General features: G+C 68.6%; 52 protein-coding genes and 1 tRNA gene (2 of these 53 running past the window's edge). 26 read left to right on the top strand and 27 right to left on the bottom strand.

Going from position 1 to position 56022, the window contains the following annotated elements; translation table 11 throughout:
- From OCEPR_RS06015 to OCEPR_RS05980, 8 genes are all read right to left on the bottom strand, one after another.
- Positions 1-731, bottom strand: partial view of a PhoH family protein gene (locus OCEPR_RS06015; RefSeq protein WP_013457822.1) — the 5' portion only. It extends 295 nt beyond the left edge of the window; the window shows 731 of its 1026 coding nt (coding positions 1-731); its start codon is at positions 729-731; its stop codon lies off the left edge, out of view.
- 8 nt (positions 732-739) lie between these two features.
- The gene (locus OCEPR_RS13015) at positions 740-1267 is read right to left on the bottom strand and encodes a hypothetical protein (protein ID WP_013457821.1); all 528 of its coding nucleotides are present in this window, start codon (positions 1265-1267) and stop codon (positions 740-742) included.
- Between the two features lie 3 nt (positions 1268-1270).
- Positions 1271-2245, bottom strand: coding sequence for a flotillin-like protein FloA (gene floA / locus OCEPR_RS06005; RefSeq protein ID WP_013457820.1), 975 nt, complete (start codon positions 2243-2245; stop codon positions 1271-1273).
- A 3-nt stretch (positions 2246-2248) separates the two neighbouring features.
- Positions 2249-3529, bottom strand: coding sequence for an NfeD family protein (locus OCEPR_RS06000; protein ID WP_013457819.1), 1281 nt, complete (start codon positions 3527-3529; stop codon positions 2249-2251).
- A gap of 15 nt (positions 3530-3544) precedes the next feature.
- On the bottom strand, positions 3545-3991 hold the full coding sequence (locus OCEPR_RS05995) for a universal stress protein (protein ID WP_013457818.1): 447 nt from the start codon (positions 3989-3991) through the stop codon (positions 3545-3547).
- Positions 3992-4027: 36 nt separating this feature from the next.
- Positions 4028-5098: a prephenate dehydrogenase/arogenate dehydrogenase family protein gene (locus OCEPR_RS05990; RefSeq protein ID WP_013457817.1), complete on the bottom strand. Its 1071-nt coding sequence runs from the start codon at positions 5096-5098 to the stop codon at positions 4028-4030.
- A 6-nt stretch (positions 5099-5104) separates the two neighbouring features.
- Positions 5105-6133, bottom strand: a complete 1029-nt coding sequence (gene aroF, locus OCEPR_RS05985; RefSeq protein WP_013457816.1) for a 3-deoxy-7-phosphoheptulonate synthase — start codon at positions 6131-6133, stop codon at positions 5105-5107.
- A gap of 165 nt (positions 6134-6298) precedes the next feature.
- Positions 6299-6724 carry a PaaI family thioesterase gene (locus tag OCEPR_RS05980; RefSeq protein WP_013457815.1) on the bottom strand — a complete coding sequence of 142 codons (426 nt, stop codon included), beginning with the start codon at positions 6722-6724 and terminating at the stop codon, positions 6299-6301.
- 27 nt (positions 6725-6751) lie between these two features.
- On the opposite strand from OCEPR_RS05980, the gene OCEPR_RS12280 reads away from it, so the two are divergent.
- Together OCEPR_RS12280 and OCEPR_RS05970 are read left to right on the top strand one after the other, a co-directional pair.
- A complete protein-coding gene (locus OCEPR_RS12280) occupies positions 6752-7522 on the top strand; it encodes an alpha/beta fold hydrolase (protein ID WP_013457814.1) in 771 nt (256 codons plus the stop codon).
- A 1-nt stretch (position 7523) separates the two neighbouring features.
- Complete coding sequence (locus OCEPR_RS05970; RefSeq protein WP_013457813.1) at positions 7524-7874, top strand: alpha/beta fold hydrolase; 351 nt, start codon at positions 7524-7526, stop codon at positions 7872-7874.
- Here the strand turns inward: OCEPR_RS05970 and OCEPR_RS05965 are convergent.
- Positions 7805-9517 carry a chloride channel protein gene (locus tag OCEPR_RS05965; RefSeq protein ID WP_222829109.1) on the bottom strand — a complete coding sequence of 571 codons (1713 nt, stop codon included), beginning with the start codon at positions 9515-9517 and terminating at the stop codon, positions 7805-7807. The two genes, OCEPR_RS05970 and OCEPR_RS05965, sit on opposite strands and share 70 nt — an antisense overlap.
- 96 nt (positions 9518-9613) lie before the next feature.
- Between OCEPR_RS05965 and OCEPR_RS05960 the strand changes: the two genes are divergently transcribed.
- Together OCEPR_RS05960 and OCEPR_RS05955 are read left to right on the top strand one after the other, a co-directional pair.
- On the top strand, positions 9614-9811 hold the full coding sequence (locus tag OCEPR_RS05960) for a hypothetical protein (RefSeq protein ID WP_013457811.1): 198 nt from the start codon (positions 9614-9616) through the stop codon (positions 9809-9811).
- 46 nt (positions 9812-9857) lie between these two features.
- Positions 9858-10295 carry a hypothetical protein gene (locus tag OCEPR_RS05955; RefSeq protein ID WP_013457810.1) on the top strand — a complete coding sequence of 146 codons (438 nt, stop codon included), beginning with the start codon at positions 9858-9860 and terminating at the stop codon, positions 10293-10295.
- Here OCEPR_RS05955 and truD read toward each other — a convergent pair.
- On the bottom strand, positions 10292-11368 hold the full coding sequence (truD, locus tag OCEPR_RS05950; RefSeq protein ID WP_013457809.1) for a tRNA pseudouridine(13) synthase TruD: 1077 nt from the start codon (positions 11366-11368) through the stop codon (positions 10292-10294). The two genes, OCEPR_RS05955 and truD, sit on opposite strands and share 4 nt — an antisense overlap.
- 33 nt (positions 11369-11401) lie before the next feature.
- Between truD and tilS the strand changes: the two genes are divergently transcribed.
- Together tilS and OCEPR_RS05940 are read left to right on the top strand one after the other, a co-directional pair.
- On the top strand, positions 11402-12970 hold the full coding sequence (gene tilS / locus OCEPR_RS05945) for a tRNA lysidine(34) synthetase TilS (protein WP_013457808.1): 1569 nt from the start codon (positions 11402-11404) through the stop codon (positions 12968-12970).
- A 4-nt stretch (positions 12971-12974) separates the two neighbouring features.
- A tRNA-Ser gene (locus tag OCEPR_RS05940) sits at positions 12975-13064 on the top strand.
- A 179-nt stretch (positions 13065-13243) separates the two neighbouring features.
- Here the strand turns inward: OCEPR_RS05940 and OCEPR_RS12510 are convergent.
- The 5 genes from OCEPR_RS12510 to OCEPR_RS05920 form a co-directional block, all read right to left on the bottom strand.
- Positions 13244-13768: a hypothetical protein gene (locus OCEPR_RS12510; RefSeq protein WP_187288486.1), complete on the bottom strand. Its 525-nt coding sequence runs from the start codon at positions 13766-13768 to the stop codon at positions 13244-13246.
- A 237-nt stretch (positions 13769-14005) separates the two neighbouring features.
- Positions 14006-16114, bottom strand: coding sequence for a hypothetical protein (locus tag OCEPR_RS13010; RefSeq protein ID WP_187288485.1), 2109 nt, complete (start codon positions 16112-16114; stop codon positions 14006-14008).
- 87 nt (positions 16115-16201) lie between these two features.
- Complete coding sequence (locus tag OCEPR_RS05930) at positions 16202-16948, bottom strand: hypothetical protein (RefSeq protein WP_013457805.1); 747 nt, start codon at positions 16946-16948, stop codon at positions 16202-16204.
- Positions 16945-17844, bottom strand: a complete 900-nt coding sequence (locus OCEPR_RS05925; protein WP_148229270.1) for a hypothetical protein — start codon at positions 17842-17844, stop codon at positions 16945-16947. The genes OCEPR_RS05930 and OCEPR_RS05925 overlap by 4 nt, the downstream gene beginning before the upstream one ends.
- 328 nt (positions 17845-18172) lie before the next feature.
- Positions 18173-18865 carry a metallophosphoesterase gene (locus OCEPR_RS05920; protein ID WP_013457803.1) on the bottom strand — a complete coding sequence of 231 codons (693 nt, stop codon included), beginning with the start codon at positions 18863-18865 and terminating at the stop codon, positions 18173-18175.
- A gap of 32 nt (positions 18866-18897) precedes the next feature.
- Here OCEPR_RS05920 and OCEPR_RS05915 point away from each other — a divergent pair, with 32 nt between their 5' ends.
- From OCEPR_RS05915 to OCEPR_RS05900, 4 genes are all read left to right on the top strand, one after another.
- Complete coding sequence (locus OCEPR_RS05915) at positions 18898-19374, top strand: regulatory protein RecX (RefSeq protein ID WP_049773508.1); 477 nt, start codon at positions 18898-18900, stop codon at positions 19372-19374.
- Between the two features lie 9 nt (positions 19375-19383).
- The gene (locus OCEPR_RS05910; protein WP_013457801.1) at positions 19384-19827 is read left to right on the top strand and encodes a type II toxin-antitoxin system RatA family toxin; all 444 of its coding nucleotides are present in this window, start codon (positions 19384-19386) and stop codon (positions 19825-19827) included.
- A gap of 100 nt (positions 19828-19927) precedes the next feature.
- Positions 19928-21376 (top strand): cysteine--tRNA ligase, encoded by a 1449-nt coding sequence (gene cysS, locus OCEPR_RS05905; RefSeq protein WP_013457800.1) that lies wholly within the window; start codon positions 19928-19930, stop codon positions 21374-21376.
- Positions 21377-21421: 45 nt separating this feature from the next.
- Positions 21422-21625 carry a hypothetical protein gene (locus tag OCEPR_RS05900; protein ID WP_013457799.1) on the top strand — a complete coding sequence of 68 codons (204 nt, stop codon included), beginning with the start codon at positions 21422-21424 and terminating at the stop codon, positions 21623-21625.
- Here the strand turns inward: OCEPR_RS05900 and OCEPR_RS05895 are convergent.
- From OCEPR_RS05895 to OCEPR_RS05885, 3 genes are all read right to left on the bottom strand, one after another.
- Positions 21622-22854 carry an RsmB/NOP family class I SAM-dependent RNA methyltransferase gene (locus OCEPR_RS05895; protein ID WP_013457798.1) on the bottom strand — a complete coding sequence of 411 codons (1233 nt, stop codon included), beginning with the start codon at positions 22852-22854 and terminating at the stop codon, positions 21622-21624. The genes OCEPR_RS05900 and OCEPR_RS05895 overlap by 4 nt on opposite strands.
- A gap of 10 nt (positions 22855-22864) precedes the next feature.
- A complete protein-coding gene (locus OCEPR_RS05890) occupies positions 22865-23551 on the bottom strand; it encodes a zinc metallopeptidase (protein ID WP_013457797.1) in 687 nt (228 codons plus the stop codon).
- A 65-nt stretch (positions 23552-23616) separates the two neighbouring features.
- Positions 23617-23889: a stage V sporulation protein S gene (locus OCEPR_RS05885; RefSeq protein ID WP_013457796.1), complete on the bottom strand. Its 273-nt coding sequence runs from the start codon at positions 23887-23889 to the stop codon at positions 23617-23619.
- Positions 23890-24100: 211 nt separating this feature from the next.
- On the opposite strand from OCEPR_RS05885, the gene gltB reads away from it, so the two are divergent.
- Together gltB and OCEPR_RS05875 are read left to right on the top strand one after the other, a co-directional pair.
- The gene (gltB, locus tag OCEPR_RS05880; RefSeq protein WP_013457795.1) at positions 24101-28684 is read left to right on the top strand and encodes a glutamate synthase large subunit; all 4584 of its coding nucleotides are present in this window, start codon (positions 24101-24103) and stop codon (positions 28682-28684) included.
- Between the two features lies 1 nt (position 28685).
- Entirely contained in the window at positions 28686-29264 is a 579-nt protein-coding gene (locus OCEPR_RS05875; protein WP_013457794.1) for a protoglobin domain-containing protein, read from the top strand.
- On the opposite strand, the gene OCEPR_RS05870 is transcribed toward OCEPR_RS05875, so the two are convergent.
- The 3 genes from OCEPR_RS05870 to mdh form a co-directional block, all read right to left on the bottom strand.
- On the bottom strand, positions 29235-29708 hold the full coding sequence (locus OCEPR_RS05870) for a hypothetical protein (RefSeq protein ID WP_013457793.1): 474 nt from the start codon (positions 29706-29708) through the stop codon (positions 29235-29237). The genes OCEPR_RS05875 and OCEPR_RS05870 overlap by 30 nt on opposite strands.
- Positions 29709-29749: 41 nt before the next feature.
- Positions 29750-30517, bottom strand: a complete 768-nt coding sequence (locus tag OCEPR_RS05865) for an enoyl-CoA hydratase-related protein (protein WP_013457792.1) — start codon at positions 30515-30517, stop codon at positions 29750-29752.
- Between the two features lie 182 nt (positions 30518-30699).
- Entirely contained in the window at positions 30700-31653 is a 954-nt protein-coding gene (gene mdh, locus OCEPR_RS05860; protein WP_013457791.1) for a malate dehydrogenase, read from the bottom strand.
- 86 nt (positions 31654-31739) lie between these two features.
- Between mdh and OCEPR_RS05855 the strand changes: the two genes are divergently transcribed.
- The 5 genes from OCEPR_RS05855 to OCEPR_RS05835 all read left to right on the top strand — a co-directional run bounded on the left by OCEPR_RS05855 (position 31740) and on the right by OCEPR_RS05835 (position 37605).
- Positions 31740-33482 (top strand): NAD-dependent malic enzyme, encoded by a 1743-nt coding sequence (locus OCEPR_RS05855; protein WP_041554054.1) that lies wholly within the window; start codon positions 31740-31742, stop codon positions 33480-33482.
- Between the two features lie 134 nt (positions 33483-33616).
- Complete coding sequence (hspR, locus tag OCEPR_RS05850) at positions 33617-34345, top strand: heat shock protein transcriptional repressor HspR, fused homodimer type (protein WP_013457789.1); 729 nt, start codon at positions 33617-33619, stop codon at positions 34343-34345.
- A 9-nt stretch (positions 34346-34354) separates the two neighbouring features.
- The gene (locus tag OCEPR_RS05845) at positions 34355-35695 is read left to right on the top strand and encodes a dipeptidase (protein ID WP_013457788.1); all 1341 of its coding nucleotides are present in this window, start codon (positions 34355-34357) and stop codon (positions 35693-35695) included.
- Positions 35692-36003 (top strand): YbjQ family protein, encoded by a 312-nt coding sequence (locus OCEPR_RS05840; RefSeq protein WP_013457787.1) that lies wholly within the window; start codon positions 35692-35694, stop codon positions 36001-36003. Before OCEPR_RS05845 ends, OCEPR_RS05840 begins: the two co-directional genes overlap by 4 nt.
- Positions 36004-36012: 9 nt before the next feature.
- Positions 36013-37605 carry an aldehyde dehydrogenase family protein gene (locus tag OCEPR_RS05835; RefSeq protein WP_013457786.1) on the top strand — a complete coding sequence of 531 codons (1593 nt, stop codon included), beginning with the start codon at positions 36013-36015 and terminating at the stop codon, positions 37603-37605.
- Positions 37606-37664: 59 nt separating this feature from the next.
- On the opposite strand, the gene OCEPR_RS05830 is transcribed toward OCEPR_RS05835, so the two are convergent.
- Entirely contained in the window at positions 37665-38054 is a 390-nt protein-coding gene (locus OCEPR_RS05830) for a hypothetical protein (RefSeq protein ID WP_013457785.1), read from the bottom strand.
- A gap of 22 nt (positions 38055-38076) precedes the next feature.
- Here OCEPR_RS05830 and OCEPR_RS05825 point away from each other — a divergent pair, with 22 nt between their 5' ends.
- Entirely contained in the window at positions 38077-39219 is a 1143-nt protein-coding gene (locus OCEPR_RS05825; protein ID WP_013457784.1) for an NAD(P)/FAD-dependent oxidoreductase, read from the top strand.
- 51 nt (positions 39220-39270) lie between these two features.
- Here OCEPR_RS05825 and serS read toward each other — a convergent pair whose 3' ends face one another.
- The 3 genes from serS to OCEPR_RS05810 are packed head-to-tail and all read right to left on the bottom strand — an operon-like array spanning position 39271 to position 41568.
- Complete coding sequence (serS, locus tag OCEPR_RS05820; RefSeq protein WP_013457783.1) at positions 39271-40524, bottom strand: serine--tRNA ligase; 1254 nt, start codon at positions 40522-40524, stop codon at positions 39271-39273.
- Positions 40524-40820, bottom strand: a complete 297-nt coding sequence (gene gatC, locus OCEPR_RS05815) for an Asp-tRNA(Asn)/Glu-tRNA(Gln) amidotransferase subunit GatC (protein ID WP_013457782.1) — start codon at positions 40818-40820, stop codon at positions 40524-40526. Before gatC ends, serS begins: the two co-directional genes overlap by 1 nt.
- 4 nt (positions 40821-40824) lie before the next feature.
- Positions 40825-41568, bottom strand: a complete 744-nt coding sequence (locus OCEPR_RS05810) for a DUF554 domain-containing protein (protein ID WP_013457781.1) — start codon at positions 41566-41568, stop codon at positions 40825-40827.
- 34 nt (positions 41569-41602) lie between these two features.
- On the opposite strand from OCEPR_RS05810, the gene mnmC2 reads away from it, so the two are divergent.
- Positions 41603-42244: a tRNA (5-methylaminomethyl-2-thiouridine)(34)-methyltransferase MnmC2 gene (gene mnmC2 / locus OCEPR_RS05805; RefSeq protein ID WP_013457780.1), complete on the top strand. Its 642-nt coding sequence runs from the start codon at positions 41603-41605 to the stop codon at positions 42242-42244.
- Here the strand turns inward: mnmC2 and OCEPR_RS05800 are convergent.
- A complete protein-coding gene (locus OCEPR_RS05800) occupies positions 42221-43393 on the bottom strand; it encodes an MFS transporter (protein ID WP_013457779.1) in 1173 nt (390 codons plus the stop codon). The two genes, mnmC2 and OCEPR_RS05800, sit on opposite strands and share 24 nt — an antisense overlap.
- 96 nt (positions 43394-43489) lie before the next feature.
- On the opposite strand from OCEPR_RS05800, the gene mfd reads away from it, so the two are divergent.
- The 4 genes from mfd to OCEPR_RS05780 are packed head-to-tail and all read left to right on the top strand — an operon-like array spanning position 43490 to position 50209.
- Entirely contained in the window at positions 43490-46450 is a 2961-nt protein-coding gene (gene mfd, locus OCEPR_RS05795) for a transcription-repair coupling factor (protein ID WP_013457778.1), read from the top strand.
- A gap of 24 nt (positions 46451-46474) precedes the next feature.
- Entirely contained in the window at positions 46475-48937 is a 2463-nt protein-coding gene (locus OCEPR_RS05790; RefSeq protein ID WP_013457777.1) for a CBS domain-containing protein, read from the top strand.
- Positions 48915-49535 (top strand): site-2 protease family protein, encoded by a 621-nt coding sequence (locus tag OCEPR_RS05785; RefSeq protein WP_013457776.1) that lies wholly within the window; start codon positions 48915-48917, stop codon positions 49533-49535. The genes OCEPR_RS05790 and OCEPR_RS05785 overlap by 23 nt, the downstream gene beginning before the upstream one ends.
- 2 nt (positions 49536-49537) lie before the next feature.
- On the top strand, positions 49538-50209 hold the full coding sequence (locus tag OCEPR_RS05780; RefSeq protein ID WP_013457775.1) for a site-2 protease family protein: 672 nt from the start codon (positions 49538-49540) through the stop codon (positions 50207-50209).
- A gap of 45 nt (positions 50210-50254) precedes the next feature.
- On the opposite strand, the gene ileS is transcribed toward OCEPR_RS05780, so the two are convergent.
- Positions 50255-53395 carry an isoleucine--tRNA ligase gene (ileS, locus tag OCEPR_RS05775; protein WP_041554664.1) on the bottom strand — a complete coding sequence of 1047 codons (3141 nt, stop codon included), beginning with the start codon at positions 53393-53395 and terminating at the stop codon, positions 50255-50257.
- A gap of 525 nt (positions 53396-53920) precedes the next feature.
- On the opposite strand from ileS, the gene fsa reads away from it, so the two are divergent.
- The 3 genes in view from fsa to OCEPR_RS05760 are tightly spaced (at most 32 nt apart) and all read left to right on the top strand, a layout consistent with a single transcriptional unit that may run on beyond the window.
- A complete protein-coding gene (gene fsa, locus OCEPR_RS05770) occupies positions 53921-54613 on the top strand; it encodes a fructose-6-phosphate aldolase (RefSeq protein ID WP_013457773.1) in 693 nt (230 codons plus the stop codon).
- A complete protein-coding gene (gene rho, locus OCEPR_RS05765; RefSeq protein WP_013457772.1) occupies positions 54610-55890 on the top strand; it encodes a transcription termination factor Rho in 1281 nt (426 codons plus the stop codon). The genes fsa and rho overlap by 4 nt, the downstream gene beginning before the upstream one ends.
- A 32-nt stretch (positions 55891-55922) precedes the next feature.
- A protein-coding gene (locus OCEPR_RS05760; protein WP_013457771.1) for a M23 family metallopeptidase crosses the window boundary here: on the top strand, positions 55923-56022 show its start. Its footprint extends 1064 nt past the window's final position; 100 of the gene's 1164 nt are visible here — the first part of the coding sequence; it begins with the start codon at positions 55923-55925; its stop codon lies beyond the right edge, outside the window.

The raw sequence follows: 56022 nt of genomic DNA, 5'->3' as shown, positions 1-56022 counted from the left end.
GCCTCGTCGAGGATGATGAAGGCGTCGTTGAGGGTGCGGCCGCGCATGAAGGCGAGCGGCGCCACCTCGATGATGCCCGAGGCCAGGTACTGGTCGAAACGCTCGGCGTCGATCATCTCGAAGAGGGCGTCGTAGAGCGGGCGCAGGTAGGGGTCCACCTTGGCCTGGATGTCGCCGGGCAAGAAGCCCAGGCGCTCGCCCGCTTCGACCGCGGGGCGGGTGAGGATGATGCGCTTAACCTTTTTGGCCTTCAGCGCCGCCACGGCCATGGCCACGGCCAGGTAGGTCTTGCCGGTGCCGGCGGGGCCGATGCCGAAGATGATGTCGCTGGTGGCGATGGCCTCGACGTAGCGCGCCTGTCCGGGCGTCTTGGGGCGCAGCCGGCCGGGCAGGCGGAAGCCACCCAGCCGGGTCTCGGTCTCCTCGGGAAGGCGGCGGCCGCGCTCGGCGAGGGCCAGCGTCTGCTCGAGCACGGTCTCGTCGATCTCCGCGCCCTGGCGCAGCAGCGTGAGCAGGTCGCGGAGCACCGCTTCGGCGACCCGCACCTCCTCCTCCTCGCCGCTGATGCGGATCTGCTGGTCCCGGGCCACGATCTTGGCGCCGAGCCGCTGGCGCAGCACCTTGAGCCAGCGGTCCCGGCTCCCGAAGAGCGCCATGGCTTCGTCAGGGGAGCGCACGAAGATGCTGGTGCTCGTTTCCGCGCGTTCCCTGGGGGTGTCGTTCGTTTCCATCCGTTTACTCAGCTTAGCAGCTTCCTCCTCCGGGTGCGAACGCGGCGCAGCCGCCGGCTCGCGGGCTCGCCGAGCACCTCGTGCCAGAGCATGCCGTGCACGATCCCCCGCGGGTGCAGGGGCAGCCCGGCGTGCTTCATCTTGTGGGCGCGGGTCAGCGCGAAGGCGGCGTGCTCTTCCGCGGCCATGTCCGAGGCGTCGCGCTGGGCCTCTTCGATGCGCTGGCGCGAACGCGAACCCGCCGCGTGGCCCTCGGCGGTCTGCAATGAGCCGCCTCCGGGTGTGGCCGCGGCCGGAGCGGCCGAGGCGGCGGGCGGGCTGCTCGCCGCGGGCTTCGTCTGGGCCTGCGCCGGCTTCGGTCGGGCCGCCTGCGGCGGTTCCTGCGGGCGCGGGGCGCGCTCGCGCATCATCTCTTCGATCTCGGGGGGCAGCTCCACCTCGACGAGCGGCTCACGCGGCTTCAACAAGCCGCGCAGCGCCGGCCCCACGATGAAGAAGAGCAGGAAGAGGATCCCGATCAGGTCGTCGATCTTCATCGGCTAGCGTTCGTCCTCTTCGCCCGCGGCCTTGCTGAGCGACTCGCGCATGTCGGTGTCGGCCTCGATGTTCTTGAGGGTGTAGTAGTCCATCACCCCGAGGTTGCCCTTCTTGAGGGCCTCGGCCAGGGCCATGGGCACCGCGGCCTGGGCCTCGACCAGCTTGGCGCGCATCTCCTCGACCTTGGCGCGCATCTCCTGCTCGGCGGCCACGGCCATGGCGCGGCGCTCCTCGGCCTTGGCCTGGGCGATCTTCTTGTCGGCTTCGGCCTGGTCGATCTGCAACTGGGCGCCGATGTTCTTGCCCACGTCCACGTCGGCGATGTCGACCGAGAGGATCTCGAAGGCGGTGCCCGAGTCCAGCCCCTTTTCCAGGACGGTCTTGGAGATCATGTCCGGGTTTTCGAGCACCTCCTTGTGGCTGCCGGCCGAACCGATGGTGGTGACGATGCCCTCGCCGACGCGGGCGATGATCGTTTCCTCGCCGGCGCCGCCGACGAGGCGGTCGATGTTGGCGCGCACGGTGATGCGGGCGGTGGCGAGCAACTGGATGCCGTCCTTGGCCACCGCCGCGACCATCGGCGTCTGGATCACCTTGGGGTTGACCGAGACCTGCACCGCCTCGAGCACGTCGCGGCCCGCCAGGTCGATCGCCGCGGCGCGGTCGAAGGTCAGGTTGATGCCCGCCTTCTGGGCGGCGATCAGGGCGTTGACCACCCGGTCGACGTTACCGCCAGCGAGGAAGTGGGACTCGAGCTTGTTGAGCTCCACGGGGATGCCCGCCTTGGTGGCGTTGATCAACGGGTAGATGATCCGCGCCGGCGGGATGCGTCTGAGCCGCATCCCGATCAGCGTGGTCAGCGGCACCCGCACCCCCGAGGCCCAGGCCTGGATCCAAAGGCCGACGGGGACGATGGAGAACAAGATGAAAAGTCCGATGAGAACCAGCCCGGCTACGATCAAGAACCCTATGTCCATGCGTTATCCCTCCTCCTTGCGCACGACGACGCGTGCGCCTTCCACCAAGATGACCCGAACGGTGGAGCCCTTGGGTACGAACTCCCCGTCGGAGACGACGTCCACTTTGCGCTGCCCGAAGCGGGCCGTGCCCGCCGGCCTCAGGTCGGTGATCGCGGTCCCGATCGCCCCCTCCAGGGGCTCCAGGCGTTCCCGCGGCGGGGCCTGCTCCCCGATCGCGCCCTCGAGGACGAGGGCGTGGGCCGCGCGCGTCCGCGGCAGGTAGCGGAAGACGAGCACGAGGCCGACCGCCCCGGTCACCACGGCGATCGCGCCCACCATCAGCGCCTGGTCCCCGAAGGTGAGGTAGATCGAAGCCCCGATGGCGACGAAGCCGGCGATCCCCGAGACGCCGAAACCGGGGATGAGGAACATCTCCACCAGCAGCAGCGCGATGCCCGCCAGGAAGAGCGTCACTTCCAGGACCCCGCTCATGCCGGTCAGCACCCCGCCGGCGAAGTAGAGCGCCAGCGCCAGCAGGCCGAGCAGCCCGGGCACGCCGAAGCCGGGGGTGAAGAACTCGACGATCAGCCCCAACAGCCCCAGGGCGAGCAGGATGGGCGCGACGTACATGCTGGTCAGGAAGCGCGCCACCTCGATGCGGGTGGGAACGTCCAGCAGGACCGTCTCCGCGGCGAAACCGGCGCGCTCGAGGGCGTCGCGCAGGCTGGCCGCCTCGAAGTCGGCGACGCCCAGCTCGACGGCCTTCGCGGCCGTGAGGGTAAGGGGCTCGCCCTTGCCGGCCAGCCCTTCGACCTCGATCTCGGGATCGACCATGGCCTCGGCGAGTTCCACGGGGCGTCCGCGGGCCTCGGCGACGGCCCGGAACTTGCCCTTCAGGGCGCTGATGAACTTGCGGTCGGCGGCGGTGGGTTCGGTGACGGGGGTCACGACGATCGGCAGCGCCGCACCGATCTCCGACCCCGGCAGCATGGCCACCTGTTCCGCGGAAAGGGCGATCAGCGCCCCCGCAGAGAAGGCGTTCTTGACCACGGCCAGGGTGGGCAGCGGCGTCTGCAGCACCGCGTCGGAGATGCGCATCGCGGCGTCGACCCGGCCGCCGGGGGTGTCGATCCAAAGCACCACGCCCGAGGCCCCCTCACGCTCGGCGCGCACCAGCGCGTCCTCGACGTAGGCGGCCAGCGGGTTGTCGATGGTGCCCTCGATCTGCACCACGTAGCTGGCCGCCTGCGCCCACCCCGCGAGAAAGATTAGAAAACTAAGGATTAGTCTCGGTTTCACCACCTTCAGCCTAACCGATTACGCGCGTTTTCGCTTGCAGTGGATCACCAAGACCGAGGTCTCGGTCCGGTGCAGCACGCCCTCCGTCACCGAGCCCAGGATCAGCTTTTCCAGCCCGCCGCGCCCGTGGGTGCCCATGACGATCAGGTCGTAGTCCCGCGCGAACTCGACGATCGTGGGCACCGGCTGGCCCTCGTGCATGATCGTGTTGACGGGGACCCCCGCCTCCTCGGCGATCTTTCGCGCCGAAGCCAGCACCTCCTCCGCGGCCTTCTTCAGGTCTTCGTAGAGGTCGGCCTCGTAGGGGATGCCCTCCGGAAGCATGGGCAGGGTCAGCAGTGGGTTCTCGATCACGTAGAGCACGGTGGCCTCGGCCCCGCAGCTCTTGACGAGTTCGAAACCCTCGCGCAGGGCCTGTTCGCTGCACGGCGAACCGTCGGTGGGAAGGAGCACGCGCTTGTACATGGTCCCCTCCTTTTCTTTGCTCTCATTATAGCGCGGCTAGCGCGTGCGGTAGCCGATGGACTCGAGCACCCGCCGTCCCGCCTGCTTCTCCTCGGCGCTGACGAAGCCCAGGCGGATGGCCCCGCCCTCGTCGCGGACGTTGAGCACCTCAATGTCCTTAATGTTGACGCCGGCCTCGCCCAGGGCGCTGGTGATCCGGGCGAGCTCCCCGGGGCGGTCGGGCACGGCGACGACGAGGTCGTGCTGGACAGGCAGCAGGCTGCGGCGCACCACGGGCAGGCCGTCGCGCAGCCGCTTGGCCTCCTGCGCGAGCTCGAGCAGGCGCTCCGGCTCGTCGAGCACCGCGACGAGCTCGTCGAGCACCGCCTTGAGGTCGCGCGCCGCCTCGCGCAGCGCCGCGCGGTTGGCCACGACCATGTCGCGGCTCATCCGCGGCGACCCCGAGGCCACGCGGGTCAGGTCGCGGAAGCCCCCCGCCGCCAGGAACATCAGGGTCTCGCGGTTGGGGTCGGCGTCCACGATGCGGTTCAGGGCCACGGCCAGGAGGTAGGGAAGGTGCGAGACCCGCGCCACCAGCCGGTCGTGCAGCTCCGGGGCGACGAGCAGGGGGTAGGCCCCCAGGGCCTCGACCAGGCGCTCGAGCTGCTTCAGGTCCTCGGCGGCGGTGCGCCGGGAGGGGGTGAGGATCCAGGCCGCGTTCTGCAGCAGGCCGGCGTGGGCGTTCTCCACGCCGGCGCGCTCGCTGCCGGCCATGGGGTGCCCCCCCACGAAGCGCGGGAGCAGGGGCTCGAGCGCGGCCACGACCGGCGCCTTGACGCTGCCGACGTCGGTCCAGAGGGTGGTGGGGGCGGCGTGACGGGCGACCTCCCGTCCCAGCGCCTCGAGCGCGCCCACGGGGGCGGCGAGGACGCCCAGGTCCAGCTCGGCGATCCAGGGCCCCAGCCGGGTCTCGATGCGGTCGGCCGCGCCCAGGGCGAGGGCGGCCTCCAGCGCTGTCGGGTCGGGGTCGTAGGCCACGACCTCCTCGGCCAGGAAGCGCTCGCGCAGCCCCAGACCGACGCTCCCGCCCAACAGGCCGGTACCGAAGATGCCGACGCGCGCGAACACGGCCGCTTAGGCGGGCACCGCCAGCGCCTTGTCCACCGCCGGCAGCAGACGCCGGACCGCCTGCATGAGGTCGGCGAAGGCCGCTTCGGGAAGCTGCTGCGCGGCGTCGGACTTGGCCTCGCCGGGGTTCGGGTGGGTCTCCACGATGATGCCGTCCGCGCCGGCGGCGATCCCCGCGAGCGCCAGCGGGGTCACGTACTCGCGGGTTCCGGCGGCGTGGGAGGGGTCGATCCAGACCGGGAGGTGGGTCTGCGACTTGAGGACGGGCACGGCGGAGACGTCGAGGGTGAACCGGGTCGCCTTCTCGAAGGTGCGGATGCCGCGTTCGACCAGCACGACCTGCGGGTTGCCCTCGCTGAGGACGTACTCGGCGGCCATGAGGAACTCGTCCAGGGTCATGCTCATGCCGCGCTTGAGCAGCACCGGCTTGCCCGACCCTCCGGCGGCCTTGAGCAGGGCGAAGTTCTGGGCGTTGCGGGCGCCGATCTGGAGCACGTCGGCGTACTCGGCGACGAGGTCGACCAGATCGGGGCTGGTCACCTCGGTAACCACCGGGAGGCCGGTCTCGGCGCGGGCTTCTGCGAGCAGCTTCAGGCCCTCGACGCCCAGGCCCTGGAAGGCGTAGGGGCTGGTCCGCGGCTTGAAGGCGCCGCCGCGCAGCATCTGGGCGCCGTGCTGCTTCACGTACCGGGCGGCGGCGAGGATCTGCTCGCGCGACTCGACGCCGCAGGGCCCCGCGGCCACCATGAAGTGGCCGTTGCCGGTGCGCCCCGTGGGAAAGTCGAGCACCGTGGGCTCGGGGTGGACCTCCCAGCTCGCGAGCTTGTGCGGTTTGGAGATGCGGATCACCTGGTCCACGCCGGGCAGGGCGCGGAAGTGCTCCATCAGCTCGGGGGTGGGCGGCGCGCCGATCGCCCCGATCAGCGTGTGGGACTCGCCTTCGGATACGTGCGGGGTGTAGCCTTGTTGCTTGATTTCTTCGAGCAGGGCTTCAAAGGTTTCCTGGGAAATGCCGGGCTTCGTAACGATCAGCATGGCGGGTGCTCCTTGGATTGTCGCGGGTTCTGGGGTTTATGCGCGCTCGCAGGCACGGCGCGCAACCGTTTCCGGGCGGGGATAGCCGGGATAGCCGTCTTCCATGGCCCCACCCCCCTTGCGCTGTGCGTTGCGTGCCTTCGGGCGCATATGCATAACCTTACATCAGTCCGCCGGTCCGTTGTCAAGCGCGGCGGGGCGCAGGGCCAGGGTGCAGCGGCCGACGGCGACGCGCCGGTCACGGCCGTCGCGGATCTCGATCGCCCAGACCTGGGTGGAGCGGCCCCGGTGCAGCGGCTCGGCGGTGGCGACGATGCGGCCGCCCGGCCGCACCGGCCGCAGGTGGTTCATGTTGATCTCCAGCCCGAAGGCCACCTGCCCCTCGGGCGCGGCGACGGTGGCCCCCACGCTGGCCACGCTCTCGGCCAGGGCCACGTTCACGCCGCCGTGAAGGTAGCCGAAGGGCTGCAGGTGGCGTTCGTCGACGGTGAGCGCGGCGCGCACGCGTTCGGGGCCGACCTCCAGGTACTCGACGCCGAGGGTGCGGTCGAGGCCGGGGCGTTGCAGGAGTTCGGGGTCGAGTGCGGTCACGCCGCCATTCTATGCCAAGATACGGGGGTGGAAACGATCGCCTACCTACCCGGCTACCTGAGCCCCCCCAGCGGGTTTCGGATGCTGGCCGAACGGCTCGAGGGGTACGCGCACGTCGAGCTCGAGCGCCGGCCCACGCCCGCGGCGCAGCTGGAGGCATGGGCCGCCGAACTGCCCGAAGGGGCGCACCTGGTCGCCTCCTTCGAGGCGGGGCTCGCCGCGGTGCGGCTCGCCGGCGCCAAACGCGCCCGCAGCCTGACCTGGTTCTCGCCCTACGCCCGTGCGGACGCGGCCCTGAAGGCGCGCGTACGCGCCCTCGCCTGGGCCTTGGACGCCGGCGGGCTCGAGGGGTTCGCCCGAGTGGCCCGGCCCCTGCTCTTTGGCAGCCTGATGCTCGAACGCGGCGAGGAGCTGATCGCGGCCTGGCGGGAGGGGCTCGAGCCCGACGGGCTCGCCGCCTGGGCGCGGTCCCTGGGGGAGCTGGGCGACGAACGCCGGTGGTTGCGCACCCTGCAGCAACTGCCGGTCATGAGCGTCGTGGGCGCGGAGGACGCCTTCGCCCCGATGCGCTACGCCCACGAGGTGACCGAGTGGGTGCCCGAGCTGAAGGGCATTCTCGTCACCCTCGACGGGGCGGGCCACTTCAGCTTCTGGGAGAACCCGCGCGAGGCCACGAGCGTGGCCCGGGGTTTCATCGAGCGCTACCGCGAGTTTCTGGAGGGCCCGGCGGAATGGCAGGTGGAAGAAGAGGAAGAGGCCCCGCCCCCCCTGCGCTTCGACCCGGAGGCGCCCCGCTGAAATGCCCTACCTGAACGTCTACGGCACCAACGTGGTCTACGACCGCTGGGGCGCGGGCCCCGATACGGTGCTGATCGCCTACAGCGCGGACGACTGGCGCGGTTGCCGCCTGCCGGAGGGCCGGCGCTACCTCGCGGCCGACCTTCCGGGCCACGGCCGCACCCAAGGCCCGGAGGGTCTGGGCGAGGACGAGCTTGCCGAACACCTGGTGACCCTGCTGGTGCTGTTGCACCTCACCGAGGCCGAGCTGTGGGTGCACCCGCGCGCCAAGGGGTTGGGCCTTTACCTGTCGGAGCGGCTGGGACTCTCGGTGACGCCCGCGCCCGCCTGCGGGGACGCCTCCTTCTCCTGAGCCAGCCGTTCCATCAGCTCCTGCGAAGCGTAAGCGGGCCCGACCAGGATCAGCCGGTCCCCGGCCTCGAGCCGTGTGTGCCCGCGGGGGATGACGACCTTGTCGGCCTTTTCGCGCATGACCGAGATGACGAGCACGTCCGGGGGAAGATCGAGCTCGAAGATCCGCCGCCCAACCCAAGGGTGGGTGGGCTCGAGTTCGAGCGTGAACATGATCTCTTCGCCTTCGGGATCGAGCACCACCGGTTGCCCCGTTTCCAGCAGGCGGGCCACGTCGGGCAGGGGGACGTCGCTGGGAATGGCGAGGCCCCGCTCCTTGAGGTTGACCAGCGCCGCCCGCATGTACTCGTGCGCGTGCACCGGGCTGTCGATGCGCTCGGGCACCTGCGAACGGTAGAGGGTTTCGTCGGGCCTCAGCACCAGGTAGGCGAGGAAGCTCGAGAGCATGAGCGGGACGAGCAGCCCGTAGGAGCCGGTCATCTCGGTCACCATCACGATCGACGAGAGCGGCGTCTTGGCGGCGGCCGCGAAGAAGGCCGCCATGCCCACGAGGGCGAAGTGCACGGGCTGCACCCCGAGCGTGGGGAAGAGCTGCGCGAAGATCTGACCAACCGCACCGCCCAGCGCGGCGCCGATGATGACGCTGGGGCCGAAGACGCCGCCCGACCCCCCGGAACCGATGGAAAAGGAGGTGGCCACCATCTTGCCCAGCGCAATGAGCAGCAGCACCCCCCAGGTAAACTGGTTCATGAAGATCATCTGCAGCCAGCCGTAGCCGCCGTCGAGTACGTAGGGGAGGGCGATGCCCAGGAGGCCCACGGCCAGGCCCCCGACGGCCGGCTTGAAGACCGGGGCCAGCGGCCAGCGCCCGAAGGCTTCGGTGAGCCCGTAGAACAGGCGGATGAAGAGCCAGGCCCCCGCGGCGCTTACGAGCGAGAGCAGGGCGTAGAGCGGAAGGAGCTGGGGATGGGCGAAGTAGTCGCTCGGGGTGATGAACAGCGAACCGAAGCCGTAGTAGTACCCGACGATCGAATAGGCCGTCACCGCCGAGACGATCGCGGGCACGAGGACGTCGGTCTCGTAGTCGAGCTTGCGGTAGAGCACCTCGGTGACGAAGAGGGCCCCACCCAGGGGCGCGTGAAAGATGGCCCCGATCCCGCCCGCGGCCCCCGACATCACCAGCATGCGGCGCTCGCCGTCGCTCAGCCTCAGCACGCTCGCCAGGACCGAGCCGAAGCCTGCGCCGATCTGGGCGATCGGCCCTTCACGGCCGCCCGAACCCCCCGATCCGATCGTGAGCGCGGAGGCCACCGTCTTGACGAGGGGCACCCGCGCGCGGATTCGCCCGCCGGCGTGGTGGTAGGCCTTGAGCACGGCGTCGGTGCCGTGCCCTTCGGCCTCGGGGGCGAAGGTGAAGACCAGCCAGCCGGCGACGAGGCCGCCGAGTGTGGTGGCCACCGGGATCAGCCAACGGCCCCAGGGGGCCAGGGTTTCCACCAAACTGCCGCCCTCGCGTGGGAGGCCCGGGGGCTGGTAGCCCGCCATCTTGAGCAGAAACAGTTCCTTGGCGCCGTCGAGCAGCAGGTTGAAGACGATGGCCCCCAGGCCGCTCACCACCCCGACCAGCAGGCTGAGGAGGAGCATGCGGCCGGTCTTACCCAGTCTGGGGGAGGCGATGCGGGCACGCACGCTCCTCATCCTAAGGCAGGGGTGCCAGGCGCGTGTAGTAGGCTTGTCCCCGTGGAATGGGAAGACCTTGCCGAAGCGGCGCGGGCGCGCGGCCTCACCCTGGAGCGGCTCGAAGAGGCCGGTTGGCGCGATCAAGCGGTATGGGAGTACGCCCTCCTGGTCGTGCGCGAACTCACCCTGCGGGGACTGCTCCCGGCGCACCAGGCCGCCGATCGACCCGACTGTTTCGCCGATCGCGACCTCGCTTGACCGTTCGCGTAGGATACCCTAGCATCGTATCTTGGAGGTGTTCGCTATGAGGAAATGGTTCGTTCTTTTGGCGTTGGTTATGGGCTCGGCCTTCGCGGCCGGTAACTTCTCGGTTGCGGGGTCGGCGGGGTATGCCGGCAGCCTGCTTGGCGGCGTGGAGGCCAGCTGGGACTGCATCCTCTTCCAGCCGAAGAAGGGGGCGCTGCGCCCCACCGTCGACCTGGGTTACGGCACCGGCGGGTTCCAGGCCGCCTTCGCGATGCGCCACATGTTCGACGTGGCCGAGGGCGTCAAGGTGGGCGGCGGCATCGGCGTCCGCTACCAGGGCGGCGTGCAGGCCTATCTGCGCGGCGATGTGGAGTACGACCTGGCGCAGATGATCGACCTCCCCCTCTTCGTCGGCGCCGACCTGGGCTACGCCTACGGCTTCGGCGGCGCGCCCCAGACCGTGGTCGCCCAGTTCAAGGCGGGCTACCGCTTCTAGACCTCGCCTTCGTCCGCATCCCCGGGGCCGTCGGCCTCGGGGTTCTTTTTCATGACCTCGCGCAGCAGCGCAGTGGCGTAGGCGCCCTTGGGCAGGAAGAAGCGGAGCCGGAGCCCCCGGTCCACGGCCTCCACCGCGGCCTCTTCGAGGGGGAAGCGCAGGGGGCGACGCGCCCCTTTGCGGGCGCGGAACTGCTCGCGGTCGAGGCCGTAGGTCGCGAGCACCTCGTCCTCGAGCGCACGGGCGTCATCCTGGGCCTCAAAGTACTTGCGTCCGTGCAGGGGGCCGGTGGCGCTGATCTCCAGCACGGCGGCCCGCGGGTTCTCCACCTCCGGATCCTCGACCAGGAACTCGCCGCGGGTGGCGTGCTTCTTCGCCACGTCGCCCCGCACCACCCGGTCGTAGAGGCCGCGCTCCATGCGCAGCGCCAGCCAGTCGTTGAAGAGCAGGCTCTGCAGCGAGCCGATCAGGAACTTCTTTAGCCAGGGGCGGCCCCTCCCTTTGCCGCGGGTCACCAGCTCGTAGCCGCGTAGGGGGTTGCGCCCGCCCAGGCCGAAACGCTGGGGCCCGTAGTAGTTGGGCACCCCCGCCCGCTCCAGTTCCGAAAGTACCGCCCTGGCGAGATGCAAGGCCTCGGGAACGACGTCACGAATTACGATCTCGAACCGGTTTCCGCGCAGGTGCCCCACGCCCAGCTTGTTGGTGTGCAGCCCGGTCTCGAGGATGCGCACGCCCGGCAGTTCCTCGAGCTGGGGCAGCCGGTCCGCGTAGCGCGCGGGCAGGCTTATCCATTGCCGGGTTACCGCGTGCTTGTCCTTGAGGCCGGCCACGCCGATGGCCTTTTCGGGGATGCGCAGCTCCTGGCTAAGATGGTCGAAGACCTGCCGCGTCGTCAGGCCGCGTTTTTCGAGAAAAACGTAGAGGTGCTCGCCCTTGCCGGAGGGCCGGTAAGCGGGCACCTCGGTGACGGTGAAGTCTTCGGTCTCGGCGCGGATGCGCCCGCCGGTGCCGGAAAGCGCCTTGGTGAGGTAGGGGTATCGGTCGAAGTCGAAGATGAGCCGGCTCGGGTCCACGGCCCCAGCCTACACGGGCGGTAGCATGAGAGCGTGAACGCTTTGGAGCGGCGGTTCGAACGGCGCCTTGCCGCGCTCTGCGGCGAGGGCCGGGTGGTGGCCGCGGTGAGCGGGGGCGGTGACTCGGTGGCCCTCGCGGTCTTGCTGGCCGCGGTGGGCCGCGAGGCGGTGGTTGCGCACCTGGACCACGCGCTCAGGCCCGGATCGGAAGCCGACGCCCGCTTCGTTTGCGAGCTGGCCGGACGGCTGGGCTTTCCCTGCGAGCAGCGGCGGGTGGATGCGGCCGCCGTGGCCCGGCGCAAACGCGAGAACCTGGAGGCCGTGGCCCGCGAGCTGCGCTACGCCTTCCTGGCCGAGGTGGCGCGGGCGTACGGCGCGGCTTGCGTGCTGACGGCGCACACCCTGGAAGACAACGCCGAGACCGTGCTTCTGCAGCTCTTCCGGGGCGCGGGGCGGGCGCTGGGCATCCGCGCCAAACGGGGCAGGGTGGCGCGGCCGCTTCTGGAGATTTCGCGCACCGAGCTGCGCGCCTACTTGCGGGAGCGGGGCGAGCGCTGGCTCGAAGACCCCAGCAACGAGCTCGTCTGCCTCGACCGCAACTACCTGCGCCACGAGGTCTGGCCGCGGGTGGCCGCCCGGTTCGAGCGCGCCGGAGAGGCGCTCTTGCGCTACGCCGAGAGCCAACAGGCCGACGACGCGGCGCTCGATCCGCTGGCGCAGGCGCGGATCGTCCCCGACCGCCGCTTCGAGCCGGTCTTCGCGCTCCGCGCAGCGCCGCTCTCGCGAGCGCCCGAAGCGCTCCGCCGCCGCGCCTTGCGCGTCGTGCTGGAGCGCCAGGGCCTGCGCCCCGAGCGGCGCTACCTCGAGCTGGCCGAGCGGGCGCTCGCGGGCGAGAGCGTGAGCCTGGGGCCCTTCGTGCTTCGCCCCTCGGCGGGGGGCGTGGTCTGGGTGCCGACGCAGCCCGACCTACTGGCGGTGGCGAGCCCGCCCGCGGGCCTGACGGCGCGGGCGGCGCGCCCCGGCGACCGGGTGCGCGTGGGGAAGATCCACAAGCGGCTCGTGGACTTCCTGGCCGAGCGAGGCGTGCCCCCCGAGCTGCGCCGGGTTTGGCCGGTGGCCGAGCGGGAGGGGGAGGTCGTCTGGGTCTGGCGCTTCCTGCCCGAAGAAGAAGACCAGCGCTGGATGCGGCGGGCCCTGGCGCTGGCCCGCGAGGCGGCGCGTCGAGGGGAGGTGCCGATCGGGGCGGTGGTGGTGCGGGAAGGCGAGGAGCTGGGCGCGTCGGCCAACGCGGTGGAGGCGCGCGTCAACGCCACCGCCCACGCCGAGCTGCTGGCGCTGCGCGCCGCGCAGGAACGCGCGGGGGAAAAGGTGCTGCCCGGGGCGACGCTCTACGTGACGCTCGAGCCCTGCCCGATGTGCCTGGGGGCGCTGATCGAGGCCCGGGTGGGCCGGGTCGTCTGGGCGACCGAGAACCCCAAGGCCGGTGCGGTGACCCGTTACGGCATGGACGCGTCCCTGGAGCTCGAGGGTGGACGCCTGGCGCGCGAAAGTGCTATGCTCCTTAAGGGTTTTTTCGCGGACCTGCGCGAGCCCAATAGCTGAGCCTGGAGGGGTGCCGGAGTGGTTGAACGGGCCGGTCTCGAAAACCGGTGTGTCCGTAAGGGCACCGCGGGTTCGAATCCCGCCCCCTCCGCCAAAAAGGCCGCCAGCAATGGCGGCCGGCCCTTTTGGCTCGGGAAGCGATATCGAGTGGGTGCAATCGCGTATACGTGCATGTTATTTGAAACAAATGTTATATAAGAATCCAAACTGGACCGACGTAATCGCTACAACCTCGTGAGTTCATTGAAATGGCTTTTACAGCATGCCCAGATGTTATTGCGCGTCCTTAGCGCGTATCCATGCCCCCATACTTTCCTGTGCCCAGTAGGGAGACTGATAACCAAACGAGCAATCCGGAACGCCATCGTCTCCTGTGAACTCGCCCCCAATGGCCTCGCAGTTCTGCCTGGAAAGATCCTTGGGGTATTGCACAAGGTAAAGGAATTCACCCCTCTCTGGAACTACAAAGACACCACCAACGTAGTACCGGCCGTCTTCCAGTTCGTAGACACTCCACTCCGCACCGTACGTACAGCCCCAACTGAGCACTCCGAACGTCCCGCGCCCCTCGAAGTCGTCCCAGAAGCAGACGGCGGTGTAGTAGTCGCCGGAAAGGCTGGGCTCTTCCACAAAGCCTTTGGCCTTGAAGTAGACCGTGATGGGCATGTGCTTAAAGTTACCGGCGCAGGGCTGACTGTAGTCGTAGCCAGGCAGTGAAATCTTGACCCCGTTGATGACCGTCACTCCTTCGGTAATCGGGCCAGGAGCGTCTTCGGGGAGCACCTCTTCGACGCGCACCTTGGTGGGTTCATTGAAGGTGCCTTTGTGGACTTCTACAATTATTTCGTTGTCAGGAAGGGCGATGGTGCCGCCGGTGGGGGGGAGAGTATCCTCTATGACGGCGCGAGGAGCTTCTATTGTGGCAGGGTAAATTGAGTGGACTTGTTGGCCTGATGCCCGAACGAAAGACAATGTAAAGGCAACCAAGGATAAGCTGTAACGCGCGGTGCCCAATATCCACCCCATAATTTCTTGTTAATTGCATATTTCGTATTCGGTTTGGCCAGGTCCAATTGGCAGAAACTCCCGGTCAGGCGAAAACTCATTCTTGCAGCACTTGCCCGTGGCAGCGCTACATTTGTATTCCGACTCGACCAAGCCGGAGTGCGTACCACCCTTGACCCTAGCTAAAAATCCTTTATCGAAAAGGGCTTTGGGAACTTTCATGTGAAGCTTTCCATCCGCCCCCGTTTCCAGCTGAAGCGACAACGGGCCATCGAACATAGCATAGTTCTGCCCTGCGAGCCAGGCGCAGGTGGGTACGTTCAAACGATCACCGTCACCATTCAACCCGGCCTTGTCAGCAAGTTCAGGGCAGAGTGAAACCGTTACATCTACAGTTTCGCTATCATCAATATGTTGCAGTACGGCTTGGATTGCGTTATGGTCCACCCCAACACCATCAAACGTGGTACCACTGGTAGTGGCTACGCCGGAGTTCCCCAAATATTCTCCAGTAGTCGCGCAAACGTCGAACATCTTTCCACCAGCTACAGTTGAATAAAAATCGCCATCAACACGCATATATGGAGAAAAATAGCCACTCGTGTCCTGCGTGATATTGGCATCCGGTGGACAGGCGAATGCGACGCTGGTTAAGAGTGCTAACTGATCGGGTTTGGCGCCGATCATGCTGGATGCGGCGTTCGTGTTCATGTCTCCGCACTTAATTACAGGTGTACTTGGGAGAAAACCAGAACCCAGGGGCTTCGCGGAATGCTTGCGGTCAAGTGAGTACGGGTAGCCGCCCTGGCCTTGATACATGGCGTTGTTTTGATGCAGTAGAGCCGCTTTTCGCAACTCGGCACCGTGACGCTCTAAGGGTGACGGTAAATGGTCGTTGGCAAGTACAGCTTCCCGCCAGGTGCCGTCCTCATCCTTAACCCAGACCGTCGCAAACAGTATTCCTGAGTCTGCGTCGTTCTCGTCCCCCTCCACTACTTGACCGTTCTCCCAGCGGAAGGAAACGTAGCGGGTCAGGTTGGGATCGTTCTTGTCAACGAATTGCACCTTATCGGTGTTCACCACGATGCACTCGTAGGCTTTGCAAACGTAGTCCCAGTGGTCGCGCCAGTTTGCCCCAAAAGCTTCGAGCAAGGCTGCTACCATGTAGTTGGTCCTTGGTGTGCGCCCATTGCAGAAATGCTGATTTGGTTCCTCGATTTTTTCACTAGCGCAGTAGTATTTTTCGACCATCATCTCTTGAAAGATATAAATATGAGCACGTTTTTGCTTTAGCAAGGAATCCCATAGATATTCCCACTTCTTATCGTCTGTAGGGTCGAACTTCCAGTAGTGATCGTTGGGCCTGATTACCGGGAAACAGCCTTCAATAGTACAGACGACGTCATATTCTAATTCTCGATCACCCAGGTTGACACTGACGACTTTAAGTCCCCCGTCAGTTTCGAGAGTTTGAGCCTGTCTAGCCTTGACCCGTATCCACGCCCCCATGCTCGCCACGGCATGTTCGGCCAAGCCGGCTCCCAGAGAGCACCGAGGTGCGATTTCGTCATCCTTGAATACCCCCCCAATAGCCTCACAATTCCTCCTCGAAAGCTCCTTGGGATACTGCACCAAGTAGAGGTAGCGGCCACGCGGGGGGACCACGTCGAGCCAGTAGAAATAGTAGTGCTCGCCCTGAATGTCGTAGATCTTTGATTCTGCGCCATAACGACAGGCCCAACTGAGCACCCCGGAAGTCCCCCGCCCCTCGAAGTCGTCCCAGAAGCAGACGGCGGTGTAGTAGTCGCCGAACAGGTTGGGTTCTTCCACGAACCCCTCGGCCTTGAAGGCCACCAGCAGCTGCCGGCCCTTGAAGTTCCCGGCGTAGGGCTTGCTGTAGTCGTAGCCGGGCAGAGAAACCTTGACCCCCTTGATGACCGTCACCCCTTTGGTAATCGGTCCCGGAGCATCCTCAGGTCCTACCTTCTCGATGCGCACCCGGATGGGCTCCTCAACGATGCCCGGCGCAACGGAAACGAAGACCTCGTTGCCCGGCAGGGCGACGGCACCGCCGGAGGGGGGGATGAGCTCGCCTGCGGAAGGACCTTTATCTTGGTTGCACGAAACCATTGCCAGCACGACCAGTGCTAGTACGACCGCTATGGCCCTATAACTGCGTATGTTAGTTGTTTTCATAGGACGTCACCGCCTTTTACTCATTCCCAATTATTTGACCCGTATCCACGCCCCCATGCTCGCCACGGCATGTTCGGCCAAGCCGGCTCCCAGAGAGCACCGAGGTGCGATTTCGTCATCCTTGAATACCCCCCCAATAGCCTCACAATTCCTCCTCGAAAGCTCCTTGGGATACTGCACCAGGTAGAGGTAGCGGCCACGCGGGGGGACCACGTCGAGCCAGTAGAAATAGTAGTGCTCGCCCTGAATGTCGTAGATCTTTGATTCTGCGCCATAACGACAGGCCCAACTGAGCACCCCGGAAGTCCCCCACCCCTCGAAGTCGTCCCAGAAGCAGACGGCGGTGTAGTAGTCGCCGAACAGGTTGGGTTCTTCCACGAACCCCTCGGCCTTGAAGGCCACCAGCAGCTGCCGGCCCTTGAAGTTCCCGGCGTAGGGCTTGCTGTAGTCGTAGCCGGGCAGAGAAACCTTGACCCCCTTGATGACCGTCACCCCTTTGGTAATCGGTCCCGGAGCATCCTCAGGTCCTACCTTCTCGATGCGCACCCGGATGGGCTCCTCAACGATGCCCGGCGCAACGGAAACGAAGACCTCGTTGCCCGGCAGGGCGACGGCGCCGCCGGTGGGGGGGATGACGGCTTCGGCTACCGCCAACTGCTCGCCGCTGGACGTTTCTTTTGCGCCGCTGCCCCGGACCTGAAACCCTATGGCCGCGAGGAAGATCAGCGCGAGAAGCGCCAGGGCGAGCCCGGTCGGAGGCGTTGCCGGCTTGGTCACCCCTTACCCCCTTCCAGCGCCTTGCATCCCTGGGTTTCGCTGTCGATCTCGTCGCAGGGCACGAGGGGCACGTCGCAGTTGAGGGCGTCGGTGAAGTAGTAGTCTCCTTCTTCGAGTGTCCTGGCGGAACCCGACCGGAAAGGGTTGGTGGCGAGGCGGCTTGGTCTTACGCCATAGTCGGTCTCCATGTACACCGCTCCAGGGTAGGTGCCATCCAGAATGGCGCCTTTTTCTGATTCGGGAATGGGTTGTCCGCCTTCGTCAACGAGCCGGCCCTCGCCCACCCGCACCCAGGTGCTGGCGCCTTCGTCGTACACGTAGAGCGGCACTTCGTAAGTGCCCGAGTCGGGCCGGAGGTCGAAGAGGAACCCTGAGCGGGCCTGTGAAAGCCTGAAGCGCACCTTGGCGGGGGTGCTGCCATTGCGGACCGGGTTCCCGGCGGCGTCGTACATGCGGATCTGCAAGAAGCCGGCCGAGGCCAGCGCGTACCCCCGCGCCTCGGAAAAGTCGCCCGGGAAAAGGGCGCGGTCCTTTTCGGGGTCGAGCGCCAGCGCCTGAATGCGTACGACGCTGTCGGGCACCGAATCCGCCGCCACCGCGACCGCGCCATCGAACGAAGCCCACTCTTCAGGGCCGGGATAGAGTTCGCCCAGGTCTGGCGGGAGCAGGGCCAGGCTGGGCACGGCGACGCCGTCGCCTTGCTCGGGAACGGCAACCCACTTTTCGCTGCGGACGGCGATGGATCCGTAGCTTTTTTCGGCCACGACGCGCAGCCGTTGCTGGGGGCGTACACCGGTCACGGTTAAATCGTAAAAGCCCTCTGTTTCGCCGCCTGCGAGAACGTTTCCGTTAGCGTCGTAGATCGTAACCCCAGCGTCGACCGGATAATAGATCACCCCTGTAGGGTAGGCCGTCGCTTCCATTACCGCCCCGCGCAGGTGCCAGGCCGGAGGCTCGGGTTCAGCTTTTTGGCAAGATACCGTGAGAAACAATAAGGCCGTATATAACAGCAAGGTAACAAGAGGCTTTAACATTTCCTGGATAATAGCACATAAGCGTTCAAATTAGCAAGATGCTTCAAATACGTTCCATAAGAGTCGCGTAGCTGGAATCGTGGCCGGCCGCCAGGCGTGCGCACGAGCATCGAACAGCACCACATTACTTGTTGCGTGAGTCACAAGTGATGTAAGCGAAGCCGGGCGTGGTTCGTGCTGGCCTCGATGCTTATGTTTCCAGTATCAACTTCGGCTCGAAGCGCAGGTAGTCGGCCGCGACCAGGTGAAGGGGAATGCCCTTCCAGTTCGTGAGTAGCCAGGTGTTTTCGGCCCCGTGGAGGTGGCCGTAAACGACGGCGTCGGGCTCGTACCGCTCGATCAGCTCGGTAAACCCGGTGGGGCTGCCGTCGGGGCCGGTGGGGGGGAAGTGCAGGGCGACGACGAGGCGGTCGTAGTCCTTGCCCTTCAGGCTTTCCAGACTGAGGCGCAGGCGCTCGACCTCGCGCTTGTAGATCTTCCCGTCGGCCTCGGTGAACTCTGGGCTGCCGGGAACCAACCAGCCGCGGGTGCCCGCCACCGCGACCCCCTCGATGACCACGCTGTCGTTCTGGATCGCGTGCATCCCCACGGGCAGCGCCGCACGCAGGCGGCTGATCGAGGGCCACCAGTAGTCGTGGTTGCCGCGGATCAGCACCTTTTCTCCGGGCAGCTCGGCGATCGCCTGTAGATCGGGCAGGGCCTCGTCGAGCCGCATGGCCCAGGAGATGTCGCCGGCGACGACGACGAGGTCGTCCGGCCCCACCACCCGCCGCCACCCCTCGAAGAAGGCCTCGGGGTGGCCTTCCCAGCCCGGACCGAAGACGTCCATGGGCTTGGGGTTTTGGCTGGAGAGGTGGGGGTCGGCGATGGCGAAAACGCGCACGACACCCAGTATAGCCGTGTAGGCTGGAGGCGGTGAAGCCGCAGGAGCCGTACAGCGAGGAGCGGGCCATGCAGTACGCGCTCAAGTCCCTGGGCCGGAGGATGCAGAGCCGGGCCGAGCTGGAGCGCAAGCTGCGGGCGCGGACCACGCCCGAGGTGGCCCGGTCGGTGGTCGCGCGCCTGCTCGAGTGGGGCTACCTCGACGACCGGGCCTTCGCCGAGGCCTTCGTGCGCTCGCGCCGGGAGCGCTGGGGTTCACTGCGCCTGCGCGCAGAGCTGGCCCGCCGGGGGGTGGACGAGCGGATCGTGCGCGAGGTGCTTGCGGAGGGCGAAGAGGGCGAGGAGGAGCTGGCGCGGGCGCTGGCGCTGCTGCACAAGTCGGCCTGGCGCCACAAGGGCGAGCACGCGCGCATGGTGCGCTTCTTGCAAGCGCGCGGCTTCGCGCTGGCCGTAGCCGTGGAGGCGGCGCAGCGTTACGAAAAGTTGCGGGAAGACGGCGAAACGAAGTAAAACGGGCCTATGCCAACCGTCGAAGCCGAGATCGTCATTCCGCGCCCGGCCGCCGAGGTCTACGCCGCGGCCAAGGACCTGGAAGGGCTCGCGCCCTACCTCAAGGACGTCAAGGAGCTGAAAGTGCTCGAGCAGACTCCCGAGCGCTCGGTGACCCACTACCTGGCCGTGGCCATGGGCAAGAAGGTGCAGTGGACCGAAGTGGAGGAGTGGGACGACGCCAACCTGCGCAACCGCTTCTACAGCGAGGAGGGCGACTTCGACAAGTACGAGGGCACCTGGGTCTTCACCCCCGAAGGCGAAGAGCACACCCGCGTCAAGCTCACCCTCGACTACGAGCTCAACCTGCCGATGTTCGGCGCGCTCTTGCAGAAGCTCGTCAAGAAGCTGATGCAAGAGAACATCGAGGGCTTCCTGCAGGGGCTAAAGGACCGTTGCCTGGCCGGAAAGTGATAGAATTCGGGCATGAGGCCCGCGCGCCGATGTCGGCGTTAGCCCCTCGTTCCTGGATTCCCCCACAGTCCAGCCCTCGAACCGTGCCTTAGGAGGTTCCATGCCGTTTTACCTGTACGACACCATGCAGCGCAAGAAAGTGGAGTTCGTGCCCGCCACGCCGGGCCACGTGGGCATCTACGTTTGCGGGCCCACGGTCTACTCCGACGCCCATCTGGGCCACGGGCGGGCGGCGGTGGTCTACGACGTGCTGCGGCGCTGGCTGATGCACGAGGGGTACCGGGTGCGCTTCGTCTCCAACGTGACCGACGTGGGCCACCTGACCGACGACGCCGACGAGGGCGAGGACAAGATCGCCAAGCGCGCCAAGCTGGAAAAGCTCGAGCCCATGGAGGTGGCCGACAAGTACTTCTGGCGCTACTTCGAGGACACCGACGCCCTCAACGTCGCCAAACCCAGCATCACCCCCCGCGCCAGCGGCCACATCATCGAGCAGATCGAGCTGACCAAGGAGCTTTTGGAGCGCGGTTACGCTTATGAGGTCAACGGCTCGGTCTACTTCCGCGCCGCCAAGTGGCCCGACTACGGCAAGCTCTCGGGGCGCCGGCTGGAAGATCAGCAGGCCGGGGCCCGCGTCGAGGTGCGCGGCGAGAAGGAGGACCCGCGCGACTGGGCGCTGTGGAAACGCGCCGAACCCGGCCACTTGATGCGCTGGCCCAGCCCCTGGGGCGAGGGCTACCCGGGCTGGCACATCGAGTGCTCGGCGATGAGCCTCAAGTACCTGGGGGAGGGGTTCGACATCCACGCCGGCGGCATCGATCTGCAGTTCCCCCACCACGAGTGCGAGATCGCCCAGGCCGAGGCGGCGGGGCATGCCTTCGCCCGCTACTGGATGCACCACAACCACGTGCTCTTGAACGGCGAGAAGATGGCCAAGAGCACGGGCAACTTCATCACCCTGCGCGAGCTGCTGGAAAAGCACGAACCCATGGTGGTGCGGCTCTACCTGCTGCAGAGCCATTACCGCAGCGTCCTCGACCTCACCGACGCGGGGCTCGAGGCGGCGGGCCGGGCCTACTACCGGCTGCTCGAAGCCTACCGCAGCCTGCGCTCGGGACTGGGGCGCGCCCGTGAGGGGACGCTTACCGCCCTCGAAGAGGCGATCGACCGGCTCGAAGGCTCGTTTGCGGAGGCGATGAACGACGACCTGGGCACCCCCGAGGCGCTGGCCGCGCTCTTTTCCTTCCTCCCCGAACTCAACAAGGCGCTCGCGGCCGCGCAGGGGCGGGCGAGCCTCGAGCGCGCCCTTGGCACGCTCGAGCGCCTGGGTGAGGGGGTGCTCGGCCTCTTCCCGCCGCGGGTGCTCGAAGCCCGGCTCGAAGGTCCGCTGCTCGAGGGGCTGATCGAACTGCTGCTCGAGCAGCGCGAGGCGGCCCGCAGCCGGCGCGACTTCCCCGCCGCCGACGCGATCCGCGCCCGCCTGGGTGAGCTGGGGGTCGTGGTGGAGGACACCCCTCACGGCACGAAGTGGCGCCTCGCCCCCCGATGACCCTTGTCCCTACCGGGGCAAAGGAAAACCTTCTAGCATGGCGGTATGGGTAAGTTCCTAACCTATTACCTGGTCTTCTTCGTCGCGCTCCTGATCGGCGTTTCGATCGTCAACAAGCTCTTCCTGGGCAGCTGGATGCCGAGCGTCTACGGTTGGATCCTGATCGTCCTCTTCCCGGCCTTCGGCGGGTACTGGATGGCCTTTGCCGACGGCCTCTTCTCCGAGGACGAGGCCAACTCGCACGGCTAACCCGTGCGCCGCAGCCGCGCGTAGTAGAACCCGTCCAGACCGTTTTCGGGCCGGACGTAGACCCCGTGCCCCCGCGCCAGGAGGGGCACGGGGCTATCGATTTCCAGGGGTTCGAACTCGGGGTGCTCCGCCAGGAAACGCGCCACCTGTCCTTCGCCTTCGGCTTCGGTCAGGGAGCATACCGCGTAGACGAGCAGGCCGCCGGGCTCGGTGGCGCGGGCGGCGGTCTCGAGCAACTGCGCCTGGAGCCGCGCCATGCGCGCGAGCGCTTCCGGCTCGAGCCGGAAGCGCAGCTCGGGGTGCCCCCGCAGCGTGCCCGTACCCAGGCAGGGCGCGTCGAGCAGCACTTTGGGTGCCGTCAGGTCGAGGGGCCGGGTGAGGTCGTGCGTGCGGAACGTCACCTGAAGGCCGAGGCGGGCGAGGTTGCGCCGGCCCGCTTCCTGCCGGCGGGCGTCCGCGTCCACGCTGGTTACCCGCGCCCCCCGGGCGGCCAGCCAGGCGGCCTTGAGGGCCGAACCGCCGGCCAGATCGAGGACCCGCTCGCCCGCACGCGCCTCGAGCAGCTGCGCCGCCAGCAGCGAGGCGGGGTTCTGGGGCTGCGCCAGCCCCTTGCGGAAGGCTACGATGCGGCGCACCGAAAAACCCTGGACGCGCACGTTGCCGGGCACGGGCCCGGGTTCGAACGGCACCCCCTGCTCCGCGAGCGCCGCTTCGCCACCGGGGAAGAGGGTAAGCCAGAGCGGGGCGGGCTCGTTGAGTTCTTCCATCCATTCGGGGTCGCCGAAGCGCGTGCGCCACTCCTCGTAGAGGAAGTCGGGCAGGCCCAGGCGCACCGCCTCCGGGGCGGGTCGGGTCTCGAGCCGCCGCAGCACCGCGTTCACCAGGCCGCGAAGCCGGGGGTGCCGGCGCCCGACGACCTCCACCCAGGCGTTCACCGACGCGTGCGCGGGCCGCGGGGTGAAGAGCTTCTCGTAGCCGCCGGCCCGCAGCGCCCAGCGCACCGCCTCCGGTAGCCGCCCGGGGTGTTCGAGCAACGGCTCCAGGCTCCAGTCGATCCAGCGCAGCCGCCGCAGCGTCCCGTAGACCAAGTCGGTGGCGAGCCCCGCCGCCTGGGGGTCCAGCTCGGTCCGCGAAAGCGCCAGATCCAGGGTCGGGGCGGCGAACCGGCCCCGGCCGACCTTCACGAGAACGCCCAGGGCCAAGGCCCTGGGGTCGTCGAGTGCATGCATCGCCGTTCGGTCAGTCGTCGCGGCCCACGCCCAGGATGGCCGCGTACTGGATCAGGTAGGCCACGCTCATGGCCAGCGCCGCCACGTAGGTCATGGCCGCAGCGGTCAGCACCTTGCGCGCCGCCGGCAGCTCGTTTGGCGCGAGCAGCTCGAACTTGCGCAGGTTGGCGAGGGCGCGGCTGCTGGCGTTGAACTCCACCGGCAGCGTGACCAGCTGGAAGATCGCCGCCGCGGCGAAGAGGTAGAGGCCGAGCGTGGCCAGCGCCGTCATCTGCAGCATCAGCCCGATGATGAAGAGCCAGGGCCCCAGGTTGCTGCCGATTTGCGCGGCCGGCACCAGCTGCGCACGTACCCGCATGGGCACGTAGTCGTCGGCGTCCTGGAGCGCGTGGCCGACCTCGTGCGCCGCTACGGCCAGCGCCGCGAGCGAGGGCGAGGCGTAGTTGCCCTCGGAGAGGCGCACCGTCTTGGTGCGGGGGTCGTAGTGGTCGGTAAGCTGGCCGCGGACGGGTTCGACGCGAACCTGCGTCAAGCCGTAGCGGTCGAGGATGAGGCGTGCGGTCTCCGCGCCGGTCAGGCCCTTGGCGTTGGGAACGCGGCTGAACCGCGCGTAGGTGCGCTGCAACCACCCCTGGATGATGAAGGTGGCGAGCAGCACCAGAAGGATCAACCAGGTAAAAGGTCCAAACAACATCATGCCATGAGTCTAGCAGAACCCATGTGAACTGGATGATGGTCCACGGAGGCTCGGAAGGTTGCGCCTTAGGAGCTCAGCGGCTGCGACTTCACCGTAAAGCGCAAGGCCGTGCGCTCCTCGTTTTCCAGCTCCAGTTTGACGAAGGCGGGTTTGACGAACAAATCGAGGTTGTCGGGCGTGATGTAGCCCCGCGCAATGGCGATGGCCTTCACCGCCTGGTTGACGGCGGCGGGCCCGATGGCCTGCACTTCCACCTCCCCTTGCGACCGCAAGAGTGCAGCAATGGCCCCAGCTACGGAGTTAGGACGAGATTTACCAGACACGCGCAACGTTTCCACAGACGACCTCCGAATAGGGTTGTATCTAGTTTGTATCGTATCTATACGTATCCGCCGTGTCAAGTAAGTTCGACCCGAAAGGCGCCCGCCGTGTTGACGGCGGCGCGGCCCGAAGATACAATGGGAGTCCATATAGGCGCATGAATATGCGCCAGGCCCCAAAACAAGGAAACATTATAAGCGAACACGCATCTGCGGGAAAAGGAGACGCATGAGCAGCGGTTATGACCCCACCCAAAATTCGGTCCACGACGCCTGCGGAATCGGCTTCATCGCCGACGCCCAGGGGCGGCGCAGCCACCGGGTGCTGCAGCTGGGCATCGAGGCCCTGGCGCGCATGGCCCACCGCGGGGCGGTGGCCGCCGACGGACTGACCAGCGACGGGGTCGGGTTGCTCACCCAGATCCCTTACCCGCTGTTCAAGCGCGTGTTGGTGCGGGAGGGCATCGCCCCGGAAAACCCGCGCGACATCGCGGTGGGGATGTTCTTCCTGCCCCGCGATCCCGAGGCCCGCGAGCGGGCCATGAAGGTCGTCGCGGACGAGCTGGAGGCGCTGGGCCTGGGGCACGAGGTCTGGCGCCGCGTGCCCACCAACCCCGAGGTGCTGGGCGAGGTGGCCCGCAGCGCCGAGCCCGAGGTCTGGCAGGCGGTTCTGATCAAACCGTCGGCCTTTTCGGCCTCCGCCTACGAGCGCGCCCTCTACCGGGCGCGCCGGCGGATCGAGCGGGCCTGGCGCGACGCGGGGCTCGAGGCCTATGCGGTCTCGCTCTCCTCGCGCACCCTGGTCTACAAGGGTCTGATGCTGGCGCGCGACCTGGCCGCCTACTACCCCGACCTCGCCGACCCCTACTACCAGACGGCGCTGACCCTGTTTCACCAGCGCTATTCCACCAACACCTTCCCCGCCTGGCAGCTTGCCCAGCCGTTCCGCTACCTGGCCCAGAACGGCGAGATCAACACCCTGCAGGGCAACGTGAACTGGATGCTCGCCCGGGAACCCGAGCTGATCAGCCAGCACTGGGGCGATGCGCTCGAGGACCTGAAGCCGGTCGTGGACACCTCGGGCAGCGACTCGGCGATCCTCGACAACGTCTTCGAGCTGCTGGTGCAGAGCGGGCGCGATCCGCTGCACGCGATGATGATGCTCGTCCCCGAGGCTTACGAGAACGTGGCCGAGGTCGACCCCGAGGTGCGCGCCTTCTTCGAGTACCACGCCTCGCTCTCCGAGCCCTGGGACGGCCCGGCCGCGCTCGTCTACTCCGACGGCCGCTACGCCGCGGCCTCCCTGGACCGCAACGGCCTGCGGCCGTTGCGCTACTGGAGGCTGGCCGACGGCCTGGTGGTGCTGGGGTCGGAGACCGGCATCGTCGACGCCGAGGCTGAGGCGATCGTCGAGAAAGGGCGGCTCGGACCGGGCCAGATCTTTGCCGTGGACACCGAGAAGGGCCGGGTCTACCACGACGCCGAGATCAAGAAGCGTTACGCCACCCGCCGGCCTTACGCCGTCTGGGTGCGGCGGCACCGCACCTACCCGCCGAAGACCAAGAACCTGCTGCACGAGGGGCAAGACCTCCCTCGGGGCGCCGACTTCGTGCGCCTGCAGAAGGCCTTCGGCTACAGCCGCGAAGACCTCACCCACCTGCTGGCCCCGATGAGCCGGCTCGCCAGCGAGCCGGTGGGCTCGATGGGCGACGACACCCCGCTGCCCTTCCTCTCCTCGCTGCCGCAGTGGCTCTACCGCTACTTCCGCCAGCGCTTCGCCCAGGTGACCAACCCCCCCATCGACCCGCTGCGCGAGGAGATGGTGATGTCGCTGCGCAGCCTGGTGGGGCCGCGGATGAGCTTCCTGGAGACCCAGGAGGGCGCAGCGCACCAGATGGAGTTCGACTCGCCCATCATCCACGGGGACCAGCTCGAGTGGATCTACAACCACGACGACACCTGGTACCGCCCCTACCGTCTGCGCACCCGCTTCCCCTCCTACGGCGGTCCCGAGGCGATGAAACGCGCCCTCGACGCGCTCTTGCAGGAGGCCCAGGCGGCGGTGGAGCAGGGGTTCAACGTCCTGATCCTCAGCGACCGCGGGGTGGGGCCCGAGTGGGCCCCGATCCCCATGCCGCTCGTCGTGGGCGGCGTGCACCACCACCTGATCCGGCTTGGCCGGAGGATGCGCGTCTCGCTGGTCGTCGAGACGGGCGAGGCGCGCCAGGACCACCACTTCGCGGTCCTGCTAGGCTACGGCGCGGACCTCGTCTACCCCTACCTGGCCCTGGCTTCGGTGCGCGACCTGGTGGAGCGCGACCCCCGCGGTCGGGCGCCGATCTCGCTCGAGCAGGCCCTGTTGAACTACCAGAGGGCCGTCGAGAAGGGGTTGCGCAAGATCCTGGCGAAGATGGGCATCTCTACCCTGGCGAGCTACCGCGGCGCCCAGATCTTCGAGGTGCTCGGCCTCGAGCCCGAGGTGGTGGACACCTACTTCAAGGGGACGCCGGCCCGTTTCGGAGCGGTGGGGCTCGAGCGCATCGCCCGCGACGTGCTCGCTTTCCATGAGGAGGCCTACGGCGGGCCCGCCGAGCTCGCCGACCGCGGCGAGTTCCGCTTCCGCAAGCAAGGGGAGTACCACGCCTTCAACCCGGTGGTCTTCAAGTCGCTGCACCGCGCGGTGCGCGAAGAGCGCCGCGAGAGCTACGAGGCCTACGCGCGCGCCGTGAACGAGCGCCCGCCCGCGGCGGTTCGCGACCTGCTCACCTGGAAGAAGACCGACCGTCCCGTACCCCTGGAGGAGGTCGAGCCCATCGAGGCGATCCTCGAGCGGTTCCGCACCCAGGCCATGAGCTTCGGCGCGCTCTCGCGCGAGGCCCACGAGGTGCTCGCCGTGGCCATGAACCGCATCGGCGCGATGAGCAACTCCGGCGAGGGCGGGGAAGACCCGGTGCGCTACCACCCCTACAAGGAGGACCGCCCCGACCTGACGCAGTCGGACTGGCACCCCCGTTCCGGCGACTGGGGCAACAGCAAGGTGAAGCAGGTGGCCTCGGGGCGTTTCGGCGTGACCCCCGCCTACCTGGTGAGCGCCGAGGAGATCGAGATCAAGATGGCCCAGGGTTCCAAGCCCGGCGAGGGCGGCCAGATCCCCGGCTTCAAGGTGAACCGCGAGATCGCCCGCGTGCGCGGGGCCACCCCCGGGGTGACGCTGATCTCGCCCCCGCCGCACCACGACATCTACTCGATCGAGGACCTGGCCCAGTTGATCTACGACCTCAAGCGGGTCAACAAGAACGCCCGCGTGGGCGTCAAGCTCGTCAGCGAGGTGGGCGTGGGCACGATCGCCGCCGGGGTGGCCAAGGGCTACGCCGACCGGGTGCTCATCTCCGGCGCCGACGGCGGCACCGGCGCCTCGCCGCTGGGCTCGATCAAGTACGCCGGCAGCCCCTGGGAGCTCGGCCTTGCCGAGGCCCACCGCGTCCTGCTGGAAAACGGCCTGCGCGACCGGGTGCGCTTGCAGGTCGACGGGGGGCTCAAGACCGGCCGCGACGTGGTGCTGGCGGCGCTTCTGGGCGCCGAGGAGTTCGGCTTCGGCACCGCCGCGCTGGTGGCCGTGGGCTGCGTGATGGCGCGCCAGTGCCACCTCAACACCTGCCCCGTCGGGGTGGCCACCCAGAACGAAGCCCTGCGCCGCCGTTTCCCCGGAACCCCCGAACACGCGGTTCGCTTCCTGGTCTACGTGGCCCAGGAGGTGCGCGCGATCCTGGCCGAGATGGGCGTGCGGAGCCTCGACGAGATCGTCGGATGCAACGACCTGCTCGTGCGCCGTGAGGTGCCGCTGGAACGCGCCGACGACGTCGACCTCACGCCGCTGCTGGAACCGTTCCCCGAATGGCGGCCCAAGCCCCTCGAAAAACGCGCCGAGCGCCCGGAAGACGGGCCCTTGCTCGACGATCAGCTCTACGCCACCTTCGCCCCCGCCCTGCAGGACCGCAAGCCGCGCTTCGCCCGCTTCGCGGTGCGCAACCGCGAGCGCGCCGTGGGGGCGCGCCTCTCGGGCGAGATCGCCCGCTTCCACGGCGAGGAGGGGCTGCCCGCGGGGACCGTCCACGCCCGCATCGAGGGGGTGGCGGGGCAGAGCTTCGGCGCCTTCCTGGCCCCGGGCGTCTTTCTCGAGCTGGTCGGGGAGGCCCAGGACTACCTGGCCAAGGGCATGGCCGGAGGGCTGATCAGCGTACGGCCGCCGCTCTACCGCGAGGACCCCGAGATCCTGGCCGGCAACACCGTGCTCTACGGCGCGACCGGCGGCGCCCTCTACGTGGCCGGGCGCGTGGGCGAGCGTTTCGCGGTGCGCAACTCCGGGGCCCGGGCGGTGGTGGAGGGCGTCGGCGAGCACGCCTGCGAGTACATGACCGGCGGGCTGGTCGTGGTTCTAGGCGAGACCGGGCAGAACTTCGCCGCCGGCATGACCGGGGGCGTCGCCTACGTCTACGACCCCCAGAGCCGTTTTCCCGAGCGTTACAACCCGACCCTGGTCGGGATCGCGCGCCTCTCTCCGGGCGTGGACGACGAGCTGCTGCGGGCCATGCTCGAGCGCCACCTGAAGCTCACGGGCAGCCCCCGCGCCCGCACGATCCTCGAAGACTGGGAGGAGCACCGGGGCGACTTCTGGAAGGTGGCGCCGCTGAGCCTGCCCGAGGGGCTGACGCCCGGGGACACCGAAGCCCTGCTGCTCGAGGCGGTCCGCGCCGAGTCCGTCCTGGAGCCCGCACCCGAAGGGGTGGTTGCGGACGGTGGGCCCGGGGATTAGGATGGGCGCGGTGACGGGATCCGATGCGGTAGAACGGCGCCTGCGGCGCGTGGGGTTCGGCCCCGAGCACGCCGAGCGCCTGCTCGAGCTCAAGCCCATCATGCACCCGCTGGCGCACGAGATGGCCCTGGCCTTCTACGACCACCTGGGGCAGGACCCCGAGACCCGCCGGATCCTCTGGGGGGAGCCGGGGCGGGTCGAACGCCTCTACGAAAGCTTCGAGGGCTGGTATCGGGAGCTCTTCGAGGGCGTATACGACGCGGACTACGCCGCGAAGCGGCTGCGGGTGGGGGTGGTGCACGCGCGCTACGGGGTGCCCCTTTCCTCGCTGATCCCGGCGATCGGCCAGGTCTACAGCCTGGCGCTGGAACACCTGCTCGTCGCGCTGCGCCCGGTCGAACTGCCCAGCGCCCTCGAGGCGTTGGGCAAGGTGCTCACCCTCGACACCACCCTGATGGCCGAAAGCTACGAGCGGGCCGTCGCCGCGGGCGTCGAAGACGGCGAGGGGGCCACGCAGCGCGGCGCGGCCCGGATCCTCACCCTGGCCCGTTCAGGAGCCGGGCTGGGCGGCGGCCGCTAGCGCCACCTGCCCCACGAGCAGATCGATCCGGTCCTCCAGGAAGGTGAACACGTAAACGAGCGCCGGTGCGTCCTGCTTTTCCCAGACCTGAACGAGGCGGCCGCCGGCGTCGCTCTGTTCGAAGGTGAGCGTGTAACCCGCACCCTGGCGGGTGTATCCGGCGATGAAGTTCACGGTCGTCGCCTGCTTGTCGGCCCCGCCGACCATCAGCCGGTAGCAGGCGTAGCGTTCGATCGCCTCGGGCACCCGCGGGTCCAGCTGGCGGGCCAGCTGGAAGCCGCTCTCGGAGGCGCGGTCGCAGTCGGGACCGAAGATCTGCAGGGTGGGCGTCGGCCAGACGACGTTGAGGTCGAAACCAAGCACGGTCACCGGTACCGCCTTGGTGCCTTCGGTCTGCGCGAACGCCAGCCCCGCGAAGAGCAAGATCCAAACGAGCCGTTTCATGCCCTCAGCCTACCCCAGCCGTTTGAGCCGGCGCTGAGGAGCTACCGCCCTGCGAAGCGGGGGGGCCGCTTTTCCAGGAAGGCCCGCACGCCCTCCTCGTGGTCGGCGCCCTCGCCGGCCAGTTTCTGCAGCTGCGCCTCGAGCTCGAGCACCTCCTCCAAGCCGAGCCGGGCGCTCTCGTCGAGGGCGTGCTTGATCAGGCCGTAGATCCGCGTCGGCCCTTCGGCCAGCCGCGCCGCCAGCGTACGCGCCTCCTCAAGCACCCGTTCTTCGTCCACCACGCGGTTGGCAAGCCCGTAGCGCTGCGCCTCCTCGGCGCTCAGGTCGGGCGAGAGCGCCAGCAGCTCGAAGGCGCGGCCCCAGCCCACGGTGCGCGGAAGGGTGTAGGTCATTCCCGAGTCGGGCACCAGGGCGATCCGCGCGAAGGCGGTGGTGAGCCGCGTATCGCGGCCCAGCACCCGCAGGTCGGCGGCGAGCGCCAGCGCCATCCCCGCGCCCGCGGCCACCCCGTGCACGGCGGCGACCACGGGTTTGGCCAGCCGGCGGATCTGCAGCACGACACGGTTGTAGCGCGCCAGGTGGGCCTGGTAGTCGAGCGCGCCGCCGGCGGCCTCGCGCAAGTCCTGCCCGGCGCAGAAGGCCCGGCCCTCGCCGCGCAGCAGCACGGCGCGCACGGACGCGTCTTCGGCCCGCTCGAGCGCCCGGGCCAGGGCCTCGAGCGTCGTCTCGTCGAGGGCGTTGAGCCGGTCGGGTCGGTTCAGGGCGATTTCCAACACGCTGCCAGCGGTGCGGTGGATTACGGGGTCCATGCCGCCATCATAGCCAAAGCTAGCAGGGAAAAGTCTCACGAAAGGGAAGCAAGAAACAAAAATCACATACTGCCCTCCGCCGCTCAAAAACCAAGGGAGGCCCCATACCGCCGGCGGTCGCAGGGGCTCGAGAAAATAGGGAAGGGGCGGCCGTGGCCGCCCCTTCCCGAAGGTCCGAAGAACTAGCCGAGGATCCCCAGCTCGTTGACCTTGTCCACCAAGGCCTTGACGTGGTCGGCGCTGTTCTTCAACGCCGCCAGCTCTTCGTCCGAGAGCGGCAGCTCCCAGATCTTCTCGATGCCGTCCTTCCCCAGCACCGCGGGGACGCCCACGAAGAGGCCCGAGATGCCGTACTCGCCCTCCAGGTAGGCGGCGACCGGCAGGATGCGCTTTTCGTCCTTGATGATCGCCTTCGCCATTTCGAAGGCGCCCGCCGAGGGGGCGTAGTAGGCCGAGCCGGTCTTGAGCAGACCCACGATCTCGGCGCCGCCCTTGCGGGTGCGCTCGACGATGGCCTCGATCTGGTCGGCGGGCATCACGTCGGGCAGCGGCGCGCCCCCCACCCAGGTGAAACGGGGCAGCGGCACCATGGTGTCGCCGTGGCCGCCGAGGACGATGCCCTGCACGTCCTTGACGCTGACCCCCAGCGCTTCGGCGATGAAGTGGCGGTAGCGCGAGGAGTCGAGCACCCCGGCCATGCCCATGATCTTGTTCTTTGGCGTGCCGGTGATCTCGCTGATCACGTAGGTAATGGCGTCGAGCGGGTTGGCGACCTGGATGATGAAGGCGTCGGGAGCGTACTTCTTGATGTTCTCGCCCATCGTAAGGGCGATCTTGCCGTTGATTTCGATCAGATCGTCGCGGCTCATGCCCGGTTTGCGGGGCACGCCGGCGGTCGTGATCACCATGTCCGAGCCTGCGATGTCGGCGTAGTCGTTGGTCCCGGTGATCGTCACGTCGTTGAGGACGACGGGTCTGGACTGGGAGAGGTCCAGCGCCTTGCCCTGGGGCATGCCTTCGACGATGTCCACGAGCACCACGTCCGCGAGCGCGGCTTCGGCGATGCGCATGGCGAGGGTGGAGCCGACGTGTCCTGCACCGATAACGCTGACTTTTGGACGTCCTGTGATGGCCATTGGATACCTCCGAGCTCAATTTTACTCCCGTGCGCCGCGAAAAGGACCAGGACATCTGCATGCAGGCAAAGTCCTATGATGGGGCCATGGCCAAGGTCAGCCGCTATTACGACGTAAAGAGGGACAAGAACGGCCACCGCTACCTCGAGGTTTACGTGACCGGGTTCCTGCTGCAGCGCATCCCCCTGCTCAACAAGAGCACCGCCTTCACCCGCGAGGAGCGGGAACTTCTGGAACTCGAGGGGCTGCTGCCGGCGCACATCACCAGCATCGAAGAGCAAAAGGAGCGGGTCTACCGAAGGTACCGGCTTCAGGACAACGATCTGGAAAAGCACATCTACCTGCGCAACCTGCAAGACCGCAACGAGGTCCTGTTTTACGCCCTGCTCGTCGAGCACCTGGAGGAGATGCTGCCCATCATCTACACCCCTACGGTGGGCGACGCGGTCCGCGAGTTCTCCCACATCTACCGCCTGCCCCGCGGGCTCGCGCTCTCCACTGAGAACATCCACAAGGCCGACCAGTGCTTCGCCAACGTGCCCCTCGAAGACGTGCGGCTGGTCGTGGCCACCGACTCCTCGGCCATCCTCGGCATCGGCGACCAAGGCTTCGGCGGCATGGCCATCTCCATCGGTAAGCTTTCCCTCTACGCGGGCGCCGGCGGCGTGGCCCCCGACAAGACGCTGCCCATCGAGCTGGACGTGGGCACCGACCGTGAGGACCTGCTCCAGGACCCCCTCTACCTGGGCGTGCGCCACCACCGCCTCAAGGGCGAGGCCTACTACCAGTTCATGGACCGCTTCGTCCAGGCCTTCAAGAAGCGCTACCCCAAGGCGATCCTCCAGTGGGAGGACTTTTCCAAGGAGGCGGCCTTCACCCTGCTCGAGCGCTACCGCAAGGAGCTGCCTTCGTTCAACGACGACATCCAGGGCACCGGCGCCGTCACCTGGGCGGGCGTGCTGAACGCCATGAAGATCAAGAACGAGCCGGTGACCGACCAGGTCTTCGTCGTCTACGGCGCGGGCGCCGGCGGCGTCGGCGTCGCTTGGGCGATCGTCCAGGGTCTGATCCGCGAGGGGCTCAGCGAGGAGGAGGCCAGGAAGCGCGTCTACGTGCTCGACTCCAAGGGGCTGCTCCTCAGCGACCGGGCGATGGAGGCGTACAAGCGCCCGTATGCCCACGACCCCGCCGAAGTGGCCGACTGGACCTTCAGCGGCAAGGCTCCGCACCTGCTCGAGGTCATCCAGAACGCCCGGGCCACGGTGCTGCTTGGGCTCTCGGGGCGCCCCGGCGATTTCAACGAGCCCGTGGTCAAGGCGATGCTCGAGGCCACCGACCGCCCCGTGATCTTCCCCCTGTCCAACCCCACCAGTGCTTCCGAGGCGCTGCCCGAGGACATCCTCCACTGGACCGAGGGCGCGGCCATCGTGGCGACCGGAAGCCCCTTCGACCCGGTGGAGTACAAGGGCAAGACCTACCCCATCGGCCAGGGCAACAACGCCTTCATCTTTCCCGGGCTGGGTTTCGGCGCCATCCTTGCGCACGCGCGCGAGATCACCGACGGCATGGTCCTCGCGGCCTCCTACGCGCTGGCCGACTTCGTCGACCGCTCCCACATCGAACAGGGGATGGTCTACCCCTTCGTGCGCGAGATGCGCGAGGCCAGCGTCCACGTGGCGGCCAAGGTGATCCTCCAGGCCGTCGCCGACGGCGTGGCCGCGACGAACCGCTTCGACGGTTTGGCCGACCACGACGTCCTCGATTACGTGCGCCGGCACTTCTGGGAGCCGCACTACCTCCCCTACGTCAAGGGCACCCCCGAGGAGTAGCGTCTTCCTCTCCGAGAATCGCCCGGTCCGAACGCCGGGCGATTCTTCAACCGCCGAGGCCTAGAAGGCTTTCGTCACGGGCCGCAGGAAGTTTATAATGGAGATGTCAAGGTGATCTTCCTGGAGGCCGCACTGTGAGCAAGGATCGTCCGGTTTACATCATCTCCGTCGCCGCCGAGCTGGTGGACATGCACCCTCAGACCCTGCGCCTCTACGAGCGCAAGGGCCTAATCCGCCCCAAGCGCAGTTCGGGCAAGACCCGCCTCTACTCCGAACGCGACATCGAACACCTGCGCGAGATCCGCCGGCTCACCCAGGAGCTAGGCGTCAACCTCGCCGGCGTCGAGGAGATCATGCGCCTGCGGCAGGAGCTCGAGGCGTTGCAGGAACGCTTCGAGGCCGAGGCCGAGCGCTTGAAGAAGGCCCTCCAGGATGAGGCGGCCAAGATCGAGACGCCGCCCGCGCTGCCGGGCGAGGTCGAGGAGGAGTCCAAGGCCGCACCCAGCGACCGGCCCGTCTACGTCATCTCCGTCGCCGCCGAGCTGGTGGACATGCACCCTCAGACCCTGCGCCTCTACGAGCGCAAGGGCCTAATCCGCCCCAAGCGCAGTTCGGGCAAGACCCGCCTCTACTCCGAACGCGACATCGAACACCTGCGCGAGATCCGCCGGCTCACCCAGGAGCTGGGCGTCAACCTCGCCGGAGTCGAGGAGATCATGCGCCTGCGCCAGGAGCTCGAGGCGTTGCAGGAACGCTTCGAGGCCGAGATCGGCCGCCTGCGGCTCGAACTCCTGGCGAAGGTGGGCGAGGCGCGCGGGCCCGAAGGTGAAGCGGCCCCGGAGGCGGGCGGCGAGGGCGCTTAAACTAGGGGTATGATCGATCCCCTGAATCAGCTCCTCGAATTCCTGGCCATTCCCTCGGTTTCTGCGGATCCCAGCCACAAGCAGGACGTCGAACGCGCCGCGCACTGGCTGGACAATCGTCTGTCCGAGGCCGGGTTCGCGGTGGAGGTCGTTCCCACCACGGGCCACCCCATCGTCTACGCCGAGAAGCAGGTGGACGCTTCGGCGCCTACGGTGCTCGTCTACGGTCACTACGACGTGCAGCCGCCCGACCCGCTCGAGCTCTGGGAGACCCCACCCTTCGAGCCCACGATCAAGGACGGAAAGATCTACGCCCGCGGCGCCTCCGACGACAAGGGGCAGGTCTTTGCCCACGTGGCGGCGGCCATGCAGCTCGCCGACGACCTGCCCGTCAACCTCAAGTTCCTGATCGAGGGCGAAGAGGAGGTGGGCAGCCCCAACCTGGTCCCCTTCGTCAAGGAGCACCGTCGGCGCTTGGCCGCCGACGTGGTTCTGATCTCGGACTCGCCGATGTTCGCCCCGGGCCTGCCCACGCTTACCTACGGCCTGCGCGGGCTCGCCTACCTGGAGGTGCGCCTGCGCGGCCTCGCCCGTGACGTCCACTCCGGCGCCTACGGCGGCGCGGTGCCCAACGCCGCCCACGCCGCCGCCTGGATGATCGCCCAGCTCAAGGATCCAATGGGTTGGATCCGCATCCCCGGCTTCTACGACGACGTCGTTCCCGTCGCCCCCGAAGAGCGGGCGATGTGGGCCCGACTCCCCTTCGACGAGGAGGCCTTCAAGGCCGAGGTGGGGGCCGAGGCCACCCCCGGCGAGCCCGGCTACGGCATCCTGGAGCGCCGCTGGGCCCGGCCCACGCTCGACGTGAACGGCCTGGGCTCCGGATACCAGGGGGAGGGTTCCAAGACGGTCATCCCCGCGGAGGCCTTCTTCAAGTTTTCGATGCGGCTCGTTCCCGACCAGGATCCGGAGAAGATCGCCGACCTGGCCGAGGCCTACCTGCGCGAGATCCTGCCCGAGGGGTACGCCATGGAGGTCATCCGCCACCACGGAGGCGATCCGGTGGTCGTCCCCACGAACTCGCCGCCCATGCAGGCCGCCGCTCAGGCGCTCGAGGAGGCCTGGGGGCGCGAGACCGTCTTCACCCGCGAGGGCGGCTCCATTCCCATCGTGGCCGACTTCATGCGCGAGCTCGAGGCCCCGGTGGTGCTCATGGGGTTCGGGCTCGAGAGCGACAACCTGCACGCCCCCAACGAGAAGTTCGACGCCGTCAACTTCGAAAAGGGGATCGAGGCCAGCAAGAACTTCCTGCGGCTGCTGCCCATGTACCTGAAAGGAGGCTCCGCGTGATCCTGACCACCACGAGCCAGATCGACGGAAAGCCGGTGCAAGAGTACAAAGGCGTCGTTCACGGGGAAACCATCGTCGGCGCCAACATCTTCAAGGACCTGATGGCTTCGGTGCGCGACGTCTTCGGCGGCCGCTCCGGCGCCTACGAGGCCGAGCTCAAGAAGGCGCGCGAGATCGCGCTCACTGAGCTCGCTGAAGAGGCGAAGAAGCTGGGCGCCAACGCGGTGATCGGGATCGACCTCGACTACGAGGTCATCGGCCAGAGCATGCTCATGGTCACGGCCACGGGTACGGCCGTGCGGGTCTAGGGGGTAGCGATGAAGATCGAAAAAGGAAAACTCGGCAGCGTCTTCTACGGCGGGCACCTGATCGGGGGCGATGAGGTCGTGGGGGGGCCGCTCTTCGAGAGCCGCAACATGGCCGACCGCGACGATCTGGTGGGCGTTTTTCCGGAATCGTCGCCCGAACTGGTGCGCCGCGCCGCCGAAGCGGCGCGAAAAGCCTACGCCGAGTGGTCGCGCACGCCCGCGCCCATCCGTGGGCAGGTGCTGTTTGCGCTCGCCAAGATCCTCGAGCGCGAAAAAGAGACCCTGAGCCGGCTGATGGTGCGCGAGGTGGGGAAGACGCTCAAGGAGGCGCGCGGCGACGTGCAGGAGGCCATCGACACCGCGGTCTTCTTCGCCAGCGAAGGCCGCCGCCTCTACGGCCAGACCGTACCCAGCGAGCTGCGCAACAAGGACCTCTCCACCTACCGCCGCCCCCTGGGCGTGGTGGGGATGATCACCGCCGGCAACTTTCCCATCGCCGTGCCCAGCTGGAAGCTGATCCCCGCGGTGCTCACCGGCAACACCGTGGTCTGGAAGCCCTCGGACGACTCGCCCGTGCTCTCCTACGTCTTCGTCAAGCTCTTCGAGGAGGCGGGCCTGCCGCCGGGGGTGATCAACGTGGTCTTCGGCGGCGGCGCGGGCAGCACCGGCGAGTGGGTGGTGAGCGGCATCGACGAAGGGCTCTTCGACAAGTTCGCCTTCACCGGCAGCACCAAGGTGGGGCGCATCATCGGCGAAAAGGCGGGCCGGGCGCTCATCAAGGCGACGCTCGAGCTCGGGGGCAAGAACCCGCTCGTGGTCATGCGCGACGCCGACCTCGAGAACGCCGTCACCGGCGCGTGGTGGAGCGCCTTCGCCACCGGCGGCCAGCGCTGCACCAGCGCGGGCAACATCATCGTGGACGCGCCTATCTACGACGAGTTCAAGGAGCGTTTCCTGGCCAAGGTGAAAAGCACCGTCATCGGCGACCCGGTGGCTCACGAGGACGTTCACTACGGCCCCTTCTTCAACGACCGCCTCTTCCAGCGCTGGATGGAGCACTACGACTGGGGCGAGGCCGACGGCGCCAAGCTGCTCCTGGGCAAGGGGCGCATCACCAAGGACAACCCTTACCCCAACTTCAAGGGCGACCCCGACAAGGGCCTCTTCGGCCACCCCACGGTTTGGGAGGCCGAGCGCGGCATGAAGCAGACCCGCGAAGAGATCTTCGGCCCTACGATCAACCTCATCAAGGTGGACGGCATCGACGAGGCCATCGAAACGGCCAACGACCACCCCTACGGCCTCTCGAGCGCCATCTACACCAACCACCGCTTCTGGGCCTACCGCTTCAAGAACGAGATCCGCGCCGGCATGACGAACATCAACAACACCACCGTGGGCGCCGAGGCGCACATGCCCTTCGGTGGCACCCGCGCCAGCGGCAACGGTGCGCGCGAGAGCGGCATCTGGGTCATCGAGGAGTACACCGAGTGGCAGGCGGTGAACGACGAGTTCTCGGGCAAGCTGCAGCTCGCCCAGATGGACACCGAGTACACCGCGCCCAAGGCCCCCGAGGACTGGAAGGCGCTTCTGGGCCTTTAACGCTGCGGAAAAACCATGCGCCCCGGCAACTGCCGGGGCGCATGGCGTTTGGGCGGGCGTCAGGGCTTGCGCGGGTCGCGCTTGGCGTCGTAGTAGAGGTATTCGGCGTAGACGGGCACCTCGAAGTAAACCTTACCCAGGGCGGCCTCTTCGGGGTCGAGGACGCCGTTCAGGTTGGCGTCGCGGTAGCCGTAGCCGAAGCGGTAGGGCCGGGTCTGGTTCTCGTAGGTGCCGCTGGCGGTGGTCAGCTTCTCGACGTTGAAGAAGCGGGCCACCAGCCGGCCCATGCTGTAGTACTCGACCACGCCGTAGTCGAAGCCGAAGGTGGTGCCCACGGTGCGGCCGATCTGGTTGAGGCGCTCGGGCGAGAAGAAGTAGCGGAACGCCAGGAAGCCCCCGAGCAGCAGGACGACCGCGAGCGCGAGAATCAGACCAAGGCGGCGCAGCATGGTCCCAGTATAGTCGTTGTAAATGGAACGCACGTTCGACGTTATCGTAATCGGGGCCGGCATCGTCGGTTCGGCCGTGGCCTTTCGTCTTGCGGAGCGGGGCCTGCAGGTGGGCGTGCTCGAGGCGGCGCCGGTGCCCGCGGCCCAAGCGACGGCGAAGAGCGCCGCGGGGGTGCGGGTCCAGTTCAGCGAGGCCGTGAACGTCCGGCTCAGCTGGGCCAGCATCCAGGAGTACCGCGACTTCGAGGAGGCCTTCGGCGTTTCCAGCGGTTACCGCCCGATCGGTTACCTCTTCTTGGTTCCGAGGGGCATGGAAGCGGCCTACGAGGCCGCGCTGGCGGTGCAGCGTGCCGAGGGGGTGCCCGCCTTGCGGCTCGACCTCGAAGAGGCCGCGCGCCGGGTGGCCTTCGACCCCGAGGGGCTGGCCTTCGCCACTTGGGGCCCGGCCGACGGGGTGATCGATCCTCACGCGGTCGCCCACGCCTACCTCGCGGCGGCGCGGTCGCAGGGGGCGGTGCTTTACACCGAAACCCCGCTTCTGGAAGCGCGTCGCGAGCGGGGTGGCTGGTGGGTGCGCACGCCCCGGGGCGCGTTCGTGGCGGGGGTGGTCGTCAACGCTGCGGGCGCCTGGGCGGGCGAGGTCGCGCGGCGGGCGGGCTTCGAGCTGCCCGTCGCGCCGGTGCGGCGGATGGTCTTCATGACCGGGCCCCTGCCCGAGGCCCAGGGACTGCCGCTCTCCGTGGACGTGGCCACGGGTTTCTACCTGCGCGGTGAGGGGGAGCGGGTGCTCTTCGGCCGGTCGAACCCGGACGAGCCGCACGGTTTCCGCGAGGGGATGGACTGGGGCTGGCTCGAGCCCACCCTGGAAGCGGGCCTGAGCCGCTTCCCCTGGCTCGAGCGGGCCGGGCTGGATCACCGCGCCAGCTGGTGGGGCTACTACGCCGTCACCCCCGACCACAACCCCATCCTGGGCTGGATGCCAGGGGTGGAGGGCTGGGTCAACGCCGTGGGGTTCAGCGGCCACGGGGTGCAGCAGGCCGCGGCCGTGGGCCGGGTCCTGGCCGAAGAGGTGGTGGACGGACGCGCCCGTACGATCGACATCGATCCGCTGCGGTACGACCGATTCGAGCAGGGAAGAAAAGTACAAGAGCAGAATATCGTGTGAAGTATCACAAGCGGAACGACCAAGCCACCCGGATGCGGTCGGGGACCGCCATCAGTTCAGGTAGGGCGCCAGGGCCTCGGGGAGGGTGAAGTCGCCCTCGGGGGTCTGGTAGTTCTCCATCAGGGCCGCGAGCACCCGCGGGAAGGCGAGGCCCGAGCCGTTGAGGGTGTGGACCAGGCGCGGCTTGCCGCCCGGCTCGCGGAAGCGGGTCTTCATGCGGCGGGCCTGGTAGTCCTCCATGTTGGAGATGCTGCTCACCTCGAGCCACTTCTGCTGGCCGGCGCTCCAGACCTCCAGGTCGTACTTCTTGGCCTGGGTGAAGCCCATGTCGGCGGTGCACATGAGGAGCCGCCGGTAGGGGAGGCCCAGCCGCTCGAGCAGCTCCTCGGCCTGGCGGGTCAGCCGCTCCAGCCAGTCGTAGCTCTCGTCGGGGTGGCTGAAGACCACCATCTCGACCTTGTCGAACTGGTGCAGCCGGTTGAGCCCGCGCACGTCCTTGCCGTAACTGCCGGCTTCGACGCGGAAGTTGGGGGTGTAGGCGGTGTACTTGAGGGGCAGGCGGTCGGCTTCGAGGATCTCGCCGGCGTGCAGGTTGGTGACCGGCACCTCGGAGGTGGGGATCAGGTAGTACCCGCCCGAGACCTCGTACATCATCCCTTCCTTGTCGGGGATCTGCCCGGTGCCGAAGGCGGCCGGCTCGCGCACCAAGAGCGGCGGCCGCACCTCCACGAAGCCGCGGGCGGTGTGGAAGTCGAGGAAGAAGTTCTCGAGCGCCCGCACCAGCCGCGCCCCGCGGCCCAGGAAGAAGGGAAAGCCCGAGCCCGAAACCTTAGCCCCGCGCTCGAAGTCGACGACGCCCAGGCGCTCGGCCAGCTCCCAGTGGGGCTTGGGCTCGAAGTCGAAGATCGGCTTCTCGCCCCACTCCTTCACCACCACGTTGTCGGCCTCGCTTTCGCCTTCCGGCACCGAGGGGTGGGGGAGGTTGGGAATCTGGGGCAGTATCGCCTGGATGCGGGCCGAGAGCTGCTTTTCCTCCGCCTCCAGGCCGCGCAGGTACTCGGCCAGCTCGGAGGACTTCTCGAGCAGCGGCCCGGCGTCCTCCCCCCTCGCCTTGGCCTGACCCACGGCCTTGGCCAGCTTCTTTTGCTGGGCCCGCAGCGTCTCGATCTCGGCCAGGAGCTCGCGCCGCCTGCGGTCGAGCTCCAGCAGCTCGTCCACCAGCGGCAGCGCGTCGAACTCGCGCTTCTTGCGGATGCCTTCCTTGACGAGGTCGGGGTGTTCGCGGATGAACCTCAGGTCGAGCATCAGCGGCCCTCCTCGACGACGCGGGGAAGTTTGAAGAAGCCGTCTTCGCGCTCGGGTGCGAGCGTCAGGGCTTCGGCCTGCTCCAGTCCGGGCGTGGGTTCGTCGGCGCGCAGCACGTTTTCGCTGTCGATCGGGCGCACGAGTTCCTCGAGGCCTTCGAGCTCCAGCTCGTCGAGGCTCTCGAAGTAGGCCAAGAGCGAACGCAGCTCGGGGATGATGCGCTCGATCTCCGCCTCGTCCAGCTCGAGCCGGCTCAGGTCGGCCAGGTGGCGCACCAGGTCGGGGGTCACGTCCATGACGCTAGCTTAGCACCTCGGCCAGCCACCAAAAGAAGGGGGCGAGCGCCAGCGCGGGCAGGAACGAGGCCACGCGCACCCGGGTGAGTTCGAGCAGGTTGATGCCCAGGCCGAGGATCATCAGCCCGCCCACCCCGGTCACGAGCAGGACCCGCGGGTCGCTCGCGGGGTCGGGCAGCGCCGCGGCCAGCCCCCCCGCGGCCAGGGCCAGGCCGCCCTGGTAGACGAGCACCACCAGCGCGCTCGCCGCCACCCCGGGGCCGAAGCTCGCGGCCAGGGCGATGCTCGAGAGCCCGTCGAGGGTCGACTTGATGTAGAGCAGGGTGGGGTCGCCCACCAGGCCGTTGTTGATCGAGCCGATCAGGGTCATCGGCCCCACGCAGAAGAGCAGGCTGGCGGCCACGAAGCCCTCGGTGAAGCCCCCGCCGCCGCGGAAGCGCGCCTTGAGCAGGTCGCCCAGGCGTTCCAGGCGTTCCTCCAGACCCAGCGCCTCGCCCAGCACCCCGCCGAGCACCAGCGCCAACAGGCCCAGGATCACGCCGTCCACCGCCCCGCCCCTGGCCGCGCCCAGCGACCCCGCCATCGAGAAGCCGATGAAGAGGGTGACCAGACCCACCCCCTGAACGATGATCCGCTGCATCCGCCCCGGCAGGCGGCCGTGGATCAGCACGCCCAGACCCGAGCCCAGCAGCACGGCCAGCACGTTGACCAGGGTGCCGTTCGTCTTGGCCCAGAGGCTCAGCTCCATAGGCGCCATTCTACCGGGAAGCTAGAATCGGGTCGTGGAGGTTCGGCCCACCGGCGACGGCTCGCTCAGCCTGCGCCACCCCGTCCACGGCGAGGGGTACCACCCGGCCGCGGGCGCGGTGGGCCAGGCGGAGCGGCTCTACCTGAGGGGGAGCGGGGCGCATGCGGACGCCCGGCCCCGCATCTTCGAGCTCGGGTTCGGCCTTGGGGTCAACTTCGCCGTGACCCTGCGCCACGCCCGCCGACGCGGCGCCTTCCTGGATTACCGCGCCGTCGAGGCCCAGCCCGTTCCCCTCGAGGGGCTCGAAGCGGTGCTGCGGCCGCTCGACCCCGAGTTGTTCGCGCGGATCGCGCCCCATTGGGGCGGGAGCTTCGCGGTCGCCACCCGCGAGTTCCGGTTGCGCCTCGAGGTCCTGCGGGTGCAGGACTGGTCCCCGGCAGGGGAACGGATCCGCTACGTCTACTTCGACCCCTTCAGCCCGCGGGCGGATCCGGAGGTCTGGACGCCGCCGGTCTACCGCAAGATGTTCGACCTGCTCGAGCCCGGCGGCACCCTCGTCACCTACTCCGTCGCCGGGCGCGTGCGCCGCGGCCTCGCCGACGTGGGGTTTGGGGTCGAACGCATCCCCGGCTGGGGCGGCAAGCGCCACTGGCTACGCGCCCGCAGGCCGGCGTAGCCGGGCGGCGTAGAAGAGGGCGACGCCCAGGTAGGCGGCGGCCCCGATCCAGAAGGGCGCGCGGGGCCCCCAGAGCTCCCAGGCGAAGCCGCCGACCACGGGGCCCAGGGCGAAGCCCAGCCCCTCCAGGCTCATCAGCGCCCCCCAGGCGCGGGCCTTGTGCTCGTCGGGCAGGGTGCGGGAGACCAGCCCGCCCCAGGAGGGGATGAGCAGCGCCTGGGCGAGGCCCGCCGCCAGCGCGGCGGCGATGAGGCCGCCCAGGCCGCGCACCTCCGCGAAGCCGATCAGGGCCAGTGCCGCCAGCAACAGCGCCGGCGCCAGGGTGCGGGCGGGGCCGAGGCGGTCGGCGAGCCGGCCCAGGGGGGAGAGGAGCAGGTATTCGAGCCCCCCGCCCAGGGCGAGGGCCAGCACCAGCTCGCGCGTGCCCAGCCCCAGGCGGTCGATGAAGGGGAAGAAGACCGGGGCCAGCAGGCCGAAGGCCAGCAGCTGCGTCAGCGCTCCGGGCGCCAGCGAGGCGAGCTTTCGCCAGGGGAAGGGGCTCGTGGGTTTGGGCTGGGGTGCGGCCGTGCGGAACCGCAGCAGGATCGCCGCCCCCAGCAGGAAGACGAGGGCCTGCACGGCCGCGAGCGCCGCGGCCGCGAGTCGGGGGTCGTGATCGAAGAGGAAACCGGTGAGCAGAACCCCAAGGCCGATGAAGGGCGCGACCAGGGACTGCGTGAAGCCGATGGCGCGCCCGTCCTCGCCGTCGCGGGCGGCGCGGCTTGAGTAGGTCATCATTGCCGGCCAGAGCGGCGCGATGACGAGGCCGTTGGCCAGCGAGGCGGCGAGCAACCAGCCGACCCCGGGGGCGTGCAGCACGCCCAGGGCGCTGACCGCCGCGAGCGCGGCGGCGACGGGGAGGACCCGCCGCAGGCCGTGGCGTTCGCCCAGGTGCCCGCCCGCCGAGCGCCCCAGGGTGTCGGCCAGGTATTGCAGGCTGGCGGCCAGCCCCACGACCCCCAGCCCCAGGACCGGTCCCAGGCTGCGCGGCAGGTAGACGGTGTAGAGGCCGGTTCGGGTCAGTTCCACCAGGCCGACGAGCGCGATCAGGGTCGCCAGGGGCGCAAGGTGGCCGGGGGGCCAGGGGGCGCGTTCCAGCCAGCGCCTCATCCGCACGTCCTCGATTGGGTTGCGTTGGCCACCTCGTTTGCGCGCACGATGCCCATTCTAACGAAAGGGGTGTAAGGTTTATGCTCGGATGTGGACGTGAAGGACGCCGCCCCTGCCACGATCAGCGGACGCTACCTGCCGGGCCTTCCCCAGGTGGCGCGCGCCTACCTGTGGGCCCGCGCCGCCGAGCCGACGGTCCTCGTCGTCCCCGAGGACCGGCTGCGCCTCTACGCCGACCTCGAGGCCTTCGGCCGCGGGGTCTGGGTCAACCCGGGGCTCGAGGCCTACGGTTTCGCGCGGCGGGTCCTTCTCGACCAGGCGGCCGCACTGCGCCCGTTCCCGCGCGATCCCGAAGCCTGGCGGGTGGTCTTTCGCGAAGGCGACCGCCTCCTGCGCGACCGCCTCCAGGACAAGCTCGAGAAGCTTGGTTACCGCCGCGACGAACCGGGCGGCTACACCGTGCGCGGCGAGGTCCTGGAGGTGGCCGACCTGCGGCTCGAGTTCTTCGGGGACACGATCGATGCGGCCTTCGTCGGCGGCGAGCGCCGCCCCCGTGCCGTACTGACGCCCGCTTCCGGGCGGGCTCTGCAGGGGACCGTGGCCGCGCTGGCGGCCTACGAGGGCACGGTCTTCCTCGACCGCCCCGCCACCCTGCCCGACGAGGTCTGGTCCCTGCTCGCGGAGCGCGAGGTCGTGAGCTTCGGTCTGGGAGGACCCGACCGCCCGGCCGAACGCCCGCCCTTCGAACCCCTGCCGCCGTACCGGGCCCGCCTGGACCGATTCGCCGCCGACGTGCGGAACTGGCTCGAGGTGGGTTTCCGGGTCGTCCTCTTCTACCGCCACGAGAAGACGCGCGCCTACCTGAGCGAGCGTTACCTGGAGGGGCTGCCGCTGGCCACCCTGCGCACGGTCGTGGAACGGCCGGGGGTGCAGCTGGTGCCCGCCCCCTTCGAGGGCGGCTTCGTCCACCGCGAGGAGCGTACCGTCTACCTGACCGAGCCGCTGCTCTTCGCCTTCGGTGGGGCGGCGCACGCCCGCAGCCGCCGCGTTTTGCAGGCGGCGCCGGAAGATCCGGGGGCCCTGGCCGCGGGCGACTACCTGGTGCACCCCGAGCACGGCATCGGCCGCTTCGAAGGCCTCGAGAGCCGCGAGGTGCTGGGCGCGGTGCGCGACTACCTGGTCCTGCGCTACGCCGGCGAAGGGCAGCTCTACGTCCCCGTCGAGCAGCTGCCGCTTTTGCGCCGCCATCCCGGCACTTCGGACGAGCCGCCGCGGCTGTCCAGCCTTGGAAAGAAGGACTGGCAACGCGCCAAGGCCCGCGCCCAGGCCGACGCCGAGGCGCTGGCCCAGCGCCTGCTCGTCCTCTACGCGCGGCGGCAGCAGACCCCGGGGACGGCCTATCCGGCGCTGCCCGACTGGGACCCCCTCATCGAAGCGGGGTTTCCCCACACGCTTACCGAAGACCAGGCGCGGGCGCTCGAGGACGTGCTGCGCGACCTCGAAACCCCCCACCCCATGGACCGCCTCGTTAGCGGCGACGTCGGGTTCGGCAAGACCGAGATCGCCCTGCGCGCGGCCCACCGGGTGGTGGGGCACGGGCGCCAGGTCGCCTACCTGGCGCCCACCACCCTGCTCGCCGAGCAGCACTACAACACCTTCGCCGAACGATTCGCCGACCTGCCGGTCGAGGTCGCGCTGCTCTCCCGCTTCACCCCCGAGGCCGAGGCGCGGCGGGTCGAAGAAGGGCTCGCCGAGGGACGAATCGACGTGGTGATCGGCACCCACCGGCTGCTCTCCGACCGCGTTCGCTTCAGGCAGCTGGGCCTCTTGATCGTCGACGAGGAGCACCGTTTCGGCGTGGCCCAAAAGGAGCGCATCAAGGAGATGGCCGAAGGCCTCGACGTCCTCAGCCTTTCGGCCACGCCCATCCCGCGGACCCTCTACCAGGCGCTGGTGGGGCTGAAGGACGTTTCCAGCATCCAGACGCCCCCGCCGGGGCGCAAGCCGATCCAGACCGTCGTCGCCCCTTTCGACCCGGCGCTGGTGCGCGAGGCCGTCCTCTTCGAGATGGAGCGCGGCGGGAAGGCGTTCTACGTGCACGACCGCATCGCCAGCATCGAAGCCCGCGCCCGCTACCTGGAGGTGCTGGTACCGGAGGCCCGCATCGGCGTGGTGCACGGGCGCATGGCCGATCGGGAGATCGAGGAGGTGATGCGCCACTTCGCCCGCGGCGCCTTCGACCTGCTCGTCGCCACCACGATCGTGGAATCGGGCCTCGACATCCCCGAAGCCAACACCATCCTGATCGAGCGGGCCGACCGCCTGGGCCTCGCGAGCCTCTACCAGCTGCGCGGCCGCGTCGGCCGCCGCGAACGCGAAGCCTACGCCTACCTCTTTCACCCCCCGCGGCTTACCGAGGCCGCCGAGCGGCGGCTCGCCGCCCTGGCCGACCTGACCGACCTGGGCAGCGGCCACCGCCTCGCGGAGAAGGACATGGAGATCCGCGGGGTGGGCAACCTGCTGGGACCCCAGCAGCACGGCCACGTGCAGGCCGTCAGCTTCGAGGTGTACACCGAGCTGCTCGCGGAGGCGATCCGCAAGCTCAAGGGCGAGGAAGTTCCCAAGCCTCCGCACACCACCCTCGACCTCGCGGTCTCCGCGCGCATCCCGCCGGCGTACGTCCCCGACGCCGGCGAGCGCAGCCGGCTCTACGGCCGCCTCGCCGAGGCCCGCGGGCTCGCGGAGCTGGCCCGCATCGTGCGCGAGGTCAAGGCGCGCTACGGCGAACCGCCGCAGGAAGCCGCGACCTTCTTCGCGCTCGCCCGCCTCCGGGTCCTGGCCGAGCAGAAGGGCGTGCGCTCGATCACCGAGGACGACGCCTACCTGCAGCTCGTCGTCGGCCGCTGGCCGCTCGACTACGACGCCCGGGCCCTGCGCGAGCTGCCCTACGACGTCGAACCCACCCGCTACCCGCCGGGTTTCCGCGTGCGCAAGCGCGGCCTCGCCCCCAAGGACTACCCCGAGGCGTTGCAGCGGGTGCTCTACGCCCTGGGTTGACCCCTCGCGTAGACTGAGGTTGCCGTGGACGTCATCGTCGGGCACGAGAACCTCGACTTCGACGCGCTGGGTTCGATGGTGCTGGCGCGTTACCTGCACCCCGGCGCGCGCCTCGTGCGGCTGGGAGGGCTCGAGGGGCGGGTGCGCGAGGTCGCCCGCCTCTTCGCGGATCACCTCGCGCTTCTCGACGAGGACGAGGTCGATCCGGACGAAGTGGAGCGCGTCATCGTTTGCGATACCGCCCGGCCCGAGCGGATCGGGCCGTTCAAGGCCCTGGTGGGGAAGGTGCCCTTCGTCGTCTACGACCACCACCCCCGCGCGCCCGGCGACCTGCCGGCCAGCGGCGGGGCGGTGCGCCCCTTCGGGGCGACGGTCACCGTCATCGCCGAGATCCTTCGGGCGCGCGGGATCGCCCCCCACCCCGGCGACGCCACCCTCGCCTATGCGGGGCTGTGGGAGGACACCGGCGGTTTCACCTACCCCGGAACGACCGCCACCGATCTCGAGGTGGGCGCCTGGCTGCTCGAGCACGGCGCCGGCCTTACGGCCGTGCGCGACTGGGTGCGCAGCCACCCCGACCCCGTGGCCCGCGCGATGCTCGCGGACCTGATGGAGCACCTGCGGGTCGTCGAGCGCGGCGGCCTGCGCATCGCCCTGACCTGGGCGGAGCACGAAGGCTACGTGCCCGCGCTCGCCCCCCTGGCCCACACCCTGATCGACCTCTACGAGGTGGATGCCGTCTTCATGGCGCTGCGCCTCGATGGCCAGACCCTCGTCATCGCCCGCAGCAAAGGTCGGCTCGACGTCGGCCGGTTGCTCTCGGAGCGGTTCGACGGGGGCGGGCACGCGCGGGCGGCCTTCGCGCGCGCGGAGGGCGCGCCGCCCGAGGTGCTGCAGCAGGTGGAGCGGGCGCTCGAGCCCTACCTCGCGCCCGAGCCGCGCCTGGGCGAGGTGATGACCCGGTTCGTGGAGACGGTGCCCGCCGAACTCAGCGCCGAGGAAGCCCTCGTGCGCATGCGGCAGCGCGGTTACGGAGGCCTGCCGGTGACCGACGAGGCGGGCCGCGTCATCGGGGTGGTGCGGCGGCGCGACCTCGAACGGGCCGTCCGCTACGGCATGGGCTCGGGGGCGGTGCGCGGTTTCGCCACGGTCCCGCGCACGCTCCCCGAGGACGCCCCCCTTTCCGAGGCCCGCCGCGCCCTCAAGGAGGGGGCCGGACGCGTCCTCGTCCTCGACGGCGAGGGCCGCGCGAAGGGCATCTTCACCCGCACCGACCTCTACCGTATGCCGCCCGCCGAACAGGCGGCCTGGACCGAGCGCGTGCGCCAGGGCCTTTCCGAAGGGGTGCGCGAGGTCCTCGACGCCCTGGCCGAGGCCTACCCCCGGGGCTCCGTCTACCTGGTCGGCGGGGCGGTGCGCGACGCGCTGCTGGGGGAGTCGAGCCCCGACGTCGATCTGGTCCTGGAAGGCCTCGATCCCGGGGAGGTGGCCCGGTTCCTGACCCGGCGCTTCGGAGGCAGCTACGGGGTCCACTTCGCCTTCGGCACCGCGCACGCACGCCTCGGCACCGGGGTCGAGGTGGACCTGGCGACCGCGCGCGAAGAGGAGTACCCGAGCCCCGGCGCCCTGCCGCGGGTGCGCCCCAGCACCCTCAACCGCGACCTCGCCCGCCGCGACTTCACGGTCAACGCGATGGCCTACCGGATCGCGCCGCCCCCCGAGGCGCTGATCGACCCCTTCGGGGGGCTGCACGACCTCGAGGCGCGGATGCTCCGCCCGCTGCACCCGCTCAGCTTCATCGAAGATCCCAGCCGCGTGTTGCGCGGCTTGCGGTTGGCGGCGCGGCTGGGTTTCCGGTTTCATCCCGAGGCCGAGCGTCAGATCGAGGAGCTGCGCAAACGGCCCCCGGGTTCCGCGGCGACGAGCCGGTTGCGGCGCGAGCTCATGCTGGCCCTCGCCGAGCCGAGCCCGCTCCGGGTGCTGCGCCTGGCCGAACGCTACGGACTGCTCGAGGCGCTCTACGGTTTTCGTCCCGATCCGGAGGTGTGGGCGGCCCTGGAGCGCCTCGAGGCCCAGAAGCCCGAGCGCTCGGTGCCGCCGGAGGCCTACCTCTACCTGCTGCTGCTCTCGAGCCCCGACCCCGAAGCGCTGGTCCGCCGCTTCGGTTGGCCGCAGCGGTACCTGGTCCACCTCGGCATGCTGCGGCAACCGCCCGACCGCCCCGAAGCGCTGCGCGAGGGGGGCGAAGCGCTGGCCCTGGCCTTCGCCGCGCGCTTCCCCGATCGTGCCGAGTGGGTCTGGAAGCCGACGCGCCGCCTGCGCGGCCGCGACCTGATCGAGCTGGGCATGGAGCCGGGGCCGGCGGTCGGCCGCATTCTGCGCGAGGTCGAGGCCGCCCGCGCGCGCGGCGAGGTGAGCGGCTATGAGGAAGAGCTCACGTTGGCCCGTAAACTGATGGAAGACTATGGGACTTCTCGCTTACCTTAGCCAGCCGCTCGTCTTCCTCGTGGCCTTCGCCGCCGCCGCCTTCGGCCTGGTCGTGCACAACCTGGTGCAGGCCTGGCTGGCCGACCGCTACGGCGACGCGCTTCCGCGCCGGATGGGGTTCCTCACCCTCGACGCCAAGACCCACCTCGACCCACTGGGCCTGCTCTTCCTGGCCCTCCTGGGTTTTGGCTGGCCCCGCAGCGTCCCCTTCCGCCTGAACGGCTCCAAGGGGTTGATCGTGGCGCTTTCGGGGCCGGTGGGCTTCCTTCTCTCCGCCTTCGTCTACCTCCTGGTCGCGGGCCTGCTGCCGCGGTCCTTGGGCCTCGATCAGATCGCCCTTGGTCTGCAGGTCGCGGCGGGCGTTATGGTCATCGAAGCGGCCGTCTTCCTCTTCCCGGTGCCGCCGCTCGACGGCGCCCGCGCCATCTACGCGGCGGGAAGCTACGAGGCGCGGCGGTTCATGGACCAGCTGGCCTCCTACGGGCCGATCGGTTTCATCCTGATCTTCCTCGTCCTTAGCTACACCGGCGTGCTGGGTGCGGTTCAGGCGGGCCTGATGGGCCTGCTGCAGACCCTGCTGCGCCTGATGGGATTGTAGCCATGCTCATTCAGCTCCTCGCCCAAGATCCCCTGGCCTTCGTCGTCCTCGTCACCGTCCTGACCTTTTCGCTGGTGCTGCACGAGCTCGGCCACGGGGTGGCCGCCTACTTGTTCGGCGACGACACCGCCCGCCGGATGGGCCGCCTCACCCTCAACCCCCTCAAGCACCTCGACCCCATGGGGGTGCTGCTGCTGCTCTTCGTGGGCGTGGGTTGGGCCAAGCCGGTGCCCATCGATACGACGCGCCTGCGCCCTTACCGCGCGGGCCTGTTCGCGGTCTCCATCGCCGGAATCGTCATCAACCTGACGCTCGCGGCGCTGTTCGGCTTCCTGCTCTACGCGCTCAAGGAAGCCCAGCCCCAGGCCGTCTACTTCGCCCTCGTCGAGCGCCAGCCCGCGGGCTGGGCCGGGTTGCTCAGTTTGGTGGCCTTCTACGCCGGGCTGATCAACCTGATCCTGGCGCTGTTCAACCTGGTCCCGGTGCCGCCGCTCGACGGATCGCGCATCCTCATGGCGTTGGTGCCGGTGCGGTACCACCCGCTCATCTGGCAGCTCGACCGCTACGCGCTCTACACCTTCGTGCTCATCATCGCCGACATGCAACTGAACGGGCCCATCTCGCGCATGCTCGACTGGGCCCAGGGCCTCTACTTCCACGCCATCTTCGGCTAACGCCAAGGCGCCCCGCGCCGCGGGGCGCCTTGGCCAACCCGGTCCTCAGGCCCGCTGGATCCAGAAACGCACCTGGCCGTCCTCGGCGTCCTCGATGTGGGTCTCGAAGGCGCCGGGAAGCGCGCCCGGGGTGAGCTCGAGCGCCAGCGTCTCCTCGGCGACGCGCTCGCCGTGGGTTTCGAGCGCCCGGGCGAAGCGGCCCGTGGCCTCGAAGCCCACGCGGATGCGGTCGGCGACGTGCAGGTCCATCTCCTTGCGCGCCTGCTGCAGCGCCCGCACCAGCTCGCGGGCCAGCCCTTCCAGGTAGAGCGCCTCGTCGTAGCGGGTGTCGAGCGCCGCCAGGTACCCCTCCTTCTCGAGGGCGACGTAGCCCTCGGGGGCCAGCGCCTCGACGAGCACCTCGTCCGGCTCCAGCGTGAAACCTTCGAGCTCGACGGCGCGGCCCTCGCGCACCGCGCGCGCTACGGCGGCGGGGTCGGCGGCCGCGAGCGCCTGCCGCACCTTGGGCAGGTCGCGCCCGTACTTGGGGCCCAGCTTGGGCAGGTTGGGCTTGATCCGGTAGCTGAGCAGGGCCTCGTCGGGCCCGGCCACGCGCACCCGCTTCACGTTCAGCTCGTCGGCCAGCTCGGCGGCGAAGTGCTCGAGCCCCTGGCGGGCCGCGGCCGTGGGCGCGGTCACGAGCAGCTCGGGCAGGGGGATGCGGGTCTTGACCCCCGACTTGGCGCGCGCCGAGCGGGCGAGGTCCACCACCTCGATGACTGCGTCCATCCAACGCACCAGTTCAAGGTCCTCGAACGCGGCCTCGGCGCGCGGCCAGCGGGCCAGGTGCACCGACTCGGGGGCGTCTTCTCGCACCGAGCGCACCAGGTTCTGGTAAAGCGCCTCGGCCAGGTAGGGGGTGAAGGGGGCGGTCAGGTGGGTGACCGTGACCAGAGCCTCCCAGAGCGTGGCGTAGGCGGCCTCGCGGTCGGCGGCGTCCTCGTTCTTCCAGAAGCGCCGCCGGTTGCGGCGGACGTACCACTGGGAGAGCTCCTCGACCACGAAGCGCCGCAGCGCCCGGGCGCTGCCGGTGGGGTCGTAGGTCTCGAGCCGCTCGGTCACCTGGCGCACGAGCTCCTGCAGCCGCGCCACCAGCCAGCGGTCCATCTCGGGCCGCTCGGCCACCGGGGGCGGGGCGGTGAGATCGGGGCGGTCGAGGTTGGCGTAGGTCACGAAGAACTTGTAGGTGTTCCACAGCGTCAGGAAGTAGTCGCGCACCACGTCGCGCACCAGGTTGGGCCCGAAGCGGCGGTTCGCCTCGGGCGGTGCGGAGACGTAGACGTACCAGCGCAGCGCGTCTGCCCCGAACTCGGAGATGATCGACCAGGGGTCCACGACGTTGCCGCGCGACTTCGACATCTTGAGCCCCGCCTCATCGAGCATGAGGCCGTGGCAGATCACGTTCTTGAAGGCCACCGAGTCGAAGAGCATCGTGCCCAGCTGATGCAGGCTGTTGAACCAGCCGCGGGTCTGGTCGATCCCCTCGGAGATGAAGTCAGCGGGGAAGCTGCGCGCGAAGACCTCCCGGTTCTCGAACGGGTGGTGGTGCTGGGCGAAAGGCATGGAGCCCGAGTCGTACCAGACGTCGATCACATAGGGGACCCGCTTCATCGTGCCGCCGCAGCCTTCGCAGGTCAGCTCGATGGCGTCCACGTGCGGGCGGTGGGGGTCGAAGTCCGCGGGCAGGGGGCGGCCCCAGCGGCGCTCGAGGTCGGCGAAGCTGCCGATCAGCTCTTCCTTGCCGCAGTCATCGCAGACCCAGATGGGCAGTGGGGTGCCCCAGTAGCGGTTGCGCGAGAGCGCCCAGTCCACCAGGTTCTTCAGCCAGTCGCCGTAGCGGCCGTGCTTGATGTGCTCGGGAACCCAGTTGATCTGCTCGTTGAGCTCGATCAGTCGGTCCTTGTAGGCGGTGTTCTTGATGAACCAGGTCTCGGTGGCGTAGTACATCAGCGGCGTCTTGCAGCGCCAGCAGTGCGGGTAGTTGTGCAGGTAGTCCTCGCGCTTGAAGAGGAGGCCGCGGTCACGCAGGTCTCGCACGATCGCCTTGTTGGCGTCACGGAAGAAGGTGCCCTTCCAGGGACCGACGGTCAGCTTGCCCTCGTCGTCGACGGTGCGCAGGACCGGCAGGCCGTACCGGCGGGCAATCTCCATGTCTTCGGCGCCGAAGGCCGGGGCCTGGTGCACGATGCCGGTGCCGTCGACCTTGGTGACGTAGTCGGCGAGAACGGTGTACCAGGCGCGGGTATCGGGCTTGGCGAAGTCGAAGGGGGGCGCGTAGTCGAGCCCCTCCAGCTCGCGCCCCTTCCAGCGCCGCACCACCTCGGTTTCCTCGCCCAAGATCCGCCGCCCCAGCCCTTCCTCGAGGACGAGCACCTCGTCGCCGACGCGAAAGGCGGCGTAGTCGAAGTCGGGGTTGAGCGCGGCTGCGGCGTTGCCGGGGAGCGTCCAGGGGGTGGTGGTCCAGACGAGCAGGCTCACCGAGGCGCCCTCCAGCCCGATGGCTTCGGGCCGTTTGAGCGGGAAGCGGACGTAGACCGAGGGGTCGGTGATCTCGGCGTAGCCCTGGGCCACCTCGTGGCTCGAAAGCGGCGTGCCGCAGCGGGGGCAGTAGGGCACCACCTTGTAATCGCGGTAGAGGAGATCCTTCTTCCACAGCTCGCCCAGGCTCCACCAGACCGACTCGATGTAGCTGGGGTCGAGGGTGCGGTAGGCGTCGTCGAGGTCGACCCAGAAGGCGATGCGCTCGGTGAACTTGCGCCACTCGCCCTCGTACTCGAAGACCGAGGCGCGGCAGGCCTCGTTGAAGCGGTCGATGCCGTAGGCCTCGATCTCGCGCTTGTGTTTGAGGCCCAACTTCTTCTCGACCTCCAGCTCCACCGGCAGGCCGTGGGTGTCCCAGCCGGCCTTGCGGGGCACGTGGTAGCCCTGCATCAGCTTGAAACGCGGAAAGAGGTCCTTGTAGCTGCGCGCCTGGGCGTGGTGCACGCCGGGACGGCCGTTGGCCGTCGGGGGGCCTTCGTAGAAGGTGTACTGCTCGGCCCCTTCGTTGGCCGCAAAGCTCTTCTCGACGATGCGGTGGGTGCGCCAGAACTCGAGCACCGCTTCTTCCAGCTTGGGAAAGTGGACGTCCTCGACGGGTTGGAACAGCTGCTCTTCGGCCATGCGTCCTCCTCAACGAAAACCGCGCGCACCGTTCGAGGTGCGCGCGGACGAAGCCTGGGCTCCGCGGTACCACCGCGCTTCGTGGGGCTTCGCCGGATGTGGGAGGTGGGTTGTGGGTAGTGGGGTGATACCTACTTCCTACCTCCTACTCCCTACCTCCGGGCGGCGTAGCCGACCACGCTCTCGTTCCGCGCTGTCACGGGCGCACCCGGCGGGTTCTACTGGGCCGGAAGGCCGTTCTTCCCGCGGCTCCGGGGCGATGGCTTGCGGGACCTCCAGCCGGCTCCCACCCTCCCGGCTCGCTGGGTGGAGGCGGACCCCGCTCGCGTCCCCTTCGCAGCCTTTACACCGCGGCGGGCGGGGGGTATAATCCTCCCTCGGTAGGCCGCGGTCTGCCGCCATCCTACAAAAGACCGCACCCGCGCTGCAACTTGAAGTTCTCACGTGCGCTTAGTACAATAAGTTAAACCTCGCAAGCGGTTTTTCCAAGGAAAACGAAGAAGGAGCCCCATGAAGTTATACCTCGATACCGCCAACGTGCAGGAGATCCGTGAAGTCCACGCATTGGGCGTGCTCGCGGGGGTGACCACCAACCCCAGCCTGGTCGCGAAGGCGCTGGGCGAAGCCGGCGAGCGCTTCGACAGCGAGGCGGCGTTCTACGCGCGCTTCACGGAGATCGTTCGCGAGATCGCCGAGCTGGTGCAGGCCCCGGTCTCGGCCGAGGCGCTGGCCACCGACCCCGAAGGCATGATCGCGGAGGGGCGCAAGCTGGCCGCCTTGAACGAACACGTCGTCGTCAAGCTGCCCATCTCCGAGGCGGGGCTCCGGGCCTGCCGGGTGCTGGCGGACGAGGGCGTCGCGGTCAACATGACCCTCGTCTTCTCGGCCAACCAGGCGTTGCTCGCCGCCCGCGCCGGCGCCCGCTACGTCAGCCCCTTTCTGGGCCGCGTCGACGACATCGGCTGGGACGGCGTCGAACTGGTCCGTAGCATTCGCGAGATCTTCGACGTGCACGACCTGGGAACCGAGATCATCGCCGCCTCGGTGCGCCACCCGCAGCACGTCACCGCCGCCGCCCTGGCGGGGGCCGACATCGCCACGGTTCCTTACAAGGTCCTGAAGGCCATGATCAAGCACCCGCTGACCGAGATCGGCATCCAGCGCTTCCTGGCCGACTGGGAGAAGGCGAAGCAAGAACTATGAGCAAGAAGAAGACCACCACCGAAACCCCCCAGACCTACAAGGAGCTCAACGCCAAGATCCTGCCCGAGCTGCACCTGCTCGCGGCGCAGATGGGGATCAAGAACTACAAGAAGCTCGGCAAGGACGAGCTCATCATGGCCATCCTGGAGCACCAGGCCCAGGACGAGGGGCTCTCCCTCGCCAAGGGCTACCTGGAGACCAGCCCCGACGGTTACGGCTTCCTCCAGGACAACGTCTACAACCTCGACTCGCGCAGCGTCATCGTCAGCGCCGGCCTGATCAAGCAGTTCCAGCTGCGCACCGGCGACTACATCGTCGGCAAGGCGCGGCCGCCGCGCGAGAACGAGCGCTACGGCACCCTGATCCGGGTCGAGGCCATCAACGGACTCGAACCCGCCCAGGCCGTCAAGCGCCCCAAGTTCGACGAGCTGGTGCCCCAGTTTCCCGACCGCCAGCTCAAGCTGGAGACGACCCCCGAGGAGCTCTCCACCCGCGTCATCGATCTGCTGGTGCCGATCGGGCGCGGCCAGCGCGGCCTCATCGTGGCCCCGCCCAAGGCGGGCAAGACGACGCTGCTGAAGAAGATCGCCAACGCCATCCTGGAAAACGAACCCGACGTCAAGGTCATTGTGCTGCTCATCGACGAGCGGCCCGAAGAGGTCACGGACTTCCGCGAGTCGGTGGAGAAGGCCGAGGTGATCGCCAGCACCTTCGACGAGCCGCCCCAGAACCACATCCGCGTGGCCGAGTTCGTGCACGAGCGCGCCCGCCGCATCGTCGAGGAGGGCGGCCACGTCGTCATCCTGCTCGACTCGATCACCCGCCTGGCGCGCGCCAACAACCTGGTCACCCCGCCCACCGGGCGCACCCTCTCGGGCGGCCTCGACTCGGCGGCGCTGCACTTCCCCAAGCGCTTCTTGGGCGCGGCGCGCAACATCCGCGGCGGCGGCTCGCTCACCATCCTGGCGACCGCGCTGGTCGAGACCGGCAGCCGCATGGACGACGTCATCTTCGAGGAGTTCAAGGGCACCGGCAACATGGAGCTGCACCTCTCGCGCCGGCTCGAGGAGCGGCGCATCTTCCCGGCCATCGACATCCTCAAGTCGGGCACCCGCCGCGAAGAACTGCTGCTCGGCGAAGAGGTGCTGCACAAGATGTGGCTGCTGCGCAAGGTGCTCGCCGACATGGACCCGGCCGAGGCCATGGAGATGCTGCTGGGTCGGCTCAAGCGCACCAAGTCCAATCAGGAATTCCTGGCTACCCTAGCGGCAAAGTAGACATCGGGGTATAATCCCCGTTGGAGGCGTGCGTGGCGAACCGTCGTGGACTAACACTCTCGTGGCTCTTTGCGGGTAGCCTGCTGGCCATACCGATCTCGCCCCTGGAGATTCTGCCCGAACTCGAAGCCG

It is taken from the genome of Oceanithermus profundus DSM 14977, from assembly GCF_000183745.1.
GTDB classification, from domain to species: Bacteria; Deinococcota; Deinococci; order Deinococcales; family Marinithermaceae; genus Oceanithermus; species Oceanithermus profundus.
The sequence above is the reverse complement of the archived record's forward strand: the minus strand, read 5'-3'. Positions and strand labels throughout refer to the sequence as shown.

Bases quoted from the DNA above. Each gene is read 5' to 3' on its own strand.
- OCEPR_RS13015 (WP_013457821.1), bottom strand. From the start codon at position 1,267: ATGAAGATCGACGACCTGATCGGGATCCTCTTCCTGCTCTTCTTCATC.
- floA (WP_013457820.1), bottom strand. From the start codon at position 2,245: ATGGACATAGGGTTCTTGATCGTAGCCGGGCTGGTTCTCATCGGACTT.
- OCEPR_RS05995 (WP_013457818.1), bottom strand. From the start codon at position 3,991: ATGTACAAGCGCGTGCTCCTTCCCACCGACGGTTCGCCGTGCAGCGAA.
- aroF (WP_013457816.1), bottom strand. From the start codon at position 6,133: ATGCTGATCGTTACGAAGCCCGGCATTTCCCAGGAAACCTTTGAAGCC.
- OCEPR_RS05970 (WP_013457813.1), top strand. From the start codon at position 7,524: ATGCCCTACCTGAACGTCTACGGCACCAACGTGGTCTACGACCGCTGG.
- OCEPR_RS05965 (WP_222829109.1), bottom strand. From the start codon at position 9,517: ATGCTCCTCCTCAGCCTGCTGGTCGGGGTGGTGAGCGGCCTGGGGGCC.
- OCEPR_RS05955 (WP_013457810.1), top strand. From the start codon at position 9,858: ATGAGGAAATGGTTCGTTCTTTTGGCGTTGGTTATGGGCTCGGCCTTC.
- OCEPR_RS05910 (WP_013457801.1), top strand. From the start codon at position 19,384: ATGCCAACCGTCGAAGCCGAGATCGTCATTCCGCGCCCGGCCGCCGAG.
- cysS (WP_013457800.1), top strand. From the start codon at position 19,928: ATGCCGTTTTACCTGTACGACACCATGCAGCGCAAGAAAGTGGAGTTC.
- OCEPR_RS05900 (WP_013457799.1), top strand. From the start codon at position 21,422: ATGGGTAAGTTCCTAACCTATTACCTGGTCTTCTTCGTCGCGCTCCTG.
- OCEPR_RS05895 (WP_013457798.1), bottom strand. From the start codon at position 22,854: ATGCATGCACTCGACGACCCCAGGGCCTTGGCCCTGGGCGTTCTCGTG.
- OCEPR_RS05890 (WP_013457797.1), bottom strand. From the start codon at position 23,551: ATGATGTTGTTTGGACCTTTTACCTGGTTGATCCTTCTGGTGCTGCTC.
- gltB (WP_013457795.1), top strand. From the start codon at position 24,101: ATGAGCAGCGGTTATGACCCCACCCAAAATTCGGTCCACGACGCCTGC.
- OCEPR_RS05875 (WP_013457794.1), top strand. From the start codon at position 28,686: ATGGGCGCGGTGACGGGATCCGATGCGGTAGAACGGCGCCTGCGGCGC.
- OCEPR_RS05870 (WP_013457793.1), bottom strand. From the start codon at position 29,708: ATGAAACGGCTCGTTTGGATCTTGCTCTTCGCGGGGCTGGCGTTCGCG.
- OCEPR_RS05865 (WP_013457792.1), bottom strand. From the start codon at position 30,517: ATGGACCCCGTAATCCACCGCACCGCTGGCAGCGTGTTGGAAATCGCC.
- mdh (WP_013457791.1), bottom strand. From the start codon at position 31,653: ATGGCCATCACAGGACGTCCAAAAGTCAGCGTTATCGGTGCAGGACAC.
- OCEPR_RS05855 (WP_041554054.1), top strand. From the start codon at position 31,740: ATGGCCAAGGTCAGCCGCTATTACGACGTAAAGAGGGACAAGAACGGC.
- OCEPR_RS05845 (WP_013457788.1), top strand. From the start codon at position 34,355: ATGATCGATCCCCTGAATCAGCTCCTCGAATTCCTGGCCATTCCCTCG.
- OCEPR_RS05835 (WP_013457786.1), top strand. From the start codon at position 36,013: ATGAAGATCGAAAAAGGAAAACTCGGCAGCGTCTTCTACGGCGGGCAC.
- OCEPR_RS05830 (WP_013457785.1), bottom strand. From the start codon at position 38,054: ATGCTGCGCCGCCTTGGTCTGATTCTCGCGCTCGCGGTCGTCCTGCTG.
- OCEPR_RS05825 (WP_013457784.1), top strand. From the start codon at position 38,077: ATGGAACGCACGTTCGACGTTATCGTAATCGGGGCCGGCATCGTCGGT.
- serS (WP_013457783.1), bottom strand. From the start codon at position 40,524: ATGCTCGACCTGAGGTTCATCCGCGAACACCCCGACCTCGTCAAGGAA.
- gatC (WP_013457782.1), bottom strand. From the start codon at position 40,820: ATGGACGTGACCCCCGACCTGGTGCGCCACCTGGCCGACCTGAGCCGG.
- OCEPR_RS05810 (WP_013457781.1), bottom strand. From the start codon at position 41,568: ATGGAGCTGAGCCTCTGGGCCAAGACGAACGGCACCCTGGTCAACGTG.
- OCEPR_RS05800 (WP_013457779.1), bottom strand. From the start codon at position 43,393: ATGAGGCGCTGGCTGGAACGCGCCCCCTGGCCCCCCGGCCACCTTGCG.
- OCEPR_RS05785 (WP_013457776.1), top strand. From the start codon at position 48,915: ATGGGACTTCTCGCTTACCTTAGCCAGCCGCTCGTCTTCCTCGTGGCC.
- OCEPR_RS05780 (WP_013457775.1), top strand. From the start codon at position 49,538: ATGCTCATTCAGCTCCTCGCCCAAGATCCCCTGGCCTTCGTCGTCCTC.
- fsa (WP_013457773.1), top strand. From the start codon at position 53,921: ATGAAGTTATACCTCGATACCGCCAACGTGCAGGAGATCCGTGAAGTC.
- rho (WP_013457772.1), top strand. From the start codon at position 54,610: ATGAGCAAGAAGAAGACCACCACCGAAACCCCCCAGACCTACAAGGAG.